Consider the following 57,671-nt stretch of genomic DNA (forward strand, 5'->3'; position numbering starts at 1 on the left):
TCATAGCTAGTAAATGATAAATAAAATGAATACAACATCGGGCCAACAATAATTGCTATAAAACCAAATAACCATGGTGAGATAAATGCATAAGCTACTAAATTTTTTCTAAAGTCTCTTTGTTTTGGAGAAATTGTTTTAATTGGCTTATTATCACTTAGACCTGGTTGACTATTCATCACAAAACCTCCCTTTTGCCTAATAGAAACCATCTAAACTCATCATCTAGATGGTTTCTACTTTAGCAATTCTAAAATTATGGTCTACTAATAATATCTAGCATTTCTGCTTTGTATCTTGTAACTGCTTTTTCCGGTGTATTGGCACGGTATAGTAACTCTAAGAAAATACGATCAAAGGCATTGTCTAACTCACTTCCTGATGGAGGTGGTGGTGGTGGTGCAGCTTGAGCATATTGCGCAATTAAGTCAATATAGTCAAATTGTTGCTGAACAGTACGATCTAAGTTTGCATACATATGCTCACGAATTGCTGATGAGATTGGTACTCCACGATCACCTTGTAAAATGTCGTTAGCTTCTGTACTATTAGTCATCCAATCCATAAACTTCACCACTTCTTCTGGGTGTTTCGTGTTCGGGTTCATGGAGTAAAGTAAAGATGCACGAATGTAAGCGCCTGTATTTCCATTAGAAGCACTTGGCATAATCGTCATTTCAAGATCACGTCCTGCAGCTTGAGTTACAGCTACAATTTGGTTACTATGAATGATTTGCATCGGTGCTTGCTTGTTTACAATTAAATAATTTTCAATAGTTGCTGCTGCTTCGTTTACGTCTGCCGGAGGTACAACACCTTCATCTTGTAGCTCTAACCAGAAGTTCATGAAGTCTACAAAATGTTGTTCGTTATCCCATCCTAAGCCTGTTCCATCTTCGTTATATAACCATTGTCCTTCTTGTAATAACCAAGTTCCTAAAGCTCTTGAGTGGTTAACATCAATATACGTCCCATAAATACCTAGTTTTTCTGATAATTGACGCGCTGTATTTGCGAAATCTTCCCAAGTGTAGCCTGGCTCTAAAATTGGAACACCAGCTTCTTCAAACATTACAGGGTCATAAACTAATGCGAATGCGTTACTACCTGTACTTAATCCAACTAATTCCCCTTGGAAATAACCAGGGTCTAAACTGCTTTGATTAATAAATTCACTGTTAATAAGTCCTGAGTCAATATAAGGTTGTAAGTTAGCTAATTGTCCACGACTACCATACATTGGTAACCAGCGGTCAACCATTTGGAAGATGTCTGGAGCATTACCACCAGCTACTTGTGTAGCTAAACGATCTGCATAATCATCAAAACCTAAAAACTCTGCGTTAATAGAAACGTGTGAGTTTTGCTCTTCATATAAATCGATTAATGCTAAAGTACGGTCATGTCTATCCTGATTTCCCCACCATAAGAAACGGATTTCTACGTTTTCTTCAGCAGCTGGTTGATCAGACTTTTCTTCTGTTGTTCCTTGGTTGTTGTTGTTTGTTGTCGTAGGTTCGTTTGAATTGCTTGAGCAAGCTACTAACGTTCCAATAAAGAGTAAGCTAATGAACATTGCGATAAATTTTAACTTCATTTCATTTCCCCCTTAAATAGTTTCATAAATTTTCTGTAGCAAATTTCCCTCGATCTGATACTAAGAGCTTTAAAAGTGATGGTTACTTGTCTGTCACCCCTTAATTAGAATAATCCGCATCCGGTAACAACGTTGTTAAAAAACTTTTGGAAAGGTTTTCATTTTTGTTCATTATTAGCAACCGGACCAATTATTCTTTTTTATGGAAGAAATATTTTGTCCTCAATCGTGTGATCTCCTAAAAATAATTTGTTGGAGCTGACAACAATTTTGGCTGTTTCATTTCTTAACGTTAATTTACCGTAGCTCAAATGAGTGCGTCTATAATCTTTAGTTCAGTTGTATGAAAACGCTATCAAAATTAACTTATTTTCTCCTGTAAACTAACAAATTGAACATGATATAAGCTGATGATTATCGTCAATAATCCTTCTAATATCAACGTTTTACTTAAATTTCTGTTTAATCATGTCCTTTATCAATAATTTCAACTACTAGGCTCAAGTTCATCCGTAGCCTTACCCTTATAAAACGTAATCAGTGTATGTTAGCTAATGATTATAAGAGTTTAATAAGATTAGGCCAAGGCGCCCACTATCAGTGACAAGCAAAAAAACTGTCCGATTAAGGTTGCTCTTCACTCTTAATCAGACAGTTTTTTGAGCTCGAGAGAACTTGCTCCTGCGACACTACGTGTGCTCGTCGCTAGATTGTACTGTTGCCAAGTCAAGGAAGTTGACCCGATAGCGCAGTGGGCTAGACAGTGATTGTGTCGAATTTTTATACTTTGCTAAACTAAAAAGGAATAATCTCTTTAAACTAGAGATTATTCCTTATATGAATTATTCAACATTTTCTGCTTGCTTTTGTTCTAGTTTGACAAAAATTCGGTGCGCAATCACCATGAACATCATACTTAATGGGGCAACACTCAAGAACAGAAATGCAGCTGGTGCAACTTCAATGGCAAAGTATATAAAAATGACACATAAAATCATCGAAAAAGTATGAAACGGATTTGACATTCCAATTACCAATGCATATTTAAGGCTCTGAAACAATTTTAAATCATAATGCACATAAACTGGAAAAATGTAAAAGAGCATCACTGCAAAGTTAAATGCTAGCGCCACAAAAACATAGAAGAGTACTTGAGAAAACATTCCATCTAAATGATAAAAAAAGTATAAATCAAAATATAAAATAGCACCAATTAAAGTAACGATCAAACCAATACTATTAGAGCGAAGGAATTCTCTTCGATACACTTGCCAAAATTCATTGAAAATTGGTAAGTCTACCTCACCTTTAATCCATTTCCGTGTAATTGTAAACATTGCTACTGTCGCAGGAAAAATCCCTACCACTACTAAACCTAACATCGTAAAACCAATCCATAGTACATTGACATAGGCTAATCGAACTACCCATTCAGAAGCTTGATAAAAACTTCCAATAATTCCTTTTACCATTCTGTCATTCCTCCTTTTCTATGAAATTTCTAATCTGTAGTCATTTTTTTTAGGAAAAATAACAACGTTTTCATTACTATAATTGTAGATATAAAAACTAGCAAAGTCAATTGCCAATCATATCTATTCGGTTAAAAAAAAAATATAGACATATGATAAATCTGTACGTCTATATTTAGTAGGAGCCACGTGATGTAGACACTTTTGTCCCAGCTCTACTTTATATCATTAAGTATGAACCGCTTTTTTATTTAATTTTTCCTTGCTTAAATCATTACCTCTTCCCTTCATCAAAAACAAATAAACAACACAGGCTTCAGCTGCCATTCCTACAGAATGTGCTAATGAACCAATCATTCCATTCCAATGAGGAACTACACTTGTCGTAATCAGTAAAATGAGGACCGTGAAAATGACATGAGTTGTTTGTGAAAAGACCATTACTTTAGTTTGACTTCTTAAAAGTAATAAACCATTACAATATTCTAGTATCGGAAATGCAATTGTCATTATGAGGAAAAATTTAAGTGCTTGTAAACTTTCTTCTAATAACCGATCACTTGCACCAATTACATTCTCAATAAACAAGCTCCCGAGCGGTGTAAACGCAACAATTGCCAATACTATCACTGGAATAAGTCCAATACCACCAATAAACTTTTTTACTTTATCACTGTTGTCTTTATGGAAGGATAAGACGATTTGGTGGATATAACTAAACGAACTTAAAATGAGTTGGCAAATACTAAATGCAATTGCATAAGCTGCAATGGCAAGTTCGATCTCTTCCGTTTTACCTAAAAACACATTAATTAATGGAGCTACTAAGACTATGATGAGCGATGAGAAAATTAAAGGTTGATAAAATTTAAAGATTTGGGCCTTTTTCGTAATATGATGTTGTATATCTTTTTTGACCATTTTTTTAACGAGGATTTTTCCTTCTATAAAACTTACTAAACTCTCAATCATCATTCCTAATAAAAAGATGTAAGCTCCTGTTTTTGCATTAATATTTCCCGTTTCAATAAAGTACAACGATAATCCGTACATACCAATTAGTCTTACAACCATTCCTATCGTAAGCCATTTGGTTTGTTTTGTTAAAATAATAACCCCTTGAAATAAACAGCGGACAGCAGAAAAAAAGATAACGATGATTAGTATTTGATACACTTCAACAATATGAGTTACCATCGTGGATTCAACACCAAAAAGATTGGAAAATATCCAATGGCCTAATGGGGAAAAGGCAATGAACGTAGAAACTAGCATTAATGAAAAAATAACATAACTCGCCACATGTGCCATCACTTTAAACGATTGTCGGTCTCTGACTAAAGCTGAACAAGTGTGGCGTAATAAAACGCCCAGTCGTTCAGTTATACTAAATAAGCTCATGGCTATCACATAACTAGCGATTATTAGTTCAGGATTTTCTGCCCTCGTAAGAGTACTATTAATAATTAAATGAGATATCGTTACTAAACTAGCAGATAGACCTAGTGGAATGAAGAACTTTAATAACTTAGCGCTTGAAACAATCTCACCTTTAGTTGTAAGTTCCATTTTCAATAGTAACCGTCCTTTCAATCCATCTTAACAACGTTGTTAAATAACGATACTCCTTCTCTCTAGTTATGTCAATCAATAACAAGTGAACGTTTAAACATTTTTTAGCATAATGTTTTTTGTGAAAAGTCAATAATTTATTGACAACATTTTCAGCTTTAGCTTAAAATTATAATAAATAACAACGTTGTTATTCAAACGATACGGAGGTGCTTTAATTGGCATATGAGATGATAGAAAAGTTGAAAGATCAATATATGAATGGTTGCGACAAATGGTACTCTAAAACTTGGCACTATGTGGAAAGTTGTATTATGAAAGCTTATCTAGATAGCTATGAGCTTACTGGCAATGAATCTGATTATCAGTTTGTTAAACAGTTTGTAGACCAGCTTATTGATGAAAATGGTGAAGTAAAACAGATTGACATTCATTATTTCAGCATCGATCAAATTCGCATGACAACAATTCTTTTTACCCTATACAATAAAGAAAAAGATCCTAAATATAAGAAATTGCTAGACCTTATGTACAATCAGTTGAAGACATATCCACGAATGAAATCAGGAAACTTCTGGCACAAATCAAATTATCCTAACCAGCTATGGATGGACGGATTATACATGGGACAACCGTTTTACGTCCAGTATATAAAACAATTTGAAGAAACGAAAGACTACTCAGATACGTTTAATCAATTTAAGAAAACGCGTGAGTTTCTTTTTGATGAAAAGACGCAATTATACTATCATGCTTATGATGAGAGTCGTGAAATGTTTTGGTGCGATAAAGAAACTGGCCGTTCACCACACGTTTGGGCACGTGCTGTCGGTTGGTATGCAATGGCGCTTGTCGACATATTGCAAATACTTGAAGACGAGAGTGTTGATACATCAGATTTAGTTGATATGCTTAAAGAAACAATTGACGGCATGTTACGATATCAACATAGCACTGGTTTATGGTATCAAGTTGTAGAATTTAGCGGTTATAAAGACAACTACTTAGAGTCAAGTGGAACAGCAATGTTTGCCTATGCCATTTTAAAAGCAGTACGACTAGGCTACTTATCAAATGACTACCAAAAATACGGAAAACTTGCATTTGATGGCATAGTTGAGCATTATATTACTGAAGAAAACGGTGAAATCCTGTTAGGAGGCATTTGTAAAAGTGCAGGTCTTGGTAGACATCCTGAATTAGGGATTATTCGTGACGGTAGCTTTGAATATTATACAACTGGTGAACCCATCGTAATTAATAACGGTCATGGTGTTGCTCCTTTTCTAATGGCTTTCAATGAGATTAAATTACTTGGAAATAAATAAATTTAAAAAAACCAATTCGATTGACTTCGATTTGGTTTTTTCGTTATTCCATTAGTTATCCGTCGTTAACCTCTATGATCTCCCAATTCCGTTGCCACCACCAGTAACAACAGCAACATCGTTTGTTAAGTTCATCTTAAGCGTCTATTCTACCTCTTTCACATAAAGATATAGTATATAATCTTATAAATTTGAGACGTTCAACAATTGCTTTTCTTGTTTTAGAAACCGTTTTAGATGTTTACCAACTACCGCGGCTAAAACCTGTTGAAATAATATTGTTAAAATAATTGGTAACGTGACTTGCGGAGCAAAATATGTAATTGCAAGTGCTGCTCCAACACCATTGTTTCTAATCCCACTATTATACGCTAAGCTAATAACAATCTCGTTATTCCAATTGAATAATCTTCCTGCAACAATCCCGATTGCATATCCTGTTAAAGCCAAAGAAATTAATACGATTAATAGTTTAACGAGTTGGGCATCAATTTTCGTGAAATATGGAGAAACTACTGAGCTATTAATTAATATCACTAGTAACAAACCAATTTTAGCAAATGGAGCAAGCTGCGGTTTTAGTTTTTCGCAAGGCTGTTGAAAATAATGATTTAAAAAAATTCCTAAAAGCGAAGGAACGACAATCATCCAAAACAGTCCACTCATAAGCCCTAATGTATCTAATGAAACCTCTGCGCCAAGTAACAACTTCAATGTAAGGGGAACTAGGAATGGTGACAATAACGTACTAACTAAAATAATCGTAAGCGATATAACACTGCTTCCTTTATGAATTGCAACCCACATTAAGCTTACAATACCTGTAGGAATTGCAAACGCCAGTACTAACCCTGTAATAAGATCAATATTATTTGCAAAAAATACTTTTCCAGTAAAAAAAGCTAGTAGCGGCATAATAAATTGCAAAATTAGCAAACATACGAGGAGAGGTATCGGGCTCTTTAGCGAACGCCCGATATCTCTTATTTTTAAACCAAGACTGCTAGAAAACGTCATAAAGGCAAAAATCCAAGGTACTAAAAATGCATAAGAGTGGAGAAACGAAAAAATAGTAATTCCACTCACTACACAAATTGGTGTTAAAAGTGGTAGCCTTTTTTCTAACATCCTGTTAATTTGTTGCATCATAACTTACTCAGTTCTACCGCAGCTAAAATAAATGCGCCCAACCCATGAAGATCATTCGTGCTAGTTTCTCTTGCCACATAGTAATCATAGACGCCACAAGAAGTCCCAATACATATTCCCTCTAGTTGAAGACGACCTTCATCATCAAAAGAAACCATCCGTTCTACTAAGCCGTCAAAACATTTTTGGGCTATTGGCAAGTATGTTTGATCAATATAGTTATGATTAATTGCTTTAACTATTGTATAAACGAATAAACAAGAACCTGATGACTCTAACCAGTTGTCTGCTAAATTTCCTTTATCTAAAATTTGATACCATAAACCAGTCTTCTCATCTTGATAGCGAATAATGGTTTGTACAAATTCATTTAATGTAGCTATTAATTCCGGTCTTACTGGGTGATTTGTCGGTAAATGCTCTAACATGTCAACTAGAGCCATGCCATACCAACCGATTGAGCGACTCCAAACTTCTGGCGCGCGACCTGTAACAGCATCTGCCCAAGGTTGTTGTTTCAACTCATCCCAGGCATGATAGTACAAACCTGTCGTTTCATCTTTAGTATTTTTACGTATTAATTGTTCTTGATATAAAGCTCCCTCTATCAGTTCAGGTTCATTAAAGGCGTTTCCATAAATAACCGAAAAAGGTCCTGCCATATATAATCCATCTAACCACATTTGGTATGGGTATTTATCTTTGTGCCAATACCCACCTTCAGTTGTTTTGTTAAGCGTTTTCAAAAGGTTTCGCAACTTCGTAGCAGCTACTTCATATTTTCTGTCTTTCGTTTGTTCATAGATAGGAAAAAGTAGCAGTCCTGGCTGGATTGCGTCTAGTTCGTCTCTACGGAAATAAAAATTCCCTTCCTCATCAACTAATTCGTCTACATATTTTTTAACATAAGCAAAATACTCATCTTTCTTAGTCTGTTCCCAAACTCTGTACATCCCGTAAAGAAAAACTCCTTGGTGATAATGCCACCTATTTTCTGGGGGTAGTTGTATTGGTCGATATTGCTCCATTAATGATGTACAAGCTTTTTCTGCCCATTGTAGTGGGTGAAGCTGTTGGTAATCTGTCATCTCATTCCCTCCAATTAATTTCTCTAATTAAACACTGTCTTCCTAAAGCACCATATCGTAAACAATGAAGGAGCGTCTACAATCTTTAATACAGAATATTAATAAATCCCTAATTTACTTAAAACAGATTTTTAAAAACTAATAAAATGAATGTCATATAAGGTAATGATTGTTTTTTAAAATTCTCCTTATATTGCTGTGTTTTGAACTGAAGAACAATGTATAATAACATTAACAACGTTTGCAAAAATGGAGGTTTGTAATGAAAAAAAGTAAGATGGGATTTTTTTTCAGATTGATGCTATTCATACTTCTCGTAAGTACATTACCAATAGTATTACTAGGGACATTCTCTTATATAAAAGCTTCTAATGCTATATATGAAAAAGTAATAGATGAAAAAGCACAAAGTATGTATCAAATAAGAACCAATGTAGAACAAGTCATTAAGACCGTTGACCATTCGTTAACTTTTTTTGTTAATTCCTCATTTTTAGTTGATACGATAAGAAAGCCAATGCATGCTGAACAATTTCGCAGCTATCGACAAATGAAACACGAATTAAACTATTTGCAAACATTTGATACCGGTATTAAAGATATTTCAATTATTAGCTTGGAACATAATTGGCTAATTAACAACGAAGGTCTGAAACAACTAAATACTAATGATATTGAAGATTATGGTCACTATTTATCTTCTAGTCAAAAAACAAACTGGATTTTTGAGAGTGCTGGACAATCATCAAGCTTTTCAAACGAGCCTTTTTCTTTTACAAATTGTAATTATAATATTAGTTTAGTTAAGCAGCTTCCATTAACAACGAGTAAAAAAACTGGTTTGGCTATTGCTAGCATTCCTTCTTGTTATTTAGCAAACTTAATTACAGCTAAAAGTGACAATGAACAAATTATGATATTAGACTCCAACTTACGAATTATTAGCCATAACGATACAACATTAATTGGTAGTTTTTACGAAAATGACAAGTTAGCAGAAAAGTTGTCTAGTAACGATTTTCAAAGCTCAGGCCAATTAAATGATGTAAATGAATATAGTGCTTATACGTTGACGTTTCAAAGGTCTCATTACAACGGTTGGCTTTATTTATCCGTTATTTCTAATCATGAATTAAAAAAGGATGCACTTACCATTGGTTATTTTACTTTATATATGTGTATCATCCTGTTTATCATTTGCCTTATTATTTCTTGGTATGGCTCGAAAAAATTATATAAACCTATTAATCAATTATACAAATCAATTTTTTCAACCAATAAATCACCTTATCAAAAAGATGTCCACGGTGATGAATTTACTGCCATTGGAGACCGAATTCATGACATGTTAGATGTAAATAAAGAATTGGAAGAAAAACTGCAAGGACAAATTGACCAATTAAAACAATTGTTTATGAGACGTTTACTAGACGGGCAACTAGGCGAAGAAGAATTGTTAATGAAATATTTATCCTACAATTATAATGAAAGATGGCAACAACTGTGTGCCTTAACCATCCAAATTGATTCCTTAGAAGGAACAAAATATACAGTAGAACAAAAAGATTTACTAATGTTCACGATAAATACAATCGTAGAGGAATTTATTCCTCACAACCAAAGGTTAACACCCATTCTAAGAAAAGATGTCCAAGTATTAATTATTTTAAGTGAACACAATACTAAGGATGCCTATGAAACATTTGTTCATGATATTGCTTTTCAACTTCTAGAAAAAATAAATGAGGAATTAGACTTATCAGTCAGTATCGGTGTTAGTCAACCATTTACGAAGCTCTCCCAATCACGACTTGCGTATCTAGAAGCTATGGAGGCTTTAAAGTACCGGATAAAATTTGGCTCTAATTCGATATTGTATTTTAAGGATGTCAATACTGGAAACTCACTACAAACGTACTTCCCAGAGAATTTAAAAAATGAGTTATTTGATGCAATTAAACTAGGGGACAAAGTAAAGGTAGAAGACACGTTACGAGAGTTAATATCAACTATTTTTTCAAAAGACTTAAGCCCAAACCAATATCAAATCGCACTGATGCGCTTGTTAAATGATTTAATTGTACTTATGCAAACACTGGGGGTCGAATTGGAAAATTTAGATGATAAGAAATCGTTGTTTGATCAATTGTTCGAATTAAGTACAATTGAGGAAATTGAACGCTGGTTTAACGAGATCATTCTCTTCCCTTTAGTAACATCGATCGAAGAACGAATTACATTACAGTATAAAAATATCTCTGATAAAATTATTCATATTATTCAACAAGAATATGATACAGATATTTCACTAGAAGCTATTGCCGAAAGATTACACTATAACTCGAATTATTTAAGTAGTATTTTCAGAAAAGAAACGAACATTTCTTTTAGTGACTACTTGGCAATGTATCGCTTAAATATGGCCAAAAAATGGTTAGTTGAATCAGAATTATCCATTAAAGAAATTGCAGAAATGTTTCACTATAACAATTCACAAAATTTCATTCGTTCCTTTAAGAAAAAAGAAGGGATTACTCCAGGAAAATACCGAGAACTCCATTCTTCAAAAAAATTTGATTAAGCCATAAATAAGGTGAACCAGAGTACGTATTCCAGAAAGGTGGTTGCGTATCTTCTGGTATAACCCCTTTTACAGAACCAAAAGTGGTTTTATAAGCAAGAAAAAAGGACGTCCCATTATCATTCATATAATTAAGTACGTCTAGTTTGAACTTTAATTGAACTAAAATTAGACTTAAATAAAAAACCGCACCTCAATTGTTAGATTTTGTCCAACAACTGGGGTGCAGTTCATTTAGATATCATCCGTTCGTTTTTGAATGCTAATTGTAGTGTTAATTTGTTTCGGGATTGAATGCTTATTGTACTGTTATTTAGCTTGTCAATTCACTTTTCCCCTCCCAAAACTTAACCCGTTACATATACAGTATATCTGTTATCTCTATTTATTTTGAGCGATATATGAGTTGGTCAATTCTTCAATAATGTTTTTTCCTCCTTGGTCCAACCATTCATTAATGGCTCCTTGAAAGCCATCCTCATCTATTTGCCCAATAATAAATTGAATCGTAGCATCCTCAATAATTTGATTTAATCGGAAACCATCTATTTCCTTCGTCTCAGAATAAAGGGTAATAGCCGGATTGTGTATTAAATATTTTTCATTCATATTCGTTAGGTCATCTGCTTTCACTTGAATCTCATAACTAAAGTACCTTTCATAGGCACCATTTGTTTCTCTTTCACCAATTTCAAGTGCCAAATATGGCCTTACCTCGGCATCGTGTAATACGGGGTCTATAACCCTAGCCATCCCATCAACGACCTCATAATGTTCCCCTTCAATTCCCCATAATAAGAGATTGCTAACTTCAGGAGTCATTAACTGATCATAAAATGCTAAGACACTTTTTAAATCATCTTCAGTCTTTATCGCAGATTTCGGAAATAAGATGACTCTAGTAAATCCAGGGATAGCCCAAATTCCAAAGTCTCCTTGGGGCCCTTCAATATAATTTTGCACATCAAATGTGGCGTCATGATTTTTTTGAATGGTGTCGGTATACAACTTATTAACATCCGTCATTGAACCGATATATATTCCCGCTATCCCATTTACCAACAAACTCTGTTGGTCATTTTTTGTTGTGACAGGGAAGTCTCGATTTATATAGCCATTGGCGTATAACGCCCTCATATAATTTAATGTTTCTAAATACTGGGGAAACATAAACTCAGGATATACTTGATCATACATAATTCCATATTCATTTGGAACACCGAACCAAGAAGCAATTGTCTTAAAAGAACCGTATACTAAATCACTTCTATCTGTAATCCCAATAGTATCATTTTTTCCTGAACGATTAGGATCCTCTTCAGTAAAAGCTTTAGCCATTTCAAATAATTCCCTCGTATTTGTTGGAGTCGATATTCCAAGGTTTTCTGCCCAATCTTTACGATAAATAATCCCTTGCCTTGATAATGGTCGTCCTAAATAAAGGGAATAAAACTTCCCATCTACTTTTTTATTTTCTAGCGTTTCTTTTTTCAACTTACTCAAATTTTCGAACTCGCTTAAATAAGGGCCAATTTCCCAGAATTGCCCTTCTCTAATAGCATCTTTATACTGACTAAACATTTGGAAATTCATTGGCACGACCATTGGTAATGTCCCACTAGCAAAAGCAGTGTTTAGTCGCTCGTTATAATTTGCATCAGGGATAAAATGAATGTTTAATTTAGTATTAGTTGCAGCTTCCAACAATTGTTTAATTCTTTCATTTGGATACTCTGATGTATGAAACTCTAGCATCATCGTTATTTCGAAAGGGCTTTCATTATTTTCTCTCGTTACCTCCCTATCTATGTTACTACAAGCAACTAGTAGACTAAAGAAAATAAGGAAGAACGATAACATGAAAAAAAATGGCGAATTCTTTTTTATTTCACTTACGATATTCATTCTTTGCCTCCCTCTCTTTTTGTTCAGTCGATAAAGAAAAGATATTTGTTATTATACCATCTAGACTTTTCAAAAAGTGTAAATATCCACAACGGACTTAAATTATTCAAAGTTTAGATTGGAATAGTAGGTAACTTATAACTAAATAGAGGACCAGACCAGCTCATTAAATGACAACGTTGTTATTTAATTTTATTTGTTCTCCTTTTCAATGTCAACTCCATCGAAATACCTTTAAAAAAGTTGTACCGCCAAATCATTATAGAATATAATTAAGGTAGCTGTGTATTGAGTTTATGGAGGAACGATGATAATGAGCATTACTATTAAAGATATTGCCAAACAAGCGGGAGTTAGTTATTCTACTGTATCAAAAGCATTAAGGAACAGCCCTTTAGTGAAAGATCCTACAAAAAAGAAAGTTCTTGCGATAGCTGAACAACTAGGGTATATCCCAAACATCGCTGCTAGGAGTTTAGTGCAAAAGAAGTCATATACGATTGGCGTTGTTTGGCCATCTTTACAACGAGTGGCTCCTTCTGCTCTCATTACGAATATTAACGAGTTATTAGAAAAAGAAACATATACAACGTTATTATCAATAAATAGTATAGAGAGTGCCGTTGCTACGTTTAATCGTTTCCAAGTTGATGCTATTATTGTCTTTGGCGAAACAAATGGCCAAAACAAAGGAAATACAATTCAGTCAAAAGTACCCATTTTATACTACGGTATTAAAGATCAAATTAAACATCCGACGATTGATGTTAATCGCAGATTTGCTATTAAATTTGCGGTAGATCATTTAAATCAGCTTGGCCATAAAAAAATTGCTTTTATTGGTGAAGTGACTTCAAAAGACTTGCTCCAAAAAGAAAAATATTACGGTTATTTAGAAGGTATGGCGTCAAATTATTTAACTGTCAAACCTCAGCACGTAAGTGACACCAAGGGGCTTGATGTTTATTCAGGTTACTTAAGTGCGAAATCCTTGTTCACCGATGCTCCTGATGTTACCGCCATTATTAGCGGTAGTTATGATTTAACCCGTGGCATCATTAGAGCCGCCCAGGAAAAAAACTTAAACATTCCTAACAACCTTTCCATTATTAGCTACGATAATGTCCCCCAACAAAGTAACCCTGACAATGCATTTACTAAAATTGGCGTTCCTATCGAACGAATAGCTGAAGAAATCACTAGAACCTTGTTAGCAATCATTGACAAAAAAGAAGTAGCCGATTCAATCGTCTTGACCCCTGAGCTTAACGAAGGCAACTCATGTAAAAAAATTTAATATAAAAAAAGGGATAGGTTTTGGTTTTCCAAAACCTATCCCTTTTTTGCTTTAGTAACCTTAACCTACGCAAGCAGCCCCAACTAACTACTAAAAGATATAAAATACTACGATTAACGCGAAGTCAGCTCCTAAACCTATTGAATATATTTCTGTGATCTATGATCTTTAACCATCGAATAAAACTTTTGTCCTAAAATAAATTGGTATATATAGTCAACTTGAGGAAAAGATATCATTAACAAAATTTGTGAATAGCAGCGGTGTATTAAATGACAAACACATTAGATAATAGTTTGCAAAACAATATTAGCAAAATTAAAAGCGACTTAGGAAACAGTACTGACCTAATTATTCGTTATCTAAACGTCAACGAAAAAATTAGTGTTGGATTAGTCTATTTAGATGGACTATCTAATAAAGAATTGATTGAGTATTCAATTATTGAATCACTGTTGAAACTAAAAGATCAAGATTCATCCGACTTCCACTTAGAGTTTTTAAAAGAAAAAATACTGGCTAATCCTGAAATTAGCAACGTTAAAGATTTTCAAACATTGTATAGTGCGTTACTTTCAGGAGATACAGCAATCTTCATCGAAGGGAAAGAAGAGGCGTTTATCGCTAGTACGAGAAAAGCGGAAGAACGAACGGTTGCTGAACCAACCACTCAAGTTGTAATCAGAGGTCCAAAAGATGGGTTTGTTGAGAATATCACCGTTAACGTCGCTTTGATCCGTAGGCGAATTAAAGATCATAATTTATGGTTGGAAACGAGGGAAATTGGCAAAGTTACGAAAACATCGGTATCGATTATGTTTCTTCACGGAACGGTTGAAGAGAAAATTTTAAATGAAGTTCGTACGCGTTTGGATCAAATTGATACAAATTCAATTTTAGAAAGCGGCTACATTGAGGAATTTATTCAAGACTCTGCCTTTTCACCATTCCCAACTGTCTACAATACCGAACGACCTGATATTATTGCAGCAGGAATATTAGAGGGACGAATTGCCATCTTAATCGATGGAACCCCTTTTGTTTTACTAGTTCCTGCCCTATTTAACCACTTTATTCAAGCTGCTGAAGACTATTATAATCGCTCTGACTTTGGACTAATCCGTATATTAAGATTAGTATGTTTAGGAATTTCCTTACTGGCTCCATCTATTTACGTCGCCTTAACAACGTATCACCAAGAAACAATCCCAACGGTCTTATTAATTAGCCTTGCTGCACAGCGAGAAGGGGTACCATTCCCAGCTTTTTTTGAAGCCTTTTTTATGGAAATTGTTTTTGAAATTCTGCGGGAGGCAGGTCTTCGGATGCCAAGAATGGTTGGACAAACGATGTCAATAGTCGGTGCGCTTGTTATAGGCCAAGCTGCCGTTGAGGCAGGCTTAATTTCGAATGCGATGATCATTGTTGTAGCAATAACCGCTATCGCATCCTTTGTGGCACCTGGTTATAGTATTGGTATATCAATGCGTTTGTTACGATTTCCAATGATGTTCTTAGCAGCTACCTTTGGACTTTACGGGATAGCCGTTGGGCTTATGTTTTTAATTTTGCATTTAGCAAGTTTAAAATCATTTACCATTCCCTATATGTACAACATTGGTCCATTCAAATTACGGAGACAGAGAGATACGATTATCCGTTTACCTCAGAAAATGTAAAAAGAAATCAATTAAAACTTTTAAACAGGATGGAATACACTTATGAAAAAAAAGCACGTAGCTTTTATTGTTCTTTTTTTGCTGACTATTTTTTCTACAGGGTGTTGGAACCAACGAGAATTAAATGATTTAGGAATTGCAATGGCACTTGGCTTAGATAAGGTGGATGATCATAATATTCGTTTAACCGTCCAACTTGTTTTGCCACAAGAAGTAAAAGAACCAAGTTATTTTACCCCTGTGACAGTTTATTCAGAAGAAGCTGAAACAGTTTTTGAAGCGTTCCGAAAAATTACGACGATGTCTCCTAGAAAAGTGTACTTACCACATTTTCGAATGGCAGTCATAGGTGAAACATTAGCTCGTGATGGAATTCTTGATCTTCTCGAGATGCTCTTTCGGGATCATGAATTTAGATCTGATTTCTATATCGTGATTGCAAAAGAAGGTGTTAAAGCTAATGATATTTTGCAAACAATGACACCATTTGAACGGATTCCAGCAAATGAAAAATTTTCCACTTTAAAATTATCTGAATCAGCATGGGCTCCAACAGTAGCAGTCAACCTTGATGATCTACTTATAAACTTGGCAACAGAAGGTCAGGAAAGTGTTTTAACCGGGATTGCATTTAGTGGCGATAAGAAAAAGGCAAAATCAAAGGAAAATGTGGAAACCTTAGATCCACATGGTGTCCTACAATTTAGTGAAATTGGCGTTCTTAAAGATGATAAGCTCCTTGGCTGGTTAAACCAAGATGAAAGCAAAGGGTATAATTACATCATGAGTAATGTCCAAAGTACAGTTGGGAGAATTAAATGTCCAAATGATGGTGAGCTCGTAGTCGAAATTATGGGAACAGAAGCAGAGATTATACCTAGCTACAAAAATGGTCAACCTGAATTTGAAATTAAACTCACTAGTAACTTAAATATTGCTGAAGTCATCTGCCAGATTGATCTTAAAGATCCTAAAACGATAAAACAATTGGAAAAAAACTTAGAAGAACGCCACAAAGAACTGTTAACAACCGCTGTCGTTGCAGCACAAGAAAAGTTTAAAAGTGACATCTTTGGATTCGGAAATACATTTCGAAAATCCTATCCTAAACAGTGGAAAGAGATGAAAGATCAATGGAAAGAAATTTTCCCAACAGTGAAAGTATCCTACACAATAGAAGGAACGATTAATTTAACTGGAACGATTAAGCAAAGCGTCTTTGAAAAATGAGAGGTGGTGGAACAATGGAGATTTTACTATATTTTTCGATCATACTCATTATTTTCTATTCTGGATTTCAAACTTATTATAAGAGTAAAGAGAAGGTACCAATAATCGTCTTTGGTCTACTAATGGTATGCAACGTAACTTTAACAATTTTACACGTACTTGAAGTTTCCATACCATCGCCCTTAGAATTCATTACGTTCATCTATAAACCATTTAGTCATTTTCTTTACTCATTATTCTCATGAAAAGGATGTTCTTAATGTTCGAAAACGGAAAAATTAGTAATTTACAATTTTTTATCCTTGTTTTCTTTTTCACTATCGGAAATACGATTATTAACGCCCCAGCCTTAATCGTTTCACAAGCTAAGCAGGATGCTTGGATATCAAATATATTAGCTCTAACTTTCGGACTTTGCCTAGTACTATTTTATTGTTATCTAGGTACTAAATTTCCCAATAAATCAATTGTCCAATATAGTGAAATTATTCTTGGTAAGGTCATTGGGAAAATGTTTTCACTTTTTCTCATCTCTTACTTCTTCATTATCGCTTCATTAATGGTACGACAATTTGGGGATTTTATGACGACGATTATTATGCCCGAGACGCCGAGTCTTGCAATACACCTCCTCTTTTTGACAATCATCATTATAGGTGCGTACTTAGGAATTGAAACTTTAGGGAGATCCGGTGAAATTATTTTACCAACTTTACTACTTCTATTAGGCATTCCATTTATTTTCCTGTTACCTGAGACGGACATTGATAATCTAAAACCAATTTACGAAAACGGTTTTTTTCCGGTTATGAGAGGGACAATTTCTAATATAGGGCTCCCATATCTTCAATTAATTGTTATTTTAATGCTTTTTCCATTTGTAGAAGACGTAAAAAAAGTAAGAAAGATATTTATTCTAGGAGTATTTCTAGGTGGTGTTGTGCTCGTAGCTGTAATTCTATACTCAATCTTAACGATTGGCGTTATCTTGACAGAGATGAAACATTACCCACCATACTTTATGGCACAAAAAATTAGTATCGGTGATATTATTGAACGTCTTGAAGTGTTAATTGCAGGAACGTGGTTTATTACAATATTCTTTAAAACGACAATTTTGTTATATGCTGCAAACTTAGGATTGTCTCAAATTTTTAATTACGAAAATAGTCGTCCAATACTTTTCTGTTTAAGTTACTTACTATTAATCCTAACTCAGTTTATCTCTCCGAATATTGTCTATTTTAATGATTTTTTCAGAAATATTATCCCCCCTTATTCACTAACTTTTGGTCTATTATATCCGATCGTATTAGTAGGGATCTATTTAATCAGAAAAAAGAACCTACCTTCCATAGCAAATGATAAAAGTTAAAAACAATTAGCATGCTATAAAGTCACGTCACTAATAGCTACTAATTGTTTTTTTGTTTGCAGGAGATTTAAGTTTGTCCGTGTCCTAGTTGCTAATAATTATCCGCGCTTTACTCCTAGAAACGGTCTTACTAAATAACTAATGGTCTTCAATGGGTTTTTGTGATTTTGTTTAAATAGTTTTTGTCCTATGTATCCATCTAGATGCTTCACCGTAAAATCAAAGGTGCTGTTATTAATTTTTTCCATGCCCCGCCGAAGAGTTAGTGAATGATCATAACTCCTTCTAAATGTATTCGTATATTCTTCGTAACTACCAAAACCACAAAGATCATAAGCTGCATAAACCCCTGTTAGTATCGATTCGAATTGACCATATCCTAAAAACGGCATAGTAGAACCAAAACAATTACCTATGAAAAAGGTGTTTCCTATACGTGCCGATTTGCAAATGCCAATTTTATAATTTTTTATTTGAAATTGATCTGTTATTTTTAATGGTTGAGCTAATTCCCTACATGCAGTAGTGTAGAAACGGTCCCAATAGTCTGTTATCATTTCTTCGTGTTCCTCTGGTAAGTCTGGGTATCCGATGACAATGTTAGCTTCAGTGTCTGAAAAAGGGAGAAGATACGCATACCCCTGTGGAGCTAACGTGTTATCTAACCAAACAAATACCTTAAAACGATCAAATTCACCTTCAACGGTAGCTCCCTTAAGGGTAACGGAAAGGTCCTCTCGGAAATTCTGAAGTTTCATTGGATACGCTGAGTCACCTGTTGCCATAATGACATGGGAATATTCTTGTAATAACTCTTCATACGAATGAATTGAATTAAAATGAATTACCGATTCCAATTGTTCTGCCAATTGGTTTTCTAGTGAAAGCTGATGACGTCCTCTAATATTTACAAATCCAACATGCTCATCAATAATTGCTTTTTCATTTTCGGAGTTTATAATGAGCTGATTAATTGAACTTGTTGGCTTTAAAAATAATTGAAATTCTTCAGAAAAATAATGAAATGCATCATTGACAGGACGTGTTAACAACGATAAGAATGCTTCTGCATTAATAAATCGATCACCTACTTGTGTTCTGTGCTCAAATATCGTTGGCTTAATTCCGTGTCTTTCTAACATAATAGCACAGCTTAACCCTGATAAACCTGCGCCCATGATTGCTACTTTCATCTAGTTTTCCTCCGTTCTTCTACCATTACTATCGTTAGCTTTTCCAAAAAATCCGTAAAACTTCCTTAGCCTTGTATAACAGGGTACAAATAAGTTACATTAGTTAATAATAAAACGATTAAAGGTGTGTTTTGATTGCGGATTAATAAGTATATAAGTGAATCTGGAGTAACTTCCAGGCGCGAAGCTGACAAATGGATAGCCGATAAGCGAGTGACAATCAATGGAGTTATTGCAGAATTAGGAAGTAAGGTAGAACCTGGCGATGATGTGCGTGTTGATAATAAGCCAATAACGATAGAAGAACAGCATGTGTATATTGCCTTAAATAAGCCTGTTGGCATCACGAGCACAACCGAACGACATATTAAAGGAAATATCATTGATTTCGTCAACCATCCTTTGCGTATTTTTCACATTGGCCGACTTGATAAGGAATCTGAGGGGTTAATTCTACTAACGAATGACGGAGATATTGTTAATGAAGTGTTACGTGCTGAAAATAAGCACGAAAAGGAGTACGTTGTTACTGTAGACAAGCAACTGACACAATCATTCTTAAAGAATATGACTGAAGGGGTGGAAATCTTAGATACGAAAACCCTTCCATGTAAAGTAACAAAACTTTCTAACAATGTTTTTAAAATCATTTTAACGCAAGGACTAAATAGACAAATTCGCCGCATGTGTTCCGCTCTTGGTTACCAAGTTCGTAGATTGCAACGCATTAGGATTATGAATATTCATTTAAACGGATTACCGAAAGGACAATGGCGTGACTTAACGAAAGCCGAATTGAATGAGTTGTTTAAAGACTTAAATTACCAACCTAAAAAAAGATGAGACAGGTGTCTCATCTTTTTTTAGGCAAAATTAACGATTTTTTTGTTATGTTCAGTTCTCAGATCAAGAAACGTATCGCTATCATTTAAGTAAATAAGCGGTTGTGATGGTTCATGGTCAAAAACAAACACGATCTCACCTTTAGTTTCATCACTAAGTACTACCTGTTCACCCACATGCTTGCGAAGAAGGTGACGAACAAAAGGGATAACAATCGCTGGGTTGAGCTTATTTAGACGAGTGTCTTCAACTAAACGATTAATCAAGTCAAACGTATTTCCACCAGCCATTAATATCTTATCAATCTCATTAGCAACTGAGATAATTTGCACCATCACAGGTAAGTATTTCACTTTTAACCCTTTTGGATAGCCAGAACCGTCAATTCGCTCATGATGATGCCTTGCTGCATTTAAAATTTGAGCATTAACACCTTTAACTTCTCTTAAAATTTCCCAGCCTAACTCTGGATGCTGCTTATATTCCTGAAATTCCTCAACTGTTAATGATTCTTGTTTCGATATCAATTCGTTTCTTAATTTCAATTTCCCAATATCATGTAACACACCCATTTGCCAAAGAAGGACTTTATTGTTAAATGAGTATCTTAATAACTTTCCTAAGAAAAACGCAATTAGACCGACATTAGCACTATGGTGAAATAATGTAGTTTCATCCTTCGATTTATACATTTGTTCGAGGAATGAATCGTCCCTTTGAATGAATCTAACTAGTTTTTTATCCTGGTTAAACCATTCCTTAATATCAATTCCCTGAATGCTTGTTAGGTCCGAAAATAAATTTTCAATATTTTCTATGTTTTTTGAGTATAGTTTCTGAAATGATCTGTCTTCTGAAACTTTGATCTGTTTGTAATCATGTTTTTTCAAAAGTAAAATATTCGTCACAGTTAAAATTGAACCTTTTTTCAATAACAAAACATCATACTCTGATACTATATCTTGCTCTAATACTTTCCCAACGAGTTCAAAGCTTATTTCTTCCATTCGGAATTGATCCATAAGAAAGTTCTCTCCCTCTCCCAATAACCGTTTTTCAGTCCTAAAACACGGACATGCTTACACCTCCATTATATAGCATTTGTTTGTCGAATTCTAAAGATATTTTATAAATAGAAATGCCTTTCCTGTAGAATACTAAAATAACTAATAATAGTAGAAAGGGTGAGATCGCTTGACAACATCGAAAAAGGAACGGATGCTCCATATTATTGGCCAACTAGAAGCTGTTTCGAACCAACTATCTTTACAAACTTTAACTAATTTACAACAGGCAAAGGAGAAGTTACATCACCTACAGGAGCATGAGGTTGAAAAGCTAACAGACAAAGTTTTTTCTCGGCCTGTCCATGAACAACAAATCGATTTAAATTCCCCGGAAAATTTATTACATTCTTGTTATAATGAGTTAGATCGTCTATCCAGAGAAGAAGGCACACCATCTCAATTACAAGAAGCTGTTCAAGAAATCCGATATTATTTTTCCATTGAGGAGCAAGATGGTTTTTTTCCATAAAAATGACGAGGATTTAACGGATGAGTTATTCCAATTAGGAACTTCTATCGGCTATTGCGAAGAGAACATCGGGTTTAAATATAACGAGGACAGAGAAACAGAAGACTCCCCATAAAAATCGGAGCCGATATAATAAAAGCACAGGTATTTAACCATTACGGTATAAATGCCTGTGCTATTTGATGTTAAAGAAAATCTACAACTTTTAGCGTATGATATTTTCTTAAGTCAATGTATTCATCAGTTTCTACTATATTCACTAGAGGTTGATTGGGTTCATTTTCATGAATAAAGATGATCTTCGCTTTTCTACCATCACTTAGGATAATATCTTTTCCGACCTTCTGCATAAATTTATATCTGATCAAAGGGATAACAATTGCTGGATTAAGTTGATTTTGTTGTGTCTCATTAATCAATTGATTCATAACTTGAAAAATACTAGTCATCTCTTCTGAAGCTGACAATTTATCAAATAAATCTGCTACTGAGATCATTTGCACCATTAGAGGTATTTCATTAACCTTAAGCCCCTTAGGATGTCCTGAGCCATCGATCTTTTCATGATGATATTTTATTGCATTTAAGATATTTACATCAATATCATTTACTCCCTTAAAGAGGTTCCAACCATAATAGGTGTGTTTTTGATATTCACTCTCTTCAATTTTGCTTAACTCTCCATGCTTATGTAATAGATCCGTACTTAATTTCATCTTACCAATATCATGTAAAATTCCCATCTTCCATAATATCTTTAAATTTTTCCGAGAGTATCCGAGTATTTTCCCAATGATTACGGCTATGATACCGACATTTGCACTATGGCGGTAAAGGGAAGTTTCACCTTTATGCGTGCTGTATATTTCCTCAGTTAGAGATGGATTCCTAACTATAAATTGAAACAGCTTCTCATCTTCTTCAAACCAGGCATCAAGTGAAACCTTTTCTATACTGTTATAAGAAGTAAATAAATCAGTGATGCGGTCTATATTTTTGTTATATAATTTTTCAAATGTTATCTTTTCAGAAACTTTTACACTTCTGTAATCATGCTTCTTTAGCAGAAGAATGTTAGTTTCAGTTAGTACCGTTCCTTTTTTTAGTAACAATATATTAAGCTCTGAATAAATATCCTGTTCTAAAGTTTTCCCTACGAGGTCAAAGCTTATTTCAAGCATTTCTTCCATAATTACCACATCTCCTTGACTTTCCAAAAATACCAAACTATTTTCCTAGTAAAATTATATATTCAATAGAAAAATAACTACAGCGACTTTAGTCACGTATTTCCTTAACTTTCGACATTTTTTTACTAAATATTCACAAAAGGTGCCAGGCACCACAGATCTATTCCGTGATGCCTGGCACCTTTCCAATTAAAAACGACCTGATTTAAAAATGGAATAAAATAGCCAAATAATCATGACTAATGCTACACCAAAGCCAATTTCAACAGTTGGTAATCTCCAAATGATCGTAGTTGTGTTACCAGATAATGATGATCCAATGATTAAGCCTACCATAATAATACTAAAAGAAAGTAAGACAATACTGAAGGAAATGCGATTACTAACGCGTTCTACTCTTGTCAACAAACGATCAAGATCAGAGAGGGATATCTCAACTCGCATTTTCCCTTTTTTCATGATCGAGGAGAATTCTTTGATACTTTTTGGAAGGTCAGCAACAATTTCACTATACTCTAGAAAATTACCCCAAAGCCTTCCCGCTACATTTTTGGGTTGGTAGCGTTCTTTTAGTAAGTGTCGACCAAACGGCTCAGCTATTTTGACAATACTTAAGTCAGGATCTAGCTTTTCAACCATTCCTTCCATTGTAAGCAGTGATTTACCAACTAAAGTTAAATCAGTCGGGATCCGAATTCCGTGCTTGGTAGCGACTGAAAACAGATCATTGACTGCTTCACCTAAGCTTAACTGACTAAACGGAACGTCATAATACTTTTCCCTGAGCATATCTATATCCGCTCTTAACATAGCCAAGTTCGCTTCTTCAGGAATAAGTCCCATTTTCATCACTGCCTTAACTACACCCTCCGTGTTTTGTACCATCATCGAAATAATAAATGAAGCGAAATGATCTCTCATTTGTGGACTAAGTCGTCCTACCATCCCAAAATCCATAAATATAATTTGATTTCCTGTTGTTACTAACACATTTCCTGGGTGAGGATCACCGTGAAAGAAACCGTCAACTAAAATTTGCTTAAAGATGGCATTAACAACTCTTTCTGCGATAACTTTTCGGTTATATCCTAGCTTTTCAATTTTAGCTAGTTCGTTTAGTTTTGTTCCTTCGACAAATTCCATCGTCAATACTTTTTGACTTGAGTAGTCCCAATACACTTTTGGCATGTAAATTTCACTATTGCCCTCAAACTGTTGGGCAATCTTTTCTGAATTTCGTCCCTCAAGTGAATAATCGACTTCCGCTCTAAGCGACTTAGCAAATTCATCAACAATATCGCAAAGTTGATATTTTGCGGCCCAATCCAATCTTCGCTCTGCCAACATCGCAATATCGTGTAATATTTCTAAATCAGTTTCGATTACTTTATGAATATTTGGACGCTGAATTTTCACCGCTACTCGTTCACCTGTTTTTAAAACTGCATAATGAACTTGTCCAATAGAAGCTGCTGCTAGTGGTTTTTCGTGAAAATCGGAAAACATATCTTCAACGAAAACCCCAAATTCAGCAAAAAAAACATCTTGAACTTCCTCATATGAAAATGGTGGTACATTATCTTGTAATTTTTCCAATTCAGTAATGATATCAACTGGAAAAATATCAGATCTCGTGCTAGCAATCTGGCCAATTTTAATAAATGTTGGCCCGAGCCCTTCTAAAAAAATTCGAAAGCGTTCACCAACCGATTTTCGATCGATTTCTTTGCCTTCTATAAAAAGCCGTTTGGGCATACTTAACAATTCAAGAAGACCAAGTTCCTTCATAAGAAAACCAAAGCCATTACGAGTAAATGCCGATACAATTTCTTGATAGCGATGTAAGTGCCTAATTCTTTTTCTAAAAATAGAGACCACACCCTATCCTTACTATTGTTTTTGTTCCAATTCTCTAATTCGCTTTTCTAACAGATCTACTTCGGTTTTTGTTGCTAAATTTAGGTCATTTACAATAATCTTCATCCGCTCCCTAATCATTTCATCTAATTGACTCCGGGCTTCTTCCCCTTTTTGGATTAATTCATTGACAAGTTCATTTGATTCCTCTTTTTTGATTTCACCTTTTTTTACTAGTTCATCGACTACTGCTGTTATTTGTTCCTTACTTTTAACAGCTAACCCTATCCCTAAAGCTAACCCTTTTTCTAGTACATTTCTCATATAAAGACCTCCAACTATTTTTTCTTATATTACCCAATAGTTGGACTGATTACTTATTGCTAATTTCTAAGGATGATAAAGGATAGATACACCATGTACGTCAAGGCTAAAAAGTAGCCTTCAAATTTACCAACTGTAAAACGCGTTCTTGAAAAAATTAATAAGACAATCGTTAACAAGACCATCAGTATGACATCAATAAATATTTTTTCACTAACGATTATAGGGGCTATTGTTGAAGAAGCACCTAAAACAAATAAAAGGTTAAAAATATTACTACCAACAATGTTGCCTAAGGCAATTTCACTCTGTTTTTTTAATGCTGCTGTAATCGACGTTACTAATTCGGGTAAAGAAGTCCCAATTGCAACAATTGTTAAGCCAACTAATGTTTCACTCATTCCATAAGTAAAGGCGATTTGGGTACTATTTTTAACAACAAGGTCTCCACCAAATATAATGGCTCCAAGACCGAGTACCGTAATAAAGCTATTCTTAACCCAACTTTTATTCGGTATTTTAGGTTCAAGCATCGTTTTTTCACGACTTGCTCGAGCGACTTCAAATATATAGTAGAGAAAAACAGCAAAAAACAACAAAAAGATCAATCCATCCGAACGAGTCAACAAGTTCGTACTCAACGCTTGTAGCGCTACATCACTTACTAGTACGAGAAGGACGATACTTGCTAATAGAGCGAAGGGAATTTCCTTTCTAATTGTTTCATTTTCTACTTTTAAAGGATTAATTATAGCTGTCAAGCCAACCACTAGCGTAATGTTAAAGATATTACTACCAATAACATTTCCTAATGAAACACCGCTACTACCTTCCATAGCAGCAAGGATACTAACCGTCGCCTCAGGGGAACTCGTTCCAAAGGAGACAATTGTTAGCCCGATTAAAATAGGAGGAACACGCAGTATTCTCGCTATGTTTGATGATCCTGTTACAAAAAAATCTGCACCTTTAATTAGTAGCCCGAATCCAAATAGCAATAAAACGTAGTTCATATTTCCTCCTCTAGTTTTAATATAAGATTATAATTGATTTTATGCCTTCTCAAGAATAGTTTTGTCTTTAATATATTATTTACTCCCCTACAATTATATTAAAACTTTCCAAGACAGTTCCCATATAAAGCCTATTAAAATAGGGTTTTTTATACTATTTTTCTAACGATCTATTTTAGCGTTATTAGGAATACCTTGATAAGCTTTTATTTGTCTAATACAGTAAAATATTTTGTATAGATTCAAAAAAATAACAAGCTGTTTGCCACAGCTTGTCATTCCTAATTAACTATGTTTTAATCATATCTCTCAACTCTGCATCAGTATTATTCTTTTACATCCTTTTTCCACAAGCCTAACATTAATGCGGTAATTGCAGCTCCAATTAAGATCGCTCCAATATACATGAATGGGCTTCCATTTACCAACGGAATAACAAACACACCGCCGTGAGGTGCTGGTAAACCAATACCAAACATCATAGTTAATGCACCAGCTACTGCAGAACCAACAATTATTGACGGAATTACGCGTCCAGGATCTGCCGCTGCAAAAGGAATTGCGCCTTCAGTAATAAATGAAGCACCCATAAAATAGTTTGTTTTTCCGGCTTCTTTTTCAGCTGTTGTAAATTTCTTTTTAAAGAACGTTGTTGCAAGGGCAATTCCTAATGGTGGAACCATACCACCTGCCATTACAGCTGCATGTGGTGCTAAATTTCCAGCATCGATCATTGCAATTCCAAATGTAAAAGCAGCTTTATTTATCGGACCACCCATATCAATTGCCATCATCCCACCTAAGATTAAGCCTAGTAAAACAAGGTTCCCTGTTCCCATGTTCCCTAACCATTTTTCCATAGTAGTATTTAGTGCAAGGACTGGTTCATTAACGATAAATAGCATTACAAATCCTGTTATTAAGATACCAAACACCGGATATAGTAACACAGGCTTAATACCTTCTAATGATTTAGGTAATGAACTAAATACTTTTCGTAAGCCTAATACTACATAACCAGCTAAGAAACCGGCAATTAGTCCACCCAAAAATCCAGCACCACCACTTGCTGCCAATAAACCTCCGACCATACCCGGAGCAAAACCTGGTCGATTAGCAATACTCATTGCGATAAATCCTGCAAGAACAGGGATCATTAATCCAAATGCATTTCCGCCACCGATTGTCATTAATGCTTCTGCAATTGGGTGGTATGTTTCGTGCTCTGGTTCAAAGGCTTGAATTCCAAAGATAAATGAAATGGCAATTAAAATACCGCCACCTACTACGAACGGGAGCATGTTTGAAACGCCGTTCATAATGTGTTTGTAAAAACCTGTCCTTTCTTTCTTAGCACTATCCTTTTGACCACCTGCTGCGCCTCTATAAACCGGTGCATCTTGCTTACTCGCTTTTTCAATAAGCTCTTTAGGATTTCGGATTGCTTGGGCTACTGGCACTTCAATTACATGCTTCCCATCAAAACGGTCCATATCAACAGCGGTATCAGCAGCAACAATAATTGCTACAGCATCTTTAATCTCTGAAGCTAGTAGTTCATTTTCAACTCCAGCAGACCCATTTGTCTCAACTTTAATTGAATAACCTAAATCTTTTGCGTTGCCCTTTAGAGCGTCCGCCGCCATAAACGTATGAGCAATCCCAGTTGGACAAGCTGTAACTGCTAATATTAGCCCTTTATTAGAAGCAGACTTCTCTTCTTCTACAATTTCGACTTCCTTTTGATTAATTGCCTTTAAAACTTCATCAACAGTAGCAGCTGTTTCAAGTTTTTTCCGAAAATTACTATCCATTAGAAATGAAGATAAACGCGATAATGTTTGTAAGTGGGCGTTATTCGCTCCCTCACTAGCTGCAATCATAAAAAATAGATGACTAGGTTGACCATCAAGAGATCCATAATCAACACCAGCTTTAGAACGACCAAAAACAATCGCAGGTGTTCGAACCGCACTCGTTTTTGCATGAGGAATTGCAATACCCTCGCCAATCCCCGTTGTGCTTTGAGCTTCACGAGCCAAAATAGCCTGTTTAAATTTTCTCGAATCTACTAATTTACCTGAGGAATCTAGCTTACGAATCAGTTCATCAATAACAGCTTCCTTTGTTGTTTCTGAAAGGTTTAGCACAATCGTGTCTTTTGTTAATAAATCTGTTATTCTCATTTTCCCTTCCCCCTTAACCTATTGTTTTAACTTCAATTTCTGGTAAAAGCTTTCGAACACTATCTTTGTCACATAAATCTAATGAAAACGCTGTCGCACTTCCACAAGCAATACCATACTTAAATGCTTCTAGGTACTCACTTTGTTTTTTGTACGAAGCAACAAAACCAGCTACTACTGAATCCCCCGCTCCAACTGAATTTTTTAACTCTCCCTTGGGGACGTTTGCGAATGCAACAACATCTTTATTAATAAGAAGAGCACCTTTGCTACCTAATGAGACGATAACGTTTATCGGGCCTTTTTCTAATAATTTTCTTCCGTAAAAAACAACTTCCTCAATGCTTGAAATTTCTACGTTGAATAATTCACCTAGCTCGTGTTCATTTGGTTTCACTAAAAATGGTTCATATTGTAAGATAGCTTCCAGCGCTTCGCCGGAAGTGTCGGCAATTAAACGAATTTTTTTTTCAAAGCAAAGCTTTGCAATCGCACCATAAAATTCTGGTGATACGGCAGGAGGTAAACTTCCTGCCAGAATAAGAAAATCTTCACTCGTTAGTGCAGAAATTTTTTCGAACAATTCGTACTTTTGCTCTTCTGAAATCATTGGTCCAATTCCATTAATTTCTGTTTCAATTCCCGACTTAAGTTTAATGTTAATTCTCGTTGGATCAGTTACTTTAATGAAGTCTTGTAAAATTCCAGCCTGTTCGAGTTGATCTTGGATAAAAGCACCTGTAAAACCACCAATATACCCAAGTGCTGTGCTCGTTTCTCCTAGACTCTTTAATACACGGGAAACATTTATTCCTTTACCACCAGCGTAAAAAGCAGTTTTGTTCGCTCGATTTAATGAGCCGAACTTCATATCTTCTAGTCCAACAAGATAATCGATAGATGGATTTAACGTACAAGTATATATCATGTTGTCACTACCTTTATTGTTGTTTTCATTTTATATTCGACTAGTATATCTTCATCAATTTCATTTGTAATTATTGTCGCTTGCTTTAACTCAGAGATTTTTGAAAAGGTAACTTCATTAAATTTTGTATGGTCACCAAGAATGTAGCTTTCTTGAGACATTTTCATCGCTCGTTTTTTTACGGCTGCTTCTTCTGGGTCGGGTGTCGTGAAACCATATTCAATGTGAATTCCATTGGCTCCAATAAAGCTTTTATCAAAGCTATACTGCTCTAAACCTTCGATTGCACCACGCCCAATTAAGGCTCGAGTTTTCTGCTTAATAAAACCACCAATTAAATACGTGTCAATATTGCATTCTAATAATGCTTCCAAGTGAGTTAATCCGTTTGTGACTACTTTAACTCCTTTAGCCTTTATATTAGGAATCATCATAAACGCGGTTGTTCCAGCATCAAGAAAAATACAATCATTATCCCTAATTAAAGAGGCAGCATACTTAGCGATTGCTTCTTTTTCAACTACGTTTTTCGTTGATTTTTCAAGAACACTTAGTTCTTCTCCTTTTTGACTAAGAAGTGAAGCACCACCGTGAACACGTTTTAATTTTTTTTCAACTTCTAACTGACTTAAATCTCGACGAATAGTGGATTCAGAAGAATTCGTTGCATCTACAAAATCCTGAAGTTTTACAACTTTGTTCTCTGCCAACAATTCTAAAATAATCCGATGTCTCTCAGGAGTTAACATCATTTTTCACTCCTTAATTTATTATCTTCAGCACTCTTATTAACATCATAACGTAAGCCTTTTCATTTTTCAATCACTTTCTTTCAAAAACAATCAAAACATTTCATTAAAGCGTTCAAAAACGTTCAAAACTACTAATGAGCAAAAAACAATCTATCGTTAGCTTACTCATTAGACCGATATAAATTTATAAAGTATAAAGAAAAAAGAGGTTATCCCAACCTCAAGTAACAGTCACCCCAAGCACGATATGTAGTGTTTTATTAAAAAACAATACAGGTTGTCGTGCTTAAAAGAGGTGAGCTGACACTTATGGGACAGCCTCTCCTAAAAATAAATTTATTCTTTAATTTTTGGACCTTAATTAGGTAGTTCGTAAAACTCTTATTATCTTTCTAATCCCAAGGTAAAGAAAAATAACAAACAATAAAACTAATGCGTTTTTTAACAAGAAATCCCTAGCAAACGGTCCTACATCTACCCATCTCGGCCCGAATTGTTGCCCTAGCCAGACATAAAGAAGAGTAATTGGAAGCATTGCTAAAAATGTATACATCGTAAAAATCCCTACATTCATTTTAGCGATCCCACACGGGACTGGTATCAGTGTTCGAACACCAGGAATAAATCGACCAAAAAATGCAACACCACCACCGTATTTCTGAAAAAAGCCCTCTGCTACTTTTATTTGTTTTTCTCTTATTAATAAATATTTTCCATACTTTAACATAAACGGTCGACCACCAAAGCGACCGATAAAATACAGAATTAAAGGACCAATTGTACCACCAATTGTCCCTGATATAATCGCAATCCAAAAGATCATATCCCCTTCATAAACCCAAAAACCAACCAAAGGAAGGACAATTTCTGCTGGCACGATCTCACATGACAAAGCTAAAACAATTCCAAAGTAGGACAGCTGTTTAAAAATATCTAAAAATGATACTATCAGATCTCTCATTTTGACTCCTAGATTTTTTTTTATTTTTATTTCCATTTTTACACATCTTACAAGAATACATACTACTACAAAAGTAACTAATCTTGGTCTATTTTTTTGTAAAATCCTAATTTTTTTCAAAATTTATTTTACGGATGCGCTCTCTACCGATTAGTAACCAAACTAATATCGGATTTGAATGAAATCTCATTTTATTACTATAATAAGGAATGCTGTACATATTTTATTTATTCATACGAGTTTTTGGAAAGGAGTGATTTTATGAAGGGGCCAAGACTAGGCTCAGTATTTTATATATCAGTAACAGTTGTTGCACTGTTTGTTTTATGGGGGTTTATTTTACCAGATAACTTAGAACAACATGCATCAACAGCACTTTCTTTCACGACGGAAACGTTTGGTTGGTTTTACTTAATGGCCACCTTTTTCTTCTTAGCATTTGCCTTTTATTTGGCCTTTGGACCCTATGGGAAAATTAAACTAGGCGATGATGATGAAGAACCTGAGTATCCGTATTTCACATGGTTTGCGATGCTTTTTTCTGCTGGGATGGGGATCGGCTTAGTATTTTGGGGAGTCGCAGAACCTATTTATCATTTTATTACGCCTCCTTTAGGTGTTGCAGAAGGACTAACCCCTGATGCCGCTCGCTATGCACTTCGTTATTCTTTTTTTCACTGGGGGCTTCATCCGTGGGCAATCTATACAATTGTTGCCTTAGCACTTGCCTATGCACAATTTCGTAAAGGCGAGTCTGGATTAATTAGTTCGACCTTTCGACCACTTATCGGTAATCGTGTTGATGGGCCAATCGGTAAAGGGATTGATACGTTGGCGGCGATTGCCACTGCATTTGGAGTAGCGACCTCATTAGGGCTTGGTACCTTGCAAATAAACGGTGGGCTTTCGTACGTCTTTGGTATACCAAACACCATCACTGTTCAACTGATCATTATTTTTATTGTTACCATCTTGTATATGATTTCAGCAACAACAGGATTAAATCGAGGCATTCGCTATTTAAGTAATCTAAATTTAGGGCTTGCTATCGGTTTATTACTTTTCGTTTTAGTAATGGGTCCCTCATCCTTTATTCTAGAAGCTTTCACAACGACTATAGGCGGATATTTAGGAAACATAATACCAATGAGCTTTCGGATGACACCATTTTCTCAAGGAACTTGGGTTGGTGCTTGGACATTGTTTTATTGGGCTTGGTGGATCGCTTGGGCTCCATTTGTAGGAACGTTCATTGCACGAGTCTCTAGAGGACGAACAGTTAAAGAATTTGTCCTTGGTGTATTACTTGTCCCTAGTATTTTTGGCGCATTTTGGTTTGCTACCTTTGGTGGTTCAGCCATCTTCTACGACTTATTTGAGCAACGCGGCATCACTGAGGCCGTAAGTCATGATGTGACTACGGCCCTTTTCATTACACTAGAACAGTTCCCACTTGGGATGGTATTAGCGTTACTTGCAACATTTTTAATTATTACGTTCTTTGTTACTTCAGCTGATTCAGCGACTTTTGTCCTTGGAATGCTGACATCTAAAGGTGTTCTCAATCCAGCAAATTCAACGAAGCTAATATGGGGATTATTACAATCTTCAATTGCCGCTGTCCTGTTATGGAGTGGCGGTTTGGGTGGACTACAAACAGCGTCAATTGTAGCGGCACTCCCCTTTGCGGTGATTATGATCTTAATGGTGTTCTCCTTAAGTAAAGCATTAAATGAAGAAGTTAGAGAAGAAAAAATGAAGGAAAAACGGCGCAGAAAAAAGTTAGATGAACTACTAAAACAGAGTCAGCAATAGTAGAAAGGAAGGCTGTCTGAGGACAGCTTTTTTTGTCTTTAACCGCGACTTTTAATAGGAGATGGTGGCGGCCTGGTTTTCGCTACCACACGGTTAGTATAAAAATCTATATTAAATGGATGTATAAGTGTACAATAAAAATATTGGTAAGCTTACCTATCGATCAAAATATAAACGTTAGTAGAACTCTTTGCCGCCTGTTATCCGTTCTTCTATTGCGGCTTACTCCAAAAACTGACTAACAAAAAAATTTTCATTAAAAGGGGAAGAATAATGATAATCGTCATCCTTGCTCTCGTTTGTTGGACAATTGCTGCGATTTGCGCAACAATCGGCTTTTTTTCAGCAATTAAAAACAAGAAAAAAACAGCAATTATATCTTTTGCCATCGGTACGTTGGCAGTATTGACTTGGATTTTTGGAGCACTATTTTATTTTTAATAAAAAAGGCTCAGAGCTAGAAAACTTTTAAAGTTCAAAAATTTATAATTTCTTATCTTTGAAGAAAAAACAGAAAGTTAGTCTCTGTTCTTTGGTCTGTAAGAAAAATAGATTTTTTTCTTGTACTATTAAAGTAGCATTTATTCTTATTAGTGACCCAGGTTTTCTCGTGACACCTTTCTCGGGCTTCATTACGGCTTATTAGTGACCCCGCTTGTCAGTTGTTATTTACTATCATATATCCCTTTTCCTAACACACCTCGACTAAAAAAACTATCAAATTTTGTAATAATAGATTAAAATTTCAGTGAGGTGGTACATATATGAAAACTAAATTTATTAATTTACTATTATTTTTAACTATATCATTACTTTTTATGGAGATCCTATTTAGATTATCTACCACTGGAAAAGTTTTTTCATGGGGTCTACTAACCACACTGATTTTTTCTATTAGTTTAGCCATAGTCTATTTTATCATATGCTGTCTTCTCCAAAGAAAAGCCAGTCATCTCTTTGCTGCTTTCTTCCTTTTCATTGCAGCCGTTATTTTTGCTACTCAACATGTTTATTATGACACATTCAAAACATTCTACAGCATTTACTCAGCAGGTAATTCCACTCAGTTACTAGAATTCAGGCGAGACTTTTGGTATTTATTCACTAAAAATATCGGTTGGCTCTTACCCTTTTTCCTTCCGGTAGTTCTCATGCTAGTTTATGGTAAAAAGTATCTTTCCTTTGGTAAAATAAAATTTCGTTACCTAGGTTGGCTCGTGTTATCCTTCCTTCTCTTTCACTCTAGCGCTATTGGACTGATACACCTAGGTGGTAAAGGGCAGCATTCAGCCTATGACCTTTACTATAAAAATCGCAATGTTGTCATCTCCTCAGATAGGATTGGATTGTTTACTACAATGAGAATCGACCTTCAAAGACAAGTATTTGGTTGGTCACCAACTATTGAAGCACTTGAAGTAATTGCACCACAAATTTCTGAGCCTCCTCCACAAAATGAAAATGAACCAAGTGATGATGACAAAAAACAAGAAGAAACAATCATAGAATATAATATGATTAATATTGATTTTGAACAGCTTATTACTGCTGAGGATGATCAAGAAATAAAAGATATGCATCACTATTTTTCAAATGTCATACCAACGGATAAAAATGAATTTACTGGCAAATTTGCTGGTTATAACCTCATCCTTATTACGGCTGAAAGCTATGCGCCTTATGCAGTTCATGAAGAAGTTACCCCTACATTGCACAAGCTTGTCAATGAAGGCTATCGTTTCACAAACTTCTATACCCCTCTTTGGGAAGTTAGTACGACTGACGGTGAATATGTAGCGTTAACAAGCTTGCTACCGAAAAGTGGGGTATGGAGCTTTAAAGAGTCTGGCGCAAATCATTTACCATTTGTGATCGGAAATCAGTTTAAAAATTTAGGCTATAAAACAGTTGCCTACCATAATCATACGTACACGTTCTACAATAGGGATGTTACCCACGCTAATATAGGATACCAATATAAGGCAATTGGCAATGGTCTTGATGTTAAACAGGTTTGGCCCGCATCAGATCTAGAAATGATGCAAGTCAGCGTACCAGAATATATTAATGACCAACCATTTCATGCTTATTATATGACCGTTAGTGGGCATTTGCAGTACAACTTTGAAGGGAACAGCATGGCAATGAAAAACAAGCAATTCGTTGATCATTTGCCATATTCAGTACAAGCAAAAGCCTATATCGCTACCCACGTCGAGCTTGATAAAGCACTTGAGCATCTATTAAATGAACTCGAAGAAGCTGGAGTTGCCGACAACACCCTTATTGCAATAAGCTCTGATCATTATCCATACGGACTCGATGAAAATACGATTGAAGAGCTATCAGGGAAAGCTGTTAATAATCAGTTTGACCTTTATAAAAATGAGTTTATTATCTATACAAAGGGTATGGAACCTATGAAAATAGATCGGTTAGGCTCGAGCCTTGATATTCTCCCGACTCTATCAAACTTACTAGGGCTTGATTACGATTCTAGGTTTTTAATGGGGAGAGACATTTTTTCGGATACCGAGGCAATTGTTCCATTTCTAGACAGAAGCTTTATCACGGATAAGGGAAAATATAATGCATTAACTAAGGAATACATTCCAACTAGTGGCTTTGATATGGATCAGGAATATATTGATAAAATCTCATCTGAAGTTGAAAGGAAGTTTTACTACTCTGCAAAAATTCTAGAAAACGACTACTTTAGGAAAGTGTATAAGTGAGTAAAATTAAGAGGGTAACTCAAAAGCAAAAGTGAACTGCCGCCTGTCTACTTGACAGGCGGCAGTTCACTTTATAATGCATAACCTATTCTACTTGATGACAAGCTCGCCCTTTTATCTATTTAAAAAAGCAGGTAATTTTATTTTCACCTTGAACTTTAGGAGCACAAAGATCGTTAAAAGCATTGGAAGTTGCACCATAATAAGACTAATTAATATTCTTAACCAAGGATTACTAAAAATATCATCGTAACTTATATTTAAAAATTGTACTATCGACAGCGTCGTAATGATCTCAAATATAACTAAGAGAACAAAAGTAGATAAAGTAATAACTAGAGCTTTTAAAAAGCTGAATCGAAAAATATAAAATACAAGTAAGCAAAAAGATAAAAACGTCAAAAAGGGTTTAAATGATGTGTGCATATATACACTCAACATAAAAGCGACTAACCCTTGGGTAAGTGCAAAAACGATCAACGGCTTTAAGTTTTCCCTAATTGAAATACCAAAAAGTGCGAAAGGTAATGCAAGTAAAATAAATGATTCCGGAGCGTTCATAAGAAAATAGCTAAACCATGTCATAAAATCTCTCCTTTATGTGTAATCTTCTTGTTAATATTCATCTTTATTTTCTGGTAATTTAGGTTGATAGAGCATAAACGTCGTAGTTGAACTAATAAGCTTTAGCTAAAAAAACGATCAAACCTACAATGGAACTAAGAAGCACCAAAGAGAGAGTATTCCAGCTAACTTTCTACTTACATTAGTAATCATTTACTTTTGTCTTTAGGAAATGACAAGTGAAATACTATTAGTGAGTCTTCTTTTTTTATGCTCATAGTCCCCTTATATTTTTGGGTGACTTCTTGAATAATAGCTAAACCAAATCCTCTTGCTACTTCTTCAGAGGATTTCGTTGTATAACCATGCTCGAATAATTGATTATCTAGCTGTTCAAGCGTGCTTGTGTTTTTTACAGTAATTGTATAGTACAGGTTATCTTCACTCATCTCAAAGACAACTTTCTGAGTATCCTTAGGTAATTCAATCGTAGCCTCATAGGCATTATCTAGTAAATTACTAATCAATCGTATTAGATCTGTTGATGAGATTTTCTTTGTTATATCCTCACTAATAATTTTAGTTACAAATGGAACTTGTTGCTTTTGATAAAATTCCATTTTTGAAAATAAAATTGATGCCAGTACAGCATTACGAATCGTTAAAGCTTGGTTAGTTACTTTCACTTCACCTATGATCTCATTGATATAACTTGCTGCACCAGTGAAATTGTCAATTTTAATTAACCCTGCTACAACTGTCAAATGATTGTTAAGATCATGCCTGTCCGAACGTACTGAAGTAACTAATTTACGATATTGATCTTCATGTGTAGACTCTGTTTTTCGGATGACACGTACTTCTTCTTTTTGATATATTTTTGCCAGCAGTATTAGAGACCCAATATTTAAAAGAAACAACAAAATGAGATGAATAGGAATACCATAAAATTCAATATGATCATTATAGGCGACTAAAGAAGCTATTAAGAAGAAATTGATAAGTATTTGCGATAAAATAACAACTACTAAAAAGAACATATGCATCGTTTTAATTCCCCAAATCAGCTTTTGTAGTTTTTCAACTGGGTAGATATGCTTATTATAGCAGAATTAATATAAATTACGACAAAAATCGATATTTTTTGCAACTGTAATATGTCACTTTCAAATTCCCTAAACTTTGAGCAAATATAATGACCTTCCTTTTCAAAATAGACAACTGTCCGTTCTTTACCCGACTCGATCTCGACGACTTTAATCGGTGAAGCAAGTTTAAGTATCGATTCCTTTTTACGTGGGGTTGCTATTTTGAAGCCCAGCCTTCGTTCTTCTAAGGATTTTATTCTTAGTAGTTTAATAAAGTGATTACGGACATAATTACACTGCTGTCGTTGTAAATCCTGCCAACCCTAGTAAATTTAATCTTTTGGTACCATTGACAAAAAATACATTAACGAATATTTAAATATGGTATAATTTTTGCTAGAAAGATTACTTTTTAAGGGGAAAATGGCTTTTAGAATTTATTAAGGCCATTAGTGCATAAATTTATGAATGTTGTTCATTTGGCAGTTATCGTTTTAGTTCAAATATTATTAGTTTTTTATTATATTGTTTCAGTGGTTTATTTCAAAGACGATTTTCTAAATATCATTGGCATTCCAATTTACTTAATAATCGTAGTCCTTTTAAATGTATTATCACTCTACATGCTTGCAAAGTACTATAAACGTCAGGAGAAACAAAAAGTTTTTGACACAGAATATACTCACATTGAAGAATTCCGATCTTTAGTTGCTTCCGTTCGTTCTGACCGTCATGATGTTAACAACCACCTAACTGTAATTTCTGGGTTAATGAAATTAAAAAACTATGAGGTAGCTGATAATTACATCAAAGAAATGATTGGTGAAATTCGCATTACTAATCAAGTCTTAACAATTAAAAACCCAATTCTCGCGTCAATGTTATATTCGAAAATGGATAAGTATAAGAAAGAAGATATACCATTCGAGCTTAATATAGCAAATGAAGAAATTGTTCAAGTTCTATCTTCTACTGATTTAATTCGATTACTTGGTAACTTGCTAGATAATGCCTATGAAGCTACATATGAGCTACCTAATAAAGAACGGATAATTAAACTAGATACTTTTTTATTAGATAAAAAAATTATACTTATCGTCAAAAATACCTCTAAAGCAAAAGAGTTTAAAGAAGATTATTTTGAAGTTGGGTACTCTAGTAAGTCAACATCCGGTGACAGAGGCTATGGATTAGCAATTATTCGAGACATTACAGAAAAGTACAGTGGCTCATTACAGATTGAAACAAAAAATAACTTAGTATGTTTCCAAATTAGCTTACCAATGATGAAAGAAACATGACCAGTACTATAATCAACCTAAATGACCAAACGACAGGGAATAAAACATATAAAAGATGGAGCGCACTTTAATACGGCAACATCTTTTTTCTTATATCTATCCACCCATATCAGACTAGAAAAATATCGAAAACACTCGAATTTTGTGGTATCATGCAATTAGCATCAACGTGCAATCAGAAAGGAAGATATCATGACTTGGTTTAGTTATTTTTTATTATCTGTACCAGAAGCTTTTTTACTACTAGCAGTATCATTTGCTCTCTTTAATATTTCTGTAAAGAAAAATTTAAAATCTATGATTATTTTCGCAATCATTTATGGTGGAGTATCTTTTAGTTTAAATATTTTTATGGATACTTCAATTAAACCGCTAATTAGCTTGACGGTCTTTACCTTATTAGTCATAGTTTTATTTCGCTTAAAGGTCCTTTATGGATTTATTATTGGTATTATTTCATTTATTTTATTAGTACTTTTTGAACTCCTACTACTTTTGCCACTTTCTCAAGTTATTCCACTTGAACAAATCGTTGCAAGCCCATGGTTACGTATATTAGCTGGTGTTCTGACGATACACCTTCCATTGTTGATAATAATATTAGTTATAAAAAAGTTCAAACTATCAATCAAAGTTCCATTAGTAAAAAAATAATAGTTCCACATATAACTAGATAAGTTCACGAAAAAAAGCCTGTATTTGCGATTACTTGGTAATCATCGATACAGGCCTTTTTTATAAGACAGCTTTTACATCCTACAACTACCTTCTATGAATCTTCTTCCGATCATACGTAAACACATTTTACTTCTCTGAAATTTGTATTACCATATACACTGGGCGTCCCCATAACTGTTAGAGATACGGTATAACCTTCTCTAAATAATTGATATCACTCATTATTTGGTTTACTTTAGCTCAATCTCTATTTCCAAGTCTGAAAATACTTGGTACGTCGCATCATACATATACAGCTCGATTGATTTTTTTTCTGGAACCTTAGGGTACGTTACCGCTACTTTTGTCCCTTGATGTTTAAAAGAAATAGGCTCATACTCCTGCTCGCTTTCTCGGTCAATGATCACTGGAAAGACGGGTAGTGTTGCGTCCATTTCATAATAGACAACTGTCTGTTCTTTACCAAAATCGATCTCGACGACTTTAATCGGTGAAGCCATTTCTAGTACAGTTCCCTTTTCAAGTGGGGCTGCTATTTCATCCCAAATGTAGCCCGTTGAATAATCGGAACGGAATTCCTGACCTTTGTACGTCACGAAGTAAGGGACAATTTTATATGAGTTAGAAGCGATTCCTCTAGCGACTTTAACAGTCTCAAGTAATTTATCTGGGAAATGATTTTTAGCATACGCATGTTCAGTATTACTACTACGACTGAAATCAGTGTAGAAGACATTGTCGCCGTTTTCAGCAACCGCTACAATCGAAATCCACTGGTCACGAAAGCCATCACTCACTTCATCTGCTAGAAGCTTCGTTGTTGTTGATAGCTGTATCCTCGAAGGTGTTTGAATTATATTATCGATAGAAAAAAATTGTCCGTTATGATCTTCTTTAAATGCATAGTTAGTCACTTCATAGAGCTCCGTTTCCTTTTTTAAATCAAAGCTAAAGGACCAGTCTCCTTGGACCTGATTAATTTGGTGAAACTGTAGTCTCAGTTCAGGATGAACAGGGAAGCTTTTGGTTGGCTCAAAATAGAAGATATCACTATGAGGTATAGGGATAGAACTACTGCCAGCCCCCCCTGTATAACCGACACGACCGACAGAACTTCCATCTACAAATAATTCAAACGACACGTTTTCAATATCCTGTTCCATTTCTATATGATAGGAAATGGCTAGCTGATTATTATCGAGGTAGCCTTCTTCAAGGGTAACCTTGATTTCCTGATCGACCGCTTCTAATGATAGATCAGTGACCCTTCCTTCCTCGACCATTCGTTGCAAGCCAACATCACCTAGTTTGTGAAAAATAGACTCACTCACTTCGTTGGTCGCAGTTCCAAGTAAATACGTGCTAATTAATAATGAACCTATTGCTAACAGAAAAATTGAGGCAACTCCCGCTAAGTAGTTTCGCTTTTTTGAATTAGTAGAGCTCTCCTTGTTTTTTGCAATTTTTAAAGCAGCATTTACAGTAGCATCAAGCTTGTCAGTCGGTACAGTTACTTCCTCGACCATCCTTTTAATATCGCGTTGAAAGTTCCCCATAGGTTTCTCCCCCTTTACCTAGTTTTTCCTTAACTTGATTGAGTGTCCTGTGTAATTTTGACTTTATCGTTCCCTCGGGCTTCTCAAGGATCTCGGCAATTTCTGAGATTGAATAGCCGTAATAAAAGCGTAGAAGCAACAAGGTCTTTTGTTCTGGCTTTAGTTTGTCAAAGACAGTCGCTACATCGAGCTCCATCACAGATTTGTTTTCCTGATTAATGCCTGGGTCAAACCATTCCGTTTCAAGGACAATGACATCCTTTGATTTCCGGAGAAAATCAATCGCGGAATTAATGACGATCCGCGTCATCCATGTTAAAAATAATTGAGTATCTTTCAATTTATGAAATGATTTATAACCTTTAATGATTGACTCTTGAACAATATCAAGAGCATCTTGCTCATTTTTCACGTATGAATAAGCAACTTTATAAAGCTTTCCTTGTTCTTGTTTAATTAACGCTTCAAATGTCGATGCTTTTGAGCGTTTAAAAAACGAGTTGATGATAGACACACCAATCCCTCCTCTCGTATATTAAATTTCACTATAAATATCGTGCTGCCTGTTGATCCTACCTATTAGACTGAAAAACTTTTTGTTTCGTTCCAAAAAGTTTTTGTGATTTTCAATTTTCTCATTCGTTCCCTTTTCCGCTTACGCTATATTTGTATTTTACAGTATAAAACGACAGCGACGTACTAGATTAAAACTTACTAAACAATAATTCACTATGTATTTCCATAATGTCACCACTTCCAAAAATTAGTGCATATTATTTTTGTTGTAGTAGGTTTTATTTCATAGAATTTGTAACGCGGAAGGGAAAATATTTTATTTTTCTGACCATTAATAAGATAACAGAAAATTACGTTACTTATAACTATGCTATAATGATCTTATGTAACTTAAGAAGAAGGTGAATACCCAATATGGAATTTGTTGAAGCTATAAAAGATCGACAGAAAATAAGTGAGATTAAGAATGTCCTATTTGATAGATCAAAAAGGGATTACCTATTATTTACACTAGGTATTAATACTGGGTTAAAAATAAGTGATTTACTAAATATTAAGAAGCATCAAATTGTCGATAAAGAAGGAGCAATTAAAGAATTCCTACAATTAAAAGACAAGCAAATATATTCTGTTTATCTAAATAATCAGGTTAAAAAATCAGTTGAAGTGTATATGGCTACTGTCCCTTCACTTTCTTGTGACGATTACATTTTTAAATCTAAAAAGGGAAACTTTCCAATTACTCGTCAACAAGCGTATCGAATTATTAATTCAGTTGCCAAAGAGGTTGGTATTGAATCAAAAATTGGTACTCATACACTCCGAAAAACATTCGGCTATCATGCGTATTCAGGTGGAGTAGCCGTTTCTTTACTCCAAAAAATCTTCCATCATTCATCAAGAGGCGAAACAATGAAATATATTGGTATTAAAAAAGACGAAGACGTACCTTCAAAGATTGATGTGAATTTATAAAATTTTGAGGAAGATAACACATGAAGCTGTCGGTTATTCTAGTGACCAAATACATTTAATATATGGTATACCTGACAGGCTCACTTACCGAAAACTTAGAGAGGTGGTTTTAACAAAGGATCCTTCTGAATTCTTGAAGCATCCTTTGTAACAGAAATGATCGAAGTGAAGAAAAGAAGAGCTTAACTTTAAGATTAAGAGGCTGGGACAAAAGTGTCTGACACCAAGCGGCTCCTACTAAATATAGACGTACAGATTTATCATATGTCTATATTCGGTGCCTGACGGTGTCTGATACTTTGTTATGTCCCAGCCTCTTTATTCTCTTACGAAATATGATTTAGATGATTGTTTCTGATACTTTTTCTAAATGCTGATCTTCCTTTTTTTCATCTATTAGTTCTTTTAATTCCCTCTTACTTTCTCGGGAAGTAAGAACATATAGGATATCATTTGATAATAGTTCTGTATTCCCAGTAGGAGTAATCAACTCATCATGACGTATGATGGCATTTATTAAAACTTTATCGGGAAACTTTATGTTATTTAATTTCATTCCATTTATAACACTTTTTTCATCCACTACAAACTCTATAATTTCTGCATCACTCTTTCCAATGGAAACTAACTCCAAAGAATGCGAAGATTGAATTTTTCTTTTCCCAGTTAAACCAAGCAATCTAGCAAAATATGAAATCGTTGACCCTTGAATAAGCGTTGATGTCAATACAACGAAAAAAACTACGTTAAAAAACAATTGACTATTTGGTAATCCAGCTAACATTGGAAACGTGGCTAGAACAATCGGAACTGCTCCTCTAAGGCCAGCCCATGATAGGAATATCTTCTCTTTAATTTTATACTTCAAGCCGATTAGCGATATAAATACGGCCAATGGGCGTGCTACTATAATTAGGATGATAGAAAGTAATAAACCTTTCGCCATTACACTTAGTGTAAATAGTTGATGTGGAAAAACCAATAAGCCTAGAAGCATAAACATTAAAATTTGCATCATCCAGGCAAATCCTTCATTAAAACGAAAGATCGACTGTCGATAGGTTAAATCTTCTGCATTTCCAATCAACAAAGCCGCAACATAAACAGCCAATAACCCGCTGGCATCGAGTAACGCCGTTACACTGTATGTTAATAAAGCAAATGCTAGTGCAAAAACAGGATATAAACCACTCGAATCTAACTTAATATGATTAATAGCAATGGTAGCCATCTTTCCAAATACCAAGCCCAATAGCAAACCTACTCCCATTTGCCAGAAAAAAGAACCCACCATTAAAAAGATACTTGGCTGATCTGCAAGAATTAATTGAATGAAAGCTAAAGTTAAAAATACAGCCATCGGATCGTTCGTTCCTGATTCAGCTTCTAACGTTGCTCCTAAACGAGCTTTGATATTCTGCCCCTTTAGTACTGCAAAAACCGCTGCGGCATCTGTCGACCCAACAATTGCACCAAATAGGAAACCCTCTACCCAAGACACGTCTAGTACAAGTTTTGCGGCTACTGCAACCACAGAAGTGGTCAAAAGGACCCCTAAAGTTGCTAAGGACAAGGAAGGAACTGCCACAGACTTAACCGTTGACCATTTCGTCTGTAATCCACCTTCGAATAAGATAATTACTAAAGCCACAATCCCGATTAATTGTGCAACTTTGGCATTATCAAAGTAAATGATCCCTAGTCCATCACTTCCGATTAACATCCCCACTGCTATGAATAGTACTAGGGCCGGAACCCCTAATCGACTTGAGAACTTTGTAGTAACTACACCAACTATTAACAGAAGTGCCCCAAGAAGGACAATATATTCAGGAGTTATGCCCATATTACCACCTCTCTTTTATTAATCTAACAAACATTTAATCTCAACTAAAAACAGAAATAAGTATTAATCATTAAGACCTATCGAACAAATTAAGTTACTTAACATTATTATAGCACATGTTTATGTATCATTAAAAAGATATTCCCTTTGTATGGCTTTAATTCCAATGCATTTTATTCATCCGTCTAAAAATAGAATGAAATAAAGACTGCCTCACCGGAGACAGCCTCATCTACTACAAATACCTTCTATGAATCTTCTTCCCATCATACGTAAACACAATTTGCTTCTCTGAAATCTGTGTCTCCATGTGCACCGGGCGTCCCCATAACTGTTGGAGATATGGCATGACCTTTTCTAAATATTTAATATCAAGTTCAATACCTTCATAATAATGAGTTAGGTAAAGTTCTCCATTCTTTAAATAGTCTCCATCTGTGACAGAGATGAATGGAAAGCCACCGTTTACACGCATACTGATTAACTGATCACGAACTTCTGTCCAAGCTTTATCAACGATTTTGTAATCGCGTCCTTGTTTTTGGAACAGGTACATGTCTTCACGCATGACAAGGTCTTTCGTTAAATAGTTACGGATAAATGAGATATCTGATTCAATTTCCCTTACCTCAAACATCTTCTCACGACCACTGTTAGGCAAAACACCACGCTTTTTCATTTCTTCTGTCGGGTTGTTGTAGCGCTCTTCAATATCCTCAAAGATTTTCAATCCTAAATAATACGGATTAATCTGAGTCTTTGATGGCTGCACGACACCTGCGTTCAACTTCGCAAACTCTATCGACTCAGAAGATGTGAGATCCATCTCCCGCAAAATACGTTGATGCCAATACGAAGCCCAGCCTTCGTTCATGATCTTCGTTTCTAGCTGTGGCCAGAAGTAGAGCATTTCTTCACGCATCATCGTTAAGACGTCTCGTTGCCAAGGCTCTAGCTCACGGCTGTATTCTTCAATGAATAAGAGAATGTCTTTTTCAGGTTGTGGTGGGAAGTGCTTTTTCTTTTTCCTCGGTTTTGGTTCATCATCTTTCTTTCCTAAATCCCATAGATCATCATATGGGGAGCTTCGTTTTGCGTTATCATCTTCTTCCTCTAAATCTTCAATCGACCAAGCAAGTTTAGGTCGTAGCAAACTTGGATCAATATGTTCTTGAATTGCTAGAACGGCATCTAAAAACGTTTCAACCTCTTCCTTTCCATGGACCATCTCATAATGGGCAATTCGTTCCGCTGTCGCTGTCATGCTTTCAACCATGTCTCTTCGTGTATTAGAAAACCGTGCATTATTTTTGAAAAAATCACAGTGCGCTAATACGTGAGCAATAATGAGCTTGTTTTGAATAAGCGTATTTGTATCTAGTAAAAACGCATAACATGGGTTTGAATTAATTACTAATTCATAAATCTTACTTAAACCAAGATCGTATTGTAGTTTCATACGATGAAATTGTTTACCGAAACTCCAGTGCGAAAAGCGCGTTGGCATCCCATAAGCACCAAACGTATAAATAATATCTGCTGGACAAATTTCATAGCGCATCGGGTAAAAATCTAGGCCAAAACCCTCGGCAATTTCAGTAATTTCGTCAATAGCCTTTACTAAATCACGGTCATTCGTCATTGGTGTATCCCTCCTCAGATGTCCTTATCACAATCTATGATTGAAAAGGGCGTTTCATGAGAAAGTAACAAAATTTGAATTTGTGTCGGAACACAATACAAATTAGAACACATACACTTTTGAGAAAATAAAAGAAGCACATTGTGCAGCTTAAACCTGCTTAATGTGCTTTTTTTGTGCAAAACATCCGATTGTTCCTTTCAAGAACCGTCCCCTTACTTCCCTAAAAAAAAATCGCTACCCTTCAATCTCCTCAATGGTTGGTATTGCAGAGATTGCACCTACTTTCGTGCATACTAAGGCGCCAACAATATTACTAAAGAAAATGATTTTTTTAAGATCTTCAAAATCTTTTATAACCTCTTTAGGATTCTCTTCTTTAGCCAATTGGAAAAGAGTAGCGCCTACAAATGCATCTCCAGCACCTGTTGAATCGACCGAAATAACTGAAATACTAGGCACTATTTCTGAATACATTCCATTTGAAATCATTGTTCCTTCTTTTCCTAAGGTGACTGCTACTACTTTTGCTCCTAGTTGATGAAGGACTAGAATACCTTTCTCTAATTCACTTTCACCTGTGATGATTTTAAGTTCTTCATCACTAACCTTAACAAAGTCCGCTAGAGCGACGCCTTGCTTAACTAAATCACAAAAAATCGTTTCATTACTACCCCAAAGTGCTGATCGATAATTAGGGTCAAATGAAATAAATTTGCCTTCCGTTTTTGCTGATTTCATCGTGTTTAAATATAGAGATTGAAAGGGATCGGATAATAGCGCAGTAGCTGAACCGAAATGTAATATGCTAGCTTCTTTTAATTTTTCTTTATCGAGGTCACCCTCTGATAAAAACGCATCAGCACCTCTATTAAAGACAAAATCCCTTTCCCCATTTTTTTGTAAGGATACAAAAGCCATAGTCGTTGGTTTCTTATCATCTAATACAACCAACGATGTATCAACGTTTGCTTCATCTAAAGTACGTTTTAAAAAATGGCCAAAAGGATCATTTCCAACTTTTCCACTAAATAAAGCAGTTCCCCCTAACTTGGCAATTGTTGCACATACATTCGCGGGTGCTCCACCTGCCTGCTTTTGAAAATTCTTCCCCTCCACTAAATCAATATCCACATCTGTACAGAAAAAATCGATTAGCAATTCTCCAATACAGATAACTGAACGATTTTTCAAGTTTACTCTCCACCTTTCTTACCTTAAGAAGAAAGCTCTAACCAATACATTGATTAGAGCTTTCAAATTATTTACTCCAAATAGAATTAAGTTCAGTTACTCTTAATATCGGCACGTTTGTTATTCCTTCATTTGAAAAAAACTGAAGTTGATTCACTGCCTCATTCGGGAAAATTAAGCTAGTAACAGCTACTTCTCCATCGTTTGCAAAAATTTCAATTGAAGAAGTATCAATAAACACTTGGAGTTTGAGAATACCATCTTTTAATTTCAAAGGAGCTTCTTGGACTGTAGGGAATGAATCTGAAAAGCTATTATCTCCAGAATTAGTCCGATCCACAAATAACATTTCTTTGGCTACATCAAAATGAATAATAGTCTTTTCCTCTTGAGAACTTTGAATAACAAGCCCAAATGAAGTTGCATTTTCCTTTTTAAATTCAAGATTCACTTCTGTTAACTCACTAATTGGATAAGAAGTATCGGTGTCTGTAATCACAAGATCTTCATGGACTTTTGTTTCCTTACGTATACCTTCAATTTCAGCTACTGGATTTTGTACCAAACGGACTCCCTCTTCACCTGAAGTTAACGAAAGTTCCCTTGGTAATGTCATCGCACTTCTCCATACCTCTGTTGGCACTAAATTTGCATAACGCCAATTGCTCATCCACCCGATATATATTCGTCTGCCATCTTCATTTGGAATGTCAGACCAGCTCACTCCTGCATAATTATCTCTGCCGTAATCTAACCATAGAATTGTTTCGTCGGGATTTTCGTTGACAAAAGTAGTTCCATCAAAATCTCCGATAAAATATTGAGTTCTAGAACCTTCTTTACTCTTTCCGTTATCACCAATACTTACGAGCATCGCCCACTTTTGGTTGTTTTCATCACCATCTATAGGTAATTTAAATAAGTCAGGGCATTCCCAAACACCATCATGTGAGCCAGAATCATGACCAAATTGACTTGCAAATTCCCAATTTCTTAAGTTCGGGGATGTATAAATCATGACTGTTTGACCAGTTGCTAATATCATCACCCATTTCTTTGTTTCATGATGCCAAAACACTTTCGGATCACGATAATCCGTAATGTTTTCATCAGAAAGGACTGGATTTCCTTCATAAGTAACCCATGTTCTCCCGTTGTCCTTGCTAAAAGCTATGCTTTGGCGTTGGAGTGGTCTGTCTGAGTCAGGATAGTGATCCGCGCTCGTATAAATGGCCACTAGACCTGGCCCCTCTTCAAAAAAGCCTGAAGTATTATCCCAGTCTACAACCGCACTACCTGAAAAAATTGCCCCATGCTCGTCAGGGTATAACGCAATTGGAAGCTGTTCCCAACAAATTAAATCTCGACTAACCGCATGTCCCCAGTGCATCGGTCCCCATGTGGTTCCATGTGGATGATATTGATAAAAAAGGTGGTATTCATCATTAAAAAATACCATGCCGTTCGGGTCATTCATCCATTTTTCTTCGGGAGAAAAATGAAATTGTGGTCGATGTTTCTCTTTATATTTCAAAGTCATTCAAACCCTCTCCTTTACATTATGTTAACAAGAAAAGCTCCAGGCACCTGCCTATCGAATACAAAAGCAACTGATCTCAACCACATCATAAGATGCTCCTTAGAGTTACTTCATACAGCTTTGCCACGAGAGCCAACTGGACCCGAGAGGCAGCAGTTCAATAAAGTGCGCTATTATCCTTTCTTACTTTTAAACAAAATGCCAGTCACCACCAAGACTTCAAAATCCGGGTGGTGGCAGGCACCGTTACTTAATTTGTAGAACGATCATACCCTTCTTGCTTTATTTCTAACCATTCTGGATAACCTAGACGATCAAGTTCGGTTAAATATTCTGCCCATTCAGCTTCAACTTTCCCATTTGTAATCCATTCTGCACGTTTTCTTTTTACGTAAGGAAATAAATCTGTTTCGATCGTAGAAAGTCTATCAAGCTCCTCAATTGAGAAGAATACTCTCGGATAAATATTTTCAGCATTCATGTCAGGAACCATTACATCTTTCATTAAATTTAATCTCCAAGCTGCATCATCTGGTTTGGTCGTAACATTCCCATAATAACTATCTAAAATAGCTAATGGCCCTGCAGTAAATGTTCTTTGTCTTAATTCCCAAGGTGACGTATCTCCTAATGGTAAATGCTTTAACATAGCTGCTGCTTCATCAAATTCAAAAATGTTTTGTTGCTCATTATCACCATAAGTACCCCAGTTGTTTTGCACTGATTGTAGTGGTTCATAAAGTGCGTCAATCCATTTTGCTGTTAATTCTAAGTTTTTATTTGCACTTGTAATAACCATTCGATTTCGATCAAAGCCCATCCCATTTGTTCTCGTAACATTTTTGTGTCCATCAGGACCTGCTAGAGCTGGCATAAGATCATATGTGTCATTCATTCCTGTAATGTTACCTTTATCCCATGTGAAATATAAACCATAACGATTTTCTTTACCTTTTGAAATATACGTATTCCAATCTTGCTCAAATGCCTCAATATCAATCAAACCTGCTTCATATAGCTCGTTAAAATATTTAATACCTTCTTTATATCCTTCTTCCGCTACTGTAAATACAACTTTCCCATCATCTGTTACAACTGTATGATCCCAGTTATCACCTAATCCAAATGATCCAAACAAGAAAGTTAAATCTTCTCCACCATGACCATAAATAAATGACATTGGAATTGTTTTACCATCTCCAGCTGGATCATTTTCTTTAAAGGCAATCAGTACCTCTTTTAATTCTTCTGTCGTTGTTGGCATTTCTAATCCAAGTTCAGCTAACCAGCTCACGTTAATCCATGGAAATACGTCTACAGAGTGAATACTTTCTTTACCAGCACCTAATTCTTCAATCCAAGGAAATGAATAAATATGACCATCTGGAGCTGTCATCATCGCTCGATACTGAGGAGCTTTCTCTAATACTTTCTGTAAGTTAGGCATATATTGGTCAATTAAATCCTCTACAGGAATAATAGAACCGTCTTTTGCTAGTCTTAATAGATCATAATCACCTAAAGCTGCATCAAAGATCGCATCTGGAAGCTCACCACTTGCAAAAGCTAAGTTTCTTCTTTCTGCAAAGTTATCCCATGTAAAATTACGCCAATTAATATGAACATTCGTCTTTTCTTCTAACCTTTTAAAAATTAATTTTTCATTAGGATCTGTTGATGCTAATGGTGAACTTTGTGACATAAAGTTCAATGTTACTTTGTCCTGTAACGGTAACGCTACGCCTGAAAGACCATAGTCTTCAGAAGAAGAAGATTGAGTGGTTTTACTGCTACAACCTGTTGCAAGTAACATTCCTGAGAGTAGCAATGCTGACATGGTTTTTAATATTTTTCTCATTGTAATTCTCCTCACTTTGATTTTTTATATTATTTTAATGAACCTACCATAACGCCTTTCTCAAAATACTTTTGGAAAAAAGGATACATAATTAATAATGGTAAGCTGGCAATAACGATGGAAGAGTATTTAATCATCTCTGAAATTCTTTGTAATTCTGCCATTGCTAGCTGGTCGCTAATCATACCAGGTTGCACTTCATTTTGTATGAGTATTGAACGAAGAACTAATTGCAACGGGAAAAGTTCCCGATCATCAAGATAAATCATTGCATCAAAATATGCATTCCATTGTCCAATGAAGGCATATAAAGCTAACACAAAAATGATCGGTTTTGATAAAGGTAAAATAATTTTTAAGAAGATGCCAAACTCTGATGCTCCATCAATTCTAGCTGCTTCCTTCAATTCTTTCGGAATAGCTCTAAAATACGTTCTTGCTAAAATAATGAACCAAACAGAGATCGCGTTTGGAAGTACAATTGCCCAAATCGTGTTAAGCATTCCTAAATCTCTAATAACTAAATATGTTGGGATTAGTCCCCCATTAAAGAACATCGTTATTAGAAAAAAGATCATAAACGCCTTTTTACCAACTAGATCATCATTCGACAACGAATATCCTGCTAGAACTGAGACTGTTACCGTTACAATCGTAAAGGTAGTCGCATACAATAATGAATTAAAGAACCCTCTCAGTATCGTCCCATCACTAAAAATTCGTTTGTAGCCTTCGAGTGTCCAGTCAGTTGCATTGAAAGAAAGCCCTTTTGAAATTAACACATTTGGTTGTAAAAATGATGCCAGTAATACGTATAAAAGTGGGGCTAGAACAACAAGTACAATGACACCTAATAAAACATGATTGATTAATAACAGCATACGGTCGCCTTTTGAGTTGTTCATTCAGTTTCCTCCTTCCTATAACAGACCTTCACCTTCATTTAACTTCTTAACTACTTGGTTAACAAACAGTAATAAAAACACGTTTATAATAGCGTTAAATATACCAACAGCCGTAGCGAATGAATAATCCCCTGCAAGTAAACCTCTTTTATAAACATAAGTTGGAATAATCTCAGATGTAGGGATGTTCATTGATGTTTGCAATAAATATGCTTTTTCAAAACCAATTGCCATGATCCCACCTGCTGCCAGAATAAAAAGTACTGCCATCACGGGCTTCAGCGTTGGTATGTCTATATGCCAAATACGTTGTAATAAGGAAGCACCATCAACGGTTGCTGCGTCATGTAACTGAGGGTCAACATTGGCGAGTGCTGCAACATAAATGATTGATGCCCAGCCCGCCCCTTGCCATACTCCAGACAAAATGTAAATCGACCTAAACGAATCTGGGTTGGACATGAACGAAACTGGCTTATCCATAAAAATCGTTAATATCGCATTAATTGGACCTGCCGGTGATAGAAAAAGAAATACCATCCCTGAAACTACTACTACGGAAATAAAATGCGGTGCATATAAAACTAATTGTATATTCTTTTTAACCTTTGCTCTCCTTAACTGATTAAGCATCAACGCTAAGATGATTGGGATCGGAAAACCTATCAACAATTCAAAAGAGCTTAATTTAAGCGTATTCATAAAGATATTCAGGAAATTTGGTGACTCTAAAAAGGTTGTAAAGTGCTTAAAGCCCACCCACTCACTGCCCATGATTCCTCTCATTGGGCTAAAATCCTTAAATGCAATTGTTGCCCCATACATCGGAACATACTTAAAAATAATTGTAAGAATAATAGCTGGAGCAATAAGCAAATAAAGGATATAATTCTTCTTTATATAATCGATTTGATGCTTCAATTTTGAAACTAGTTTTCTTTTAGTTTTTATTTCAAGCACTGTTTCTTTTTCCGTTTTTATTTGCAAGCTAGTAACCTCCTTTTGATAAGATAAGTGCCCCCATGAAAAGCGCTTTCACAATTTATCAAGTAATTCTTGATCTATTACAAATTTAACAAAATTATTACAAGAAATAGTTCAATATTATTGGTTCTGAACATCTAATATTTTTGGATGTTTCGCACATGAAAACATGCATATGTTTTACAACACGTTCTATATAAAATCTTTTTACAGTAAAAGTGCACTTTTTCACTTTTTATCAAGGAAGAAGTAAAGTACCTTTTTCCTGTTATTTGACCTCGTGGGGCTAGGCGCTGCTCCTGCGTCACTTCGTTTACTCGTCGCAAAAAACTTTATTTATTGATGTGTCTTGCAGCAAGACAGTTTTCTAAGTTCAAAAATTATTACTTATCTTTTTAGAAAGTATTTTACTAACCTTGAAAAATAGAAAATCCCCTTTAACTAGGGGATTACCTATCCATTCATAATTTTATTTACTAGTTACTCTTACACTAACTTTCTTCTCAACTGTCTGGTTTATATCTGTTACGACCACTTGGGTTGTTCCCACTTTTTTCCCTTTGATTATAGCGCTACTTCCATCATTCGCTAATTCAATGATCTCAGGATCCTCTACAAACCAAAGTAGTTGATCTCCATTTCCATGTAACCAGTCAGGTTTTACTTGTCCTTTTACTGTAGTCTCTTCTTCTACTTTTATATGAATACGATCTTCATTTACGACAATTTGTGTTATTTCATCTTCTTTTGGAGGGTTTCTCCAGGTCGAGTGAAGATGAAAGAAATTTAAGGATACTACCTCAGCTTTCCCACCTTTTGTGTAAAGTTCAATCCCACTGTTTGTTGAGTTAGTATAAATTAAATTTGTAAAGACCAATTCGCCATCATTTACAAATATCTCGATGGATGATTCATCAATAAATCCTCGCAGTTTCAACTGTTTTTTATAGGCTGGATAATTGGCTTCATAGCGAGAACCAAATTGAAAAAATTCACCATTACGATCAATGATTCTATCAAATCCTGAGTTCGTTCGATCAACAAAAACTGTTTCTGTGATTGTATTTAGTCCAACGACTGTTTCTTCTTCATCTGACTGACGGACACGAATGCCAATCTCCTCGACATCCTCCCATTGAATGATACCCTCAAATTCAAATGTTGTTCCAGAAAAATCAGTAATACGATAATCCCCTTCAATTTCTAACTCTTTGATAGAATACTCATTTGCTCTCAATTTTTTTATTTCTTTAATCGGTTCCTGAAACAATCGAACACTACCATCCTCCATCGTTTTTAAAGATAATTCTCGAGGAATAGACATTGCTCCCATCCATGGGTCTGTTGGACTTTGATATGGATATCTCCAATTTGCCATCCAAGCTAACCAAATTCTCCTCCCATCTTTTTTCGGAATATCGGAAAATGATTGTGCAGCATAAAAATCTTGACCATAATCAGTAATTAAAACTGTTTCAGGTGAATGATCATTTATAAACTGCTCGCCATCAAACTCACCAACAAAATATTGAGCAGTTGAGCCATTTGTTTTATTGTTATCACCAATGCTAACGTGCAAAACCCATTTTTCGTTACCTTCGTCTCCATCAACTGCTAAACGAAAAAGATCAGGACACTCCCAAACAGCTGCATGTGAACCTTGCCCATCTCCAAATCGGCTAAGGTAGTGCCAATTAATTAAGTTATCTGAACCAAAAAATGTAACACTTTTATCAGTTGAGACAACCATAACCCATTTTTCTGTCTCATCATGCCAAAAAACTTTAGGGTCTCTAAAGTCTTTGATCCCAGGGTTTTTAATCACTGGATTCCCCTCATAACGCTCCCATGTTCTCCCTCTATCTTTACTATAAGCAATACTTTGAGCTTCGCCACCAACCGTACTCGTATAGATCGCGACTAAACCAGCTTTACCGTCAAAAAAGCCTGTTGAATCATTCCAATCCACGACAGCACTGCCAGATAAAGCCTGTCCTAGTTCATCATGTTCCAATGCAATCGGTTGATGCTCCCAATGCAATAAATCCTTACTAATGGCATGGGCCCAGTGACCGTTTTTTTGATGAAATAAATGGTATTCTCCTTTAAAATAGATCAATCCATTCGGGTCAGCTAAATTTCCGGCTAAAGTCGAAAAATGATACTGTGGCCGATATCTTTCAGTATAATAGTCATCATTTGCCTCGTAATCTAAACTTATAGTCTGACTGCATCCAACTATCCCAGTTAAAGTAATTGCTAAACAAAGTAAGATTTTTTTAGAAGAAAAAAACAAGATCGTCACCCCTTAATTCATTTTAGTTACTTCATAAATTACTTTTCACTATAACAAATGGTCGTAATTTTAGAGTTTAATATTTTTGGATTCATACATATAAAAATTAAAGGTTCTAAAAAACACAAAAAACCCTCTAGATTTAACCTAGAGGATTATCTGCTTATATCATTTAAGCTAGCATTAATTTTTTCTACTGCTTCATCTGCAGAGATTTTAACATCTTTTTTACCTATCCCAACATCTTCAAACAGTGTCTTAATAGCCTCACTGACGACAGGATAGACCGGAGTAATCGGGCGGTTTTTCGCAAAGTTTTGAGCTTGGATCACAAAGATATTTTTAGGGTATTCATTCAGTTCAGGAAATTGATTAGCTACTGAGTATCTAGCCGGTAAATCTCCAGTAACTTCCACATAATTCTTAGCTCCATCATCATTCGTCAAATAGTGAATAAATTGCCATGCTTCTTCAGGATATTTTGTTTTTGAGGATATTCCGAGCGCCCAGCCCCCATTTGGTGCGACTTGATTTTTGCCAATCGGTAAAGGGGCAATTCCAAAATCCTCGCCTAATTTAAAGTCAGGAAAGTTCTTTTTTAAGTCTTCTAAATACCAAGAACCTAGAACAGTCATACCAACTTTTCCATTTACTAATGGATTTGGAAGTGATTCAATCGGTGCAACTTGATATTTGTGATATAGATCTTGATAAAATTGTAATGCTGTCAATGCCTCATTGGAGTTCAAAAATCCGTCTGCAGTAGTTGCCTCCAAATTTAACACTTCCGCCCCAAATTGCCAAAGGATCGGTAATTTAAAATAAGCTGGTGCTTCTCCATCAGCAAAACCTTGTGCTGGATCAATTCCATGTACGCCATTCTCTGGTTGATTAATTTTCTTAGCAATCTCTAAGACTTCCTCCCAGGTCATCGGTTGGTATGGATCGTTTGATGGAAATGGAAGATCCGCTTCTCTGAATAATTGCATACTGTAAAAAAGCGCTAAACCAGATTCTACAATTGGGGCTAAATAAATCTCATTATTAAAGATCATTCCATTAAGAGTTGTTGCTGGTATATCTATAATATTCCCTTCTTGTCTCATCTTTTCGTCAATGGATAAAAGCGATCCTGAATTTGCATACAAAGCCAAGTTTGGACTATCGATAGCCATAATATCAGGAGGATTACCAGCAGCAATTTCCGTTCTCAATTTCAATTCATAATTACCATAATGAATTAATTCCATCTTAATTTTAATATTAGGATGCGCTTTTTCAAAGTCCGAGATCAGCTCACTGTAGGCACGATTTTCTAAATTCGTTCCATTAGCTCTCCAAAAGGTTAACTCTATTTGAGTTACTTCTAGATTTCCCTTTGCATTTTCGTCATTTGAATCGGTGAAAATGACAGAGAAAAAGGACAATGTATATCCTGTGAAAATAAGTACAATAGATGTAACTATGATCAAAACAAGCTTATTTTTCATATAATTGTCCTTTCCTTCAAGTTACTTAACACGATTTAACGATTTCCGATATTCAACGGGCGTTTGATCAAAGTATTTTTTAAATACTGTACTGAAGTATCCGGAATTTGAAAAACCGACTAAATGTGCCACATCAATAATCTTTAATTGAGGATCTTTTAAAAATTGCCTCGCATTTTCCATACGTAAATTAATTAAATAATCACTAAAGGTTTGTCCTACTTGTGATTTAAAAATTTCCGATAAATATGCGCTATTTATATGGAAGTGTTCCGCTAATAAAGATAAGGAAACTTCGCTTCCGTAATGTTGATCCAAAAAACGTCGAACATTTTCAACGATTTTTGCCCCATTAGATGACGCTCGAATTTTTATCACATTCTCAATGATCAAACCAGCTAAATCAACAAGCTGTTCGTTTACTTTACTTTGTGAATTGAGTTCCCAGATACTTTGCTGGCAATTCCAAATCAAGTTATTGATTTCCACTGAATCGATATCGTATTTTCTGGTCAGAGACCCTAACAAAAATAACACCCGGTTCGCAACAAAAGAATATTTCATCATCGATTGGTTTGTGGTTTCCCCTAGAATGACACTCATGTTTGTTTCGAAAGCCTTATGATCAACGTTTTCGATTGTGTTCATTAATCTTTTTTCCAATTCCATTGAAAAATCAAACATCTCATTTGTCGCTGAACCATCGATCACCTGTGAATGTGAACCTAATTCACTTTGACTCCAAGAAAGTAATGCTGAAATATATCCGTTCTTAAACTGGGATAATCCTATAGCAACCTTTCCAATCCCAATGACCGTTTCTAATTTTAAAAACTGTTTCACTTTCCTTTGTAAGTCTTGAATAAAGCTCGATGAGCCAGTTAAAGGCTCTTCATCTAGACGACTAATAAAATGAACCATATTTGCGTAGTTGGTATCATAAAATGAATATGTTCCTTTTACCCCTTCAGCAATTTCCTTACAGAGCATTTTAAACGGAAGCCATAGTTCTTTTTCATTTTTTTCTAAATCTCGAATTTCCACGGTAACAAATTGAACTTTAACATGGTCATTCGAGAAATATTCCAACCCTAACTGTTGTAACCTATCTTTTGTTATATTTAATTCAGACCAATCCTCTTTAACTAGGTAAAGTAGATATTGTTCACGTATTTCCTCAAACTGATTGTGAACTAGCCGAATGATTCGCTCTGATTCCATTTGTGTTTTTTTCTCTTCTTCAATTTCTCCACGAATTCTAGATAATGCATCTAGTAGTTCGTCAGGAGCAACTGGCTTTAAAAGGTAGTCTCTAACTCCTGCTTGTAACGCTGATTTAGCATAGTCAAAATCAGAGTATCCTGATAAAACGATCATTTTTACTTGGGGGTATTTTAGCTGACATTGCTTTACAAACTCAATTCCATCCATGATGGGCATTCGCACATCGGTAATAACGATATCGATCTCATTTTCGTTTAATATATTTAGCGCATCTTTTCCATTTGCAGCCTCTGCTACAACTTGGAAACCTTCCTTTTCCCAATCAAGCTTCATGCGTAATCCTTTACGAATTTGAATTTCATCGTCTGTAATTAATACCTTCATCATGTATAGCCTCCCCTGTTTTAA

At 35.2% G+C, this 57,671-nt stretch carries 48 protein-coding genes (2 of these 48 running past the window's edge); 16 read left to right on the forward strand and 32 right to left on the reverse strand.

Annotation, left to right across the window (positions count from 1 at the left end):
• The 4 genes from ACK4M9_RS00845 to ACK4M9_RS00860 form a co-directional block, all read right to left on the reverse strand.
• Positions 1 to 179 carry the 5' end (the start) of a carbohydrate ABC transporter permease gene (locus ACK4M9_RS00845; protein ID WP_409846853.1) on the reverse strand. The gene continues 769 nt to the left of window position 1, outside the view, so the window shows 179 of its 948 coding nt (coding positions 1–179); its start codon is at positions 177 to 179; its stop codon lies off the left edge, out of view.
• Between the two features lie 77 nt (positions 180 to 256).
• Positions 257 to 1,597 carry an ABC transporter substrate-binding protein gene (locus tag ACK4M9_RS00850; protein WP_409846854.1) on the reverse strand — a complete coding sequence of 447 codons (1,341 nt, stop codon included), beginning with the start codon at positions 1,595 to 1,597 and terminating at the stop codon, positions 257 to 259.
• 842 nt (positions 1,598 to 2,439) lie between these two features.
• Positions 2,440 to 3,069: a YesL family protein gene (locus ACK4M9_RS00855; protein WP_409846855.1), complete on the reverse strand. Its 630-nt coding sequence runs from the start codon at positions 3,067 to 3,069 to the stop codon at positions 2,440 to 2,442.
• A gap of 228 nt (positions 3,070 to 3,297) precedes the next feature.
• Complete coding sequence (locus ACK4M9_RS00860; RefSeq protein ID WP_409847347.1) at positions 3,298 to 4,638, reverse strand: multi antimicrobial extrusion protein MatE; 1,341 nt, start codon at positions 4,636 to 4,638, stop codon at positions 3,298 to 3,300.
• A 221-nt stretch (positions 4,639 to 4,859) separates the two neighbouring features.
• Between ACK4M9_RS00860 and ACK4M9_RS00865 the strand changes: the two genes are divergently transcribed.
• A complete protein-coding gene (locus ACK4M9_RS00865) occupies positions 4,860 to 5,969 on the forward strand; it encodes a glycoside hydrolase family 88/105 protein (RefSeq protein WP_409846857.1) in 1,110 nt (369 codons plus the stop codon).
• A 183-nt stretch (positions 5,970 to 6,152) separates the two neighbouring features.
• On the opposite strand, the gene ACK4M9_RS00870 is transcribed toward ACK4M9_RS00865, so the two are convergent.
• Both ACK4M9_RS00870 and ACK4M9_RS00875 read right to left on the reverse strand, forming a co-directional pair.
• Entirely contained in the window at positions 6,153 to 7,118 is a 966-nt protein-coding gene (locus ACK4M9_RS00870; protein WP_409846858.1) for a bile acid:sodium symporter family protein, read from the reverse strand.
• On the reverse strand, positions 7,115 to 8,206 hold the full coding sequence (locus tag ACK4M9_RS00875; RefSeq protein WP_409846859.1) for a glycoside hydrolase family 88/105 protein: 1,092 nt from the start codon (positions 8,204 to 8,206) through the stop codon (positions 7,115 to 7,117). Before ACK4M9_RS00875 ends, ACK4M9_RS00870 begins: the two co-directional genes overlap by 4 nt.
• 262 nt (positions 8,207 to 8,468) lie before the next feature.
• Here ACK4M9_RS00875 and ACK4M9_RS00880 point away from each other — a divergent pair, with 262 nt between their 5' ends.
• Positions 8,469 to 10,787, forward strand: a complete 2,319-nt coding sequence (locus ACK4M9_RS00880) for a helix-turn-helix domain-containing protein (protein WP_409846861.1) — start codon at positions 8,469 to 8,471, stop codon at positions 10,785 to 10,787.
• A 381-nt stretch (positions 10,788 to 11,168) separates the two neighbouring features.
• Here the strand turns inward: ACK4M9_RS00880 and ACK4M9_RS00885 are convergent, their stop codons facing one another.
• Positions 11,169 to 12,692, reverse strand: coding sequence for an extracellular solute-binding protein (locus tag ACK4M9_RS00885; RefSeq protein WP_409846863.1), 1,524 nt, complete (start codon positions 12,690 to 12,692; stop codon positions 11,169 to 11,171).
• Positions 12,693 to 13,005: 313 nt separating this feature from the next.
• Here ACK4M9_RS00885 and ACK4M9_RS00890 point away from each other — a divergent pair, with 313 nt between their 5' ends.
• From ACK4M9_RS00890 to ACK4M9_RS00910, 5 genes are all read left to right on the forward strand, one after another.
• The gene (locus ACK4M9_RS00890; RefSeq protein ID WP_409846865.1) at positions 13,006 to 13,989 is read left to right on the forward strand and encodes a LacI family DNA-binding transcriptional regulator; all 984 of its coding nucleotides are present in this window, start codon (positions 13,006 to 13,008) and stop codon (positions 13,987 to 13,989) included.
• Positions 13,990 to 14,261: 272 nt separating this feature from the next.
• Positions 14,262 to 15,668 (forward strand): spore germination protein, encoded by a 1,407-nt coding sequence (locus ACK4M9_RS00895; RefSeq protein ID WP_409846866.1) that lies wholly within the window; start codon positions 14,262 to 14,264, stop codon positions 15,666 to 15,668.
• Positions 15,669 to 15,710: 42 nt separating this feature from the next.
• Positions 15,711 to 16,898, forward strand: coding sequence for a Ger(x)C family spore germination protein (locus ACK4M9_RS00900; protein WP_409846867.1), 1,188 nt, complete (start codon positions 15,711 to 15,713; stop codon positions 16,896 to 16,898).
• A gap of 14 nt (positions 16,899 to 16,912) precedes the next feature.
• Entirely contained in the window at positions 16,913 to 17,143 is a 231-nt protein-coding gene (locus ACK4M9_RS00905; RefSeq protein WP_409846868.1) for a hypothetical protein, read from the forward strand.
• Between the two features lie 14 nt (positions 17,144 to 17,157).
• Positions 17,158 to 18,273, forward strand: a complete 1,116-nt coding sequence (locus ACK4M9_RS00910; RefSeq protein ID WP_409846870.1) for a GerAB/ArcD/ProY family transporter — start codon at positions 17,158 to 17,160, stop codon at positions 18,271 to 18,273.
• A 98-nt stretch (positions 18,274 to 18,371) separates the two neighbouring features.
• Here the strand turns inward: ACK4M9_RS00910 and ACK4M9_RS00915 are convergent, their stop codons facing one another.
• Complete coding sequence (locus tag ACK4M9_RS00915) at positions 18,372 to 19,466, reverse strand: FAD-dependent oxidoreductase (protein WP_409846871.1); 1,095 nt, start codon at positions 19,464 to 19,466, stop codon at positions 18,372 to 18,374.
• 135 nt (positions 19,467 to 19,601) lie between these two features.
• Here ACK4M9_RS00915 and rluF point away from each other — a divergent pair, with 135 nt between their 5' ends.
• Positions 19,602 to 20,309 carry a 23S rRNA pseudouridine(2604) synthase RluF gene (gene rluF / locus ACK4M9_RS00920; RefSeq protein ID WP_409846873.1) on the forward strand — a complete coding sequence of 236 codons (708 nt, stop codon included), beginning with the start codon at positions 19,602 to 19,604 and terminating at the stop codon, positions 20,307 to 20,309.
• A 20-nt stretch (positions 20,310 to 20,329) separates the two neighbouring features.
• Here the strand turns inward: rluF and ACK4M9_RS00925 are convergent, their stop codons facing one another.
• A complete protein-coding gene (locus ACK4M9_RS00925) occupies positions 20,330 to 21,331 on the reverse strand; it encodes an HD-GYP domain-containing protein (protein ID WP_409846875.1) in 1,002 nt (333 codons plus the stop codon).
• A gap of 172 nt (positions 21,332 to 21,503) precedes the next feature.
• Here ACK4M9_RS00925 and ACK4M9_RS00930 point away from each other — a divergent pair, with 172 nt between their 5' ends.
• Together ACK4M9_RS00930 and ACK4M9_RS00935 are read left to right on the forward strand one after the other, a co-directional pair.
• Positions 21,504 to 21,845 (forward strand): hypothetical protein, encoded by a 342-nt coding sequence (locus tag ACK4M9_RS00930; RefSeq protein WP_409846877.1) that lies wholly within the window; start codon positions 21,504 to 21,506, stop codon positions 21,843 to 21,845.
• Positions 21,829 to 21,960 (forward strand): hypothetical protein, encoded by a 132-nt coding sequence (locus ACK4M9_RS00935; protein ID WP_409846879.1) that lies wholly within the window; start codon positions 21,829 to 21,831, stop codon positions 21,958 to 21,960. Before ACK4M9_RS00930 ends, ACK4M9_RS00935 begins: the two co-directional genes overlap by 17 nt.
• A gap of 70 nt (positions 21,961 to 22,030) precedes the next feature.
• On the opposite strand, the gene ACK4M9_RS00940 is transcribed toward ACK4M9_RS00935, so the two are convergent.
• The 8 genes from ACK4M9_RS00940 to ACK4M9_RS00975 all read right to left on the reverse strand — a co-directional run bounded on the left by ACK4M9_RS00940 (position 22,031) and on the right by ACK4M9_RS00975 (position 31,056).
• Positions 22,031 to 23,035: an HD-GYP domain-containing protein gene (locus tag ACK4M9_RS00940; protein WP_409846880.1), complete on the reverse strand. Its 1,005-nt coding sequence runs from the start codon at positions 23,033 to 23,035 to the stop codon at positions 22,031 to 22,033.
• A gap of 189 nt (positions 23,036 to 23,224) precedes the next feature.
• Positions 23,225 to 24,904 carry an ABC1 kinase family protein gene (locus ACK4M9_RS00945; RefSeq protein ID WP_409847350.1) on the reverse strand — a complete coding sequence of 560 codons (1,680 nt, stop codon included), beginning with the start codon at positions 24,902 to 24,904 and terminating at the stop codon, positions 23,225 to 23,227.
• Positions 24,905 to 24,925: 21 nt separating this feature from the next.
• Positions 24,926 to 25,216, reverse strand: a complete 291-nt coding sequence (locus tag ACK4M9_RS00950) for a phasin family protein (protein WP_409846882.1) — start codon at positions 25,214 to 25,216, stop codon at positions 24,926 to 24,928.
• A 59-nt stretch (positions 25,217 to 25,275) separates the two neighbouring features.
• Entirely contained in the window at positions 25,276 to 26,229 is a 954-nt protein-coding gene (locus tag ACK4M9_RS00955) for a calcium/sodium antiporter (protein WP_409846884.1), read from the reverse strand.
• A 326-nt stretch (positions 26,230 to 26,555) separates the two neighbouring features.
• Complete coding sequence (locus tag ACK4M9_RS00960) at positions 26,556 to 28,415, reverse strand: PTS fructose transporter subunit IIABC (RefSeq protein WP_409846886.1); 1,860 nt, start codon at positions 28,413 to 28,415, stop codon at positions 26,556 to 26,558.
• Between the two features lie 13 nt (positions 28,416 to 28,428).
• On the reverse strand, positions 28,429 to 29,343 hold the full coding sequence (gene pfkB, locus ACK4M9_RS00965) for a 1-phosphofructokinase (protein ID WP_409846888.1): 915 nt from the start codon (positions 29,341 to 29,343) through the stop codon (positions 28,429 to 28,431).
• Entirely contained in the window at positions 29,340 to 30,092 is a 753-nt protein-coding gene (locus ACK4M9_RS00970; RefSeq protein ID WP_409847353.1) for a DeoR/GlpR family DNA-binding transcription regulator, read from the reverse strand. The genes pfkB and ACK4M9_RS00970 overlap by 4 nt, the downstream gene beginning before the upstream one ends.
• A gap of 364 nt (positions 30,093 to 30,456) precedes the next feature.
• The gene (locus tag ACK4M9_RS00975) at positions 30,457 to 31,056 is read right to left on the reverse strand and encodes a DedA family protein (protein WP_409846890.1); all 600 of its coding nucleotides are present in this window, start codon (positions 31,054 to 31,056) and stop codon (positions 30,457 to 30,459) included.
• A 261-nt stretch (positions 31,057 to 31,317) separates the two neighbouring features.
• On the opposite strand from ACK4M9_RS00975, the gene ACK4M9_RS00980 reads away from it, so the two are divergent.
• The 3 genes from ACK4M9_RS00980 (at position 31,318) to ACK4M9_RS00990 (ending at position 35,606) form a co-directional block, all read left to right on the forward strand.
• Positions 31,318 to 32,871, forward strand: a complete 1,554-nt coding sequence (locus ACK4M9_RS00980; RefSeq protein ID WP_409846892.1) for a glycine betaine uptake BCCT transporter — start codon at positions 31,318 to 31,320, stop codon at positions 32,869 to 32,871.
• A gap of 273 nt (positions 32,872 to 33,144) precedes the next feature.
• Complete coding sequence (locus ACK4M9_RS00985; RefSeq protein WP_409846894.1) at positions 33,145 to 33,312, forward strand: hypothetical protein; 168 nt, start codon at positions 33,145 to 33,147, stop codon at positions 33,310 to 33,312.
• A 323-nt stretch (positions 33,313 to 33,635) separates the two neighbouring features.
• The gene (locus tag ACK4M9_RS00990) at positions 33,636 to 35,606 is read left to right on the forward strand and encodes an LTA synthase family protein (protein ID WP_409846896.1); all 1,971 of its coding nucleotides are present in this window, start codon (positions 33,636 to 33,638) and stop codon (positions 35,604 to 35,606) included.
• 114 nt (positions 35,607 to 35,720) lie between these two features.
• On the opposite strand, the gene ACK4M9_RS00995 is transcribed toward ACK4M9_RS00990, so the two are convergent.
• Both ACK4M9_RS00995 and ACK4M9_RS01000 read right to left on the reverse strand, forming a co-directional pair.
• On the reverse strand, positions 35,721 to 36,191 hold the full coding sequence (locus ACK4M9_RS00995; RefSeq protein WP_409846898.1) for a hypothetical protein: 471 nt from the start codon (positions 36,189 to 36,191) through the stop codon (positions 35,721 to 35,723).
• A 188-nt stretch (positions 36,192 to 36,379) separates the two neighbouring features.
• Positions 36,380 to 37,216 carry a sensor histidine kinase gene (locus ACK4M9_RS01000; RefSeq protein ID WP_409846900.1) on the reverse strand — a complete coding sequence of 279 codons (837 nt, stop codon included), beginning with the start codon at positions 37,214 to 37,216 and terminating at the stop codon, positions 36,380 to 36,382.
• Between the two features lie 506 nt (positions 37,217 to 37,722).
• Between ACK4M9_RS01000 and ACK4M9_RS01005 the strand changes: the two genes are divergently transcribed.
• Positions 37,723 to 38,559 carry a sensor histidine kinase gene (locus tag ACK4M9_RS01005; protein ID WP_409846902.1) on the forward strand — a complete coding sequence of 279 codons (837 nt, stop codon included), beginning with the start codon at positions 37,723 to 37,725 and terminating at the stop codon, positions 38,557 to 38,559.
• 192 nt (positions 38,560 to 38,751) lie between these two features.
• A complete protein-coding gene (locus tag ACK4M9_RS01010; RefSeq protein WP_409846904.1) occupies positions 38,752 to 39,213 on the forward strand; it encodes a hypothetical protein in 462 nt (153 codons plus the stop codon).
• Between the two features lie 254 nt (positions 39,214 to 39,467).
• On the opposite strand, the gene ACK4M9_RS01015 is transcribed toward ACK4M9_RS01010, so the two are convergent.
• Positions 39,468 to 40,793, reverse strand: coding sequence for a DUF4179 domain-containing protein (locus ACK4M9_RS01015; RefSeq protein WP_409846905.1), 1,326 nt, complete (start codon positions 40,791 to 40,793; stop codon positions 39,468 to 39,470).
• Positions 40,768 to 41,307: a sigma-70 family RNA polymerase sigma factor gene (locus ACK4M9_RS01020; protein WP_409846907.1), complete on the reverse strand. Its 540-nt coding sequence runs from the start codon at positions 41,305 to 41,307 to the stop codon at positions 40,768 to 40,770. Before ACK4M9_RS01020 ends, ACK4M9_RS01015 begins: the two co-directional genes overlap by 26 nt.
• A gap of 416 nt (positions 41,308 to 41,723) precedes the next feature.
• Here ACK4M9_RS01020 and ACK4M9_RS01025 point away from each other — a divergent pair, with 416 nt between their 5' ends.
• A complete protein-coding gene (locus tag ACK4M9_RS01025) occupies positions 41,724 to 42,284 on the forward strand; it encodes a tyrosine-type recombinase/integrase (RefSeq protein ID WP_409846909.1) in 561 nt (186 codons plus the stop codon).
• A 340-nt stretch (positions 42,285 to 42,624) separates the two neighbouring features.
• Here ACK4M9_RS01025 and ACK4M9_RS01030 read toward each other — a convergent pair whose 3' ends face one another.
• The 11 genes from ACK4M9_RS01030 to ACK4M9_RS01080 form a co-directional block, all read right to left on the reverse strand.
• Positions 42,625 to 44,130, reverse strand: coding sequence for a potassium/proton antiporter (locus tag ACK4M9_RS01030; RefSeq protein WP_409846910.1), 1,506 nt, complete (start codon positions 44,128 to 44,130; stop codon positions 42,625 to 42,627).
• A gap of 235 nt (positions 44,131 to 44,365) precedes the next feature.
• Entirely contained in the window at positions 44,366 to 45,772 is a 1,407-nt protein-coding gene (locus ACK4M9_RS01035; protein WP_409846912.1) for a SpoVR family protein, read from the reverse strand.
• Positions 45,773 to 46,009: 237 nt separating this feature from the next.
• The gene (locus tag ACK4M9_RS01040) at positions 46,010 to 46,966 is read right to left on the reverse strand and encodes a carbohydrate kinase family protein (protein WP_409846913.1); all 957 of its coding nucleotides are present in this window, start codon (positions 46,964 to 46,966) and stop codon (positions 46,010 to 46,012) included.
• A 67-nt stretch (positions 46,967 to 47,033) separates the two neighbouring features.
• Positions 47,034 to 48,506: a glycoside hydrolase family 32 protein gene (locus ACK4M9_RS01045; protein ID WP_409846915.1), complete on the reverse strand. Its 1,473-nt coding sequence runs from the start codon at positions 48,504 to 48,506 to the stop codon at positions 47,034 to 47,036.
• A 250-nt stretch (positions 48,507 to 48,756) separates the two neighbouring features.
• Positions 48,757 to 50,364, reverse strand: a complete 1,608-nt coding sequence (locus ACK4M9_RS01050) for an ABC transporter substrate-binding protein (protein WP_409846917.1) — start codon at positions 50,362 to 50,364, stop codon at positions 48,757 to 48,759.
• A gap of 29 nt (positions 50,365 to 50,393) precedes the next feature.
• Positions 50,394 to 51,269: a carbohydrate ABC transporter permease gene (locus ACK4M9_RS01055; RefSeq protein WP_409846919.1), complete on the reverse strand. Its 876-nt coding sequence runs from the start codon at positions 51,267 to 51,269 to the stop codon at positions 50,394 to 50,396.
• A gap of 15 nt (positions 51,270 to 51,284) precedes the next feature.
• Complete coding sequence (locus ACK4M9_RS01060) at positions 51,285 to 52,220, reverse strand: ABC transporter permease (RefSeq protein WP_261180001.1); 936 nt, start codon at positions 52,218 to 52,220, stop codon at positions 51,285 to 51,287.
• Positions 52,221 to 52,722: 502 nt separating this feature from the next.
• A complete protein-coding gene (locus tag ACK4M9_RS01065) occupies positions 52,723 to 54,549 on the reverse strand; it encodes a GH32 C-terminal domain-containing protein (protein ID WP_409846920.1) in 1,827 nt (608 codons plus the stop codon).
• Between the two features lie 155 nt (positions 54,550 to 54,704).
• Complete coding sequence (locus ACK4M9_RS01070) at positions 54,705 to 56,039, reverse strand: ABC transporter substrate-binding protein (protein ID WP_409846922.1); 1,335 nt, start codon at positions 56,037 to 56,039, stop codon at positions 54,705 to 54,707.
• A gap of 21 nt (positions 56,040 to 56,060) precedes the next feature.
• Positions 56,061 to 57,650 carry a response regulator transcription factor gene (locus ACK4M9_RS01075; RefSeq protein ID WP_409846923.1) on the reverse strand — a complete coding sequence of 530 codons (1,590 nt, stop codon included), beginning with the start codon at positions 57,648 to 57,650 and terminating at the stop codon, positions 56,061 to 56,063.
• On the reverse strand, positions 57,622 to 57,671 hold the end of the coding sequence (locus tag ACK4M9_RS01080) for a cache domain-containing sensor histidine kinase (protein WP_409846924.1). It continues 1,750 nt past the right edge of the window; only the last 50 of its 1,800 coding nucleotides appear in the window; the start codon falls outside the window, past its right edge; its stop codon occupies positions 57,622 to 57,624. The genes ACK4M9_RS01075 and ACK4M9_RS01080 overlap by 29 nt, the downstream gene beginning before the upstream one ends.

This window comes from Anaerobacillus sp., assembly GCF_046314235.1.
Taxonomy (GTDB): domain Bacteria; phylum Bacillota; class Bacilli; order Bacillales; family Anaerobacillaceae; genus Anaerobacillus.

Bases quoted from the DNA above. Each gene is read 5' to 3' on its own strand.
- ACK4M9_RS00915 (WP_409846871.1), bottom strand. From the start codon at position 19,466: ATGAAAGTAGCAATCATGGGCGCAGGTTTATCAGGGTTAAGCTGTGCT.
- ACK4M9_RS00960 (WP_409846886.1), bottom strand. From the start codon at position 28,415: ATGAGAATAACAGATTTATTAACAAAAGACACGATTGTGCTAAACCTT.
- ACK4M9_RS00905 (WP_409846868.1), top strand. From the start codon at position 16,913: ATGGAGATTTTACTATATTTTTCGATCATACTCATTATTTTCTATTCT.
- ACK4M9_RS00970 (WP_409847353.1), bottom strand. From the start codon at position 30,092: ATGTTAACTCCTGAGAGACATCGGATTATTTTAGAATTGTTGGCAGAG.
- ACK4M9_RS00890 (WP_409846865.1), top strand. From the start codon at position 13,006: ATGAGCATTACTATTAAAGATATTGCCAAACAAGCGGGAGTTAGTTAT.
- ACK4M9_RS00900 (WP_409846867.1), top strand. From the start codon at position 15,711: ATGAAAAAAAAGCACGTAGCTTTTATTGTTCTTTTTTTGCTGACTATT.
- ACK4M9_RS00955 (WP_409846884.1), bottom strand. From the start codon at position 26,229: ATGAACTACGTTTTATTGCTATTTGGATTCGGGCTACTAATTAAAGGT.
- ACK4M9_RS00985 (WP_409846894.1), top strand. From the start codon at position 33,145: ATGATAATCGTCATCCTTGCTCTCGTTTGTTGGACAATTGCTGCGATT.
- ACK4M9_RS00980 (WP_409846892.1), top strand. From the start codon at position 31,318: ATGAAGGGGCCAAGACTAGGCTCAGTATTTTATATATCAGTAACAGTT.
- ACK4M9_RS00950 (WP_409846882.1), bottom strand. From the start codon at position 25,216: ATGAGAAATGTACTAGAAAAAGGGTTAGCTTTAGGGATAGGGTTAGCT.
- ACK4M9_RS00940 (WP_409846880.1), bottom strand. From the start codon at position 23,035: ATGGAAGAAATGCTTGAAATAAGCTTTGACCTCGTAGGGAAAACTTTA.
- ACK4M9_RS00880 (WP_409846861.1), top strand. From the start codon at position 8,469: ATGAAAAAAAGTAAGATGGGATTTTTTTTCAGATTGATGCTATTCATA.
- ACK4M9_RS01050 (WP_409846917.1), bottom strand. From the start codon at position 50,364: ATGAGAAAAATATTAAAAACCATGTCAGCATTGCTACTCTCAGGAATG.
- ACK4M9_RS01045 (WP_409846915.1), bottom strand. From the start codon at position 48,506: ATGACTTTGAAATATAAAGAGAAACATCGACCACAATTTCATTTTTCT.
- ACK4M9_RS01005 (WP_409846902.1), top strand. From the start codon at position 37,723: ATGAATGTTGTTCATTTGGCAGTTATCGTTTTAGTTCAAATATTATTA.
- ACK4M9_RS00995 (WP_409846898.1), bottom strand. From the start codon at position 36,191: ATGACATGGTTTAGCTATTTTCTTATGAACGCTCCGGAATCATTTATT.
- ACK4M9_RS01025 (WP_409846909.1), top strand. From the start codon at position 41,724: ATGGAATTTGTTGAAGCTATAAAAGATCGACAGAAAATAAGTGAGATT.
- ACK4M9_RS00990 (WP_409846896.1), top strand. From the start codon at position 33,636: ATGAAAACTAAATTTATTAATTTACTATTATTTTTAACTATATCATTA.
- ACK4M9_RS01075 (WP_409846923.1), bottom strand. From the start codon at position 57,650: ATGATGAAGGTATTAATTACAGACGATGAAATTCAAATTCGTAAAGGA.
- ACK4M9_RS01015 (WP_409846905.1), bottom strand. From the start codon at position 40,793: ATGGGGAACTTTCAACGCGATATTAAAAGGATGGTCGAGGAAGTAACT.
- ACK4M9_RS01055 (WP_409846919.1), bottom strand. From the start codon at position 51,269: ATGAACAACTCAAAAGGCGACCGTATGCTGTTATTAATCAATCATGTT.
- ACK4M9_RS01000 (WP_409846900.1), bottom strand. From the start codon at position 37,216: ATGCATATGTTCTTTTTAGTAGTTGTTATTTTATCGCAAATACTTATC.
- ACK4M9_RS00855 (WP_409846855.1), bottom strand. From the start codon at position 3,069: ATGGTAAAAGGAATTATTGGAAGTTTTTATCAAGCTTCTGAATGGGTA.
- ACK4M9_RS01035 (WP_409846912.1), bottom strand. From the start codon at position 45,772: ATGACGAATGACCGTGATTTAGTAAAGGCTATTGACGAAATTACTGAA.
- ACK4M9_RS00885 (WP_409846863.1), bottom strand. From the start codon at position 12,692: ATGAATATCGTAAGTGAAATAAAAAAGAATTCGCCATTTTTTTTCATG.
- ACK4M9_RS00850 (WP_409846854.1), bottom strand. From the start codon at position 1,597: ATGAAGTTAAAATTTATCGCAATGTTCATTAGCTTACTCTTTATTGGA.
- ACK4M9_RS00870 (WP_409846858.1), bottom strand. From the start codon at position 7,118: ATGATGCAACAAATTAACAGGATGTTAGAAAAAAGGCTACCACTTTTA.
- ACK4M9_RS01010 (WP_409846904.1), top strand. From the start codon at position 38,752: ATGACTTGGTTTAGTTATTTTTTATTATCTGTACCAGAAGCTTTTTTA.
- ACK4M9_RS01070 (WP_409846922.1), bottom strand. From the start codon at position 56,039: ATGAAAAATAAGCTTGTTTTGATCATAGTTACATCTATTGTACTTATT.
- ACK4M9_RS00975 (WP_409846890.1), bottom strand. From the start codon at position 31,056: ATGAGAGATCTGATAGTATCATTTTTAGATATTTTTAAACAGCTGTCC.
- pfkB (WP_409846888.1), bottom strand. From the start codon at position 29,343: ATGATATATACTTGTACGTTAAATCCATCTATCGATTATCTTGTTGGA.
- ACK4M9_RS00925 (WP_409846875.1), bottom strand. From the start codon at position 21,331: ATGGATCAATTCCGAATGGAAGAAATAAGCTTTGAACTCGTTGGGAAA.
- ACK4M9_RS01030 (WP_409846910.1), bottom strand. From the start codon at position 44,130: ATGGGCATAACTCCTGAATATATTGTCCTTCTTGGGGCACTTCTGTTA.
- ACK4M9_RS00935 (WP_409846879.1), top strand. From the start codon at position 21,829: ATGGTTTTTTTCCATAAAAATGACGAGGATTTAACGGATGAGTTATTC.
- ACK4M9_RS00875 (WP_409846859.1), bottom strand. From the start codon at position 8,206: ATGACAGATTACCAACAGCTTCACCCACTACAATGGGCAGAAAAAGCT.
- ACK4M9_RS00910 (WP_409846870.1), top strand. From the start codon at position 17,158: ATGTTCGAAAACGGAAAAATTAGTAATTTACAATTTTTTATCCTTGTT.
- ACK4M9_RS00860 (WP_409847347.1), bottom strand. From the start codon at position 4,638: ATGGAACTTACAACTAAAGGTGAGATTGTTTCAAGCGCTAAGTTATTA.
- ACK4M9_RS00895 (WP_409846866.1), top strand. From the start codon at position 14,262: ATGACAAACACATTAGATAATAGTTTGCAAAACAATATTAGCAAAATT.